This window comes from Streptomyces sp. NPDC047042, assembly GCF_040644035.1.
In the GTDB taxonomy this organism is placed as follows: domain Bacteria; phylum Actinomycetota; class Actinomycetes; order Streptomycetales; family Streptomycetaceae; genus Streptomyces.
The window spans coordinates 112570-168753 of record NZ_JBEYVP010000002.1; the positions used below are offsets into that span (position 1 = coordinate 112570).

Annotated in this window: 54 protein-coding genes and 1 pseudogene (2 of these 55 cut by a window edge); 39 read left to right on the plus strand and 16 right to left on the minus strand. The window is 69.0% G+C overall.

The annotated features are described in order from the left end of the window. Positions 1-236 carry the 5' portion of a helix-turn-helix transcriptional regulator gene (locus ABZ855_RS02320; protein ID WP_360799581.1) on the minus strand. 1018 nt of this gene lie to the left of the window's left edge, so only the first 236 of its 1254 coding nucleotides appear in the window; the start codon lies at positions 234-236; its stop codon lies beyond the left edge, outside the window. A gap of 299 nt (positions 237-535) precedes the next feature. Between ABZ855_RS02320 and ABZ855_RS02325 the strand changes: the two genes are divergently transcribed. The 6 genes and pseudogenes from ABZ855_RS02325 to ABZ855_RS02350 all read left to right on the plus strand — a co-directional run. Next, on the plus strand, positions 536-901 hold the full coding sequence (locus ABZ855_RS02325; protein ID WP_360799584.1) for an ATP-binding protein: 366 nt from the start codon (positions 536-538) through the stop codon (positions 899-901). Between the two features lie 61 nt (positions 902-962). Beyond that, complete coding sequence (gene tgmA, locus ABZ855_RS02330) at positions 963-1265, plus strand: putative ATP-grasp-modified RiPP (RefSeq protein ID WP_360800255.1); 303 nt, start codon at positions 963-965, stop codon at positions 1263-1265. Beyond that, positions 1262-2224, plus strand: a complete 963-nt coding sequence (gene tgmB, locus ABZ855_RS02335) for an ATP-grasp ribosomal peptide maturase (protein ID WP_360799588.1) — start codon at positions 1262-1264, stop codon at positions 2222-2224. Before tgmA ends, tgmB begins: the two co-directional genes overlap by 4 nt. Beyond that, positions 2214-3401 carry an ATP-grasp peptide maturase system methyltransferase gene (gene tgmC, locus ABZ855_RS02340; protein ID WP_360799591.1) on the plus strand — a complete coding sequence of 396 codons (1188 nt, stop codon included), beginning with the start codon at positions 2214-2216 and terminating at the stop codon, positions 3399-3401. Before tgmB ends, tgmC begins: the two co-directional genes overlap by 11 nt. Before the next feature lie 31 nt (positions 3402-3432). Beyond that, positions 3433-3738, plus strand: a complete 306-nt coding sequence (locus tag ABZ855_RS02345; RefSeq protein ID WP_360799594.1) for a DUF6087 family protein — start codon at positions 3433-3435, stop codon at positions 3736-3738. A 92-nt stretch (positions 3739-3830) separates the two neighbouring features. Continuing rightward, positions 3831-4097 (plus strand): annotated as a pseudogene (locus ABZ855_RS02350) (flavoprotein); the annotation flags it as partial. A 162-nt stretch (positions 4098-4259) separates the two neighbouring features. Here ABZ855_RS02350 and ABZ855_RS02355 read toward each other — a convergent pair. Next, entirely contained in the window at positions 4260-5387 is a 1128-nt protein-coding gene (locus ABZ855_RS02355; protein WP_360799597.1) for a three-Cys-motif partner protein TcmP, read from the minus strand. Between the two features lie 99 nt (positions 5388-5486). After that, positions 5487-6242, minus strand: a complete 756-nt coding sequence (locus ABZ855_RS02360; protein ID WP_360799600.1) for a phage Gp37/Gp68 family protein — start codon at positions 6240-6242, stop codon at positions 5487-5489. A gap of 541 nt (positions 6243-6783) precedes the next feature. On the opposite strand from ABZ855_RS02360, the gene ABZ855_RS02365 reads away from it, so the two are divergent. The 3 genes from ABZ855_RS02365 to ABZ855_RS02375 all read left to right on the plus strand — a co-directional run bounded on the left by ABZ855_RS02365 (position 6784) and on the right by ABZ855_RS02375 (position 9847). Then, a complete protein-coding gene (locus ABZ855_RS02365; protein ID WP_360799603.1) occupies positions 6784-7716 on the plus strand; it encodes a DUF4365 domain-containing protein in 933 nt (310 codons plus the stop codon). A 74-nt stretch (positions 7717-7790) separates the two neighbouring features. Beyond that, positions 7791-8657: an aldo/keto reductase gene (locus ABZ855_RS02370; protein WP_360799606.1), complete on the plus strand. Its 867-nt coding sequence runs from the start codon at positions 7791-7793 to the stop codon at positions 8655-8657. 308 nt (positions 8658-8965) lie between these two features. Beyond that, entirely contained in the window at positions 8966-9847 is an 882-nt protein-coding gene (locus tag ABZ855_RS02375) for a GNAT family N-acetyltransferase (protein WP_360799609.1), read from the plus strand. A 167-nt stretch (positions 9848-10014) separates the two neighbouring features. Here the strand turns inward: ABZ855_RS02375 and ABZ855_RS02380 are convergent, their stop codons facing one another. Beyond that, positions 10015-10452 carry a hypothetical protein gene (locus ABZ855_RS02380; RefSeq protein ID WP_003974483.1) on the minus strand — a complete coding sequence of 146 codons (438 nt, stop codon included), beginning with the start codon at positions 10450-10452 and terminating at the stop codon, positions 10015-10017. A gap of 1050 nt (positions 10453-11502) precedes the next feature. Between ABZ855_RS02380 and hemL the strand changes: the two genes are divergently transcribed. The 7 genes from hemL to ccsB all read left to right on the plus strand — a co-directional run bounded on the left by hemL (position 11503) and on the right by ccsB (position 19484). Further along, a complete protein-coding gene (gene hemL, locus ABZ855_RS02385) occupies positions 11503-12858 on the plus strand; it encodes a glutamate-1-semialdehyde 2,1-aminomutase (RefSeq protein ID WP_360799612.1) in 1356 nt (451 codons plus the stop codon). Beyond that, positions 12855-13577, plus strand: a complete 723-nt coding sequence (locus tag ABZ855_RS02390) for a histidine phosphatase family protein (RefSeq protein WP_360799615.1) — start codon at positions 12855-12857, stop codon at positions 13575-13577. Before hemL ends, ABZ855_RS02390 begins: the two co-directional genes overlap by 4 nt. A gap of 194 nt (positions 13578-13771) precedes the next feature. Next, complete coding sequence (locus tag ABZ855_RS02395) at positions 13772-15139, plus strand: hypothetical protein (RefSeq protein ID WP_360799618.1); 1368 nt, start codon at positions 13772-13774, stop codon at positions 15137-15139. Positions 15140-15205: 66 nt separating this feature from the next. Beyond that, positions 15206-15841 (plus strand): TlpA disulfide reductase family protein, encoded by a 636-nt coding sequence (locus ABZ855_RS02400; RefSeq protein ID WP_360799621.1) that lies wholly within the window; start codon positions 15206-15208, stop codon positions 15839-15841. Positions 15842-15851: 10 nt separating this feature from the next. Continuing rightward, entirely contained in the window at positions 15852-16637 is a 786-nt protein-coding gene (locus ABZ855_RS02405; RefSeq protein ID WP_360800258.1) for a cytochrome c biogenesis protein CcdA, read from the plus strand. A gap of 3 nt (positions 16638-16640) precedes the next feature. Further along, positions 16641-18374, plus strand: a complete 1734-nt coding sequence (locus ABZ855_RS02410) for a cytochrome c biogenesis protein ResB (RefSeq protein ID WP_360799624.1) — start codon at positions 16641-16643, stop codon at positions 18372-18374. Further along, complete coding sequence (gene ccsB / locus ABZ855_RS02415) at positions 18375-19484, plus strand: c-type cytochrome biogenesis protein CcsB (RefSeq protein WP_360799627.1); 1110 nt, start codon at positions 18375-18377, stop codon at positions 19482-19484. It begins immediately after the preceding gene. Positions 19485-19505: 21 nt separating this feature from the next. Here the strand turns inward: ccsB and ABZ855_RS02420 are convergent, their stop codons facing one another. The 4 genes from ABZ855_RS02420 to ABZ855_RS02435 all read right to left on the minus strand — a co-directional run bounded on the left by ABZ855_RS02420 (position 19506) and on the right by ABZ855_RS02435 (position 24844). Beyond that, positions 19506-21101 carry a hypothetical protein gene (locus tag ABZ855_RS02420; protein WP_360799630.1) on the minus strand — a complete coding sequence of 532 codons (1596 nt, stop codon included), beginning with the start codon at positions 21099-21101 and terminating at the stop codon, positions 19506-19508. Then, complete coding sequence (locus ABZ855_RS02425; RefSeq protein WP_360799633.1) at positions 21101-23251, minus strand: hypothetical protein; 2151 nt, start codon at positions 23249-23251, stop codon at positions 21101-21103. Before ABZ855_RS02425 ends, ABZ855_RS02420 begins: the two co-directional genes overlap by 1 nt. Before the next feature lie 146 nt (positions 23252-23397). Further along, the gene (locus ABZ855_RS02430) at positions 23398-24375 is read right to left on the minus strand and encodes a 2-oxoglutarate and iron-dependent oxygenase domain-containing protein (protein ID WP_360799636.1); all 978 of its coding nucleotides are present in this window, start codon (positions 24373-24375) and stop codon (positions 23398-23400) included. Then, positions 24356-24844 (minus strand): nucleoside deaminase, encoded by a 489-nt coding sequence (locus ABZ855_RS02435; RefSeq protein ID WP_360799639.1) that lies wholly within the window; start codon positions 24842-24844, stop codon positions 24356-24358. The genes ABZ855_RS02430 and ABZ855_RS02435 overlap by 20 nt, the downstream gene beginning before the upstream one ends. A 100-nt stretch (positions 24845-24944) precedes the next feature. Between ABZ855_RS02435 and ABZ855_RS02440 the strand changes: the two genes are divergently transcribed. After that, complete coding sequence (locus ABZ855_RS02440) at positions 24945-26219, plus strand: PucR family transcriptional regulator (protein ID WP_360799642.1); 1275 nt, start codon at positions 24945-24947, stop codon at positions 26217-26219. Positions 26220-26273: 54 nt separating this feature from the next. Here ABZ855_RS02440 and ABZ855_RS02445 read toward each other — a convergent pair whose 3' ends face one another. Then, positions 26274-27230: a transglutaminase-like domain-containing protein gene (locus tag ABZ855_RS02445; protein ID WP_360799645.1), complete on the minus strand. Its 957-nt coding sequence runs from the start codon at positions 27228-27230 to the stop codon at positions 26274-26276. A 189-nt stretch (positions 27231-27419) separates the two neighbouring features. On the opposite strand from ABZ855_RS02445, the gene ABZ855_RS02450 reads away from it, so the two are divergent. Continuing rightward, positions 27420-28952: a hypothetical protein gene (locus tag ABZ855_RS02450; RefSeq protein WP_360799648.1), complete on the plus strand. Its 1533-nt coding sequence runs from the start codon at positions 27420-27422 to the stop codon at positions 28950-28952. On the opposite strand, the gene ABZ855_RS02455 is transcribed toward ABZ855_RS02450, so the two are convergent. Next, a complete protein-coding gene (locus ABZ855_RS02455; RefSeq protein ID WP_360799651.1) occupies positions 28949-29719 on the minus strand; it encodes a MerR family transcriptional regulator in 771 nt (256 codons plus the stop codon). The two genes, ABZ855_RS02450 and ABZ855_RS02455, sit on opposite strands and share 4 nt — an antisense overlap. Positions 29720-29800: 81 nt before the next feature. On the opposite strand from ABZ855_RS02455, the gene uvrA reads away from it, so the two are divergent. From uvrA to ABZ855_RS02490, 7 genes are all read left to right on the plus strand, one after another. Beyond that, positions 29801-32392 carry an excinuclease ABC subunit UvrA gene (gene uvrA / locus ABZ855_RS02460; RefSeq protein WP_360799654.1) on the plus strand — a complete coding sequence of 864 codons (2592 nt, stop codon included), beginning with the start codon at positions 29801-29803 and terminating at the stop codon, positions 32390-32392. 42 nt (positions 32393-32434) lie between these two features. Then, positions 32435-32737 carry a hypothetical protein gene (locus ABZ855_RS02465; protein ID WP_360799657.1) on the plus strand — a complete coding sequence of 101 codons (303 nt, stop codon included), beginning with the start codon at positions 32435-32437 and terminating at the stop codon, positions 32735-32737. A 105-nt stretch (positions 32738-32842) separates the two neighbouring features. After that, positions 32843-33721 (plus strand): proteasome subunit beta, encoded by an 879-nt coding sequence (gene prcB, locus ABZ855_RS02470; protein ID WP_360799660.1) that lies wholly within the window; start codon positions 32843-32845, stop codon positions 33719-33721. A gap of 90 nt (positions 33722-33811) precedes the next feature. Continuing rightward, the gene (locus ABZ855_RS02475; protein ID WP_360799663.1) at positions 33812-36226 is read left to right on the plus strand and encodes a glycoside hydrolase domain-containing protein; all 2415 of its coding nucleotides are present in this window, start codon (positions 33812-33814) and stop codon (positions 36224-36226) included. Between the two features lie 5 nt (positions 36227-36231). After that, positions 36232-36582 (plus strand): hypothetical protein, encoded by a 351-nt coding sequence (locus ABZ855_RS02480; protein ID WP_360799666.1) that lies wholly within the window; start codon positions 36232-36234, stop codon positions 36580-36582. 63 nt (positions 36583-36645) lie between these two features. Further along, a complete protein-coding gene (locus ABZ855_RS02485; RefSeq protein WP_360799669.1) occupies positions 36646-37329 on the plus strand; it encodes a M15 family metallopeptidase in 684 nt (227 codons plus the stop codon). A gap of 217 nt (positions 37330-37546) precedes the next feature. Continuing rightward, positions 37547-37972: a VOC family protein gene (locus tag ABZ855_RS02490; protein WP_360799672.1), complete on the plus strand. Its 426-nt coding sequence runs from the start codon at positions 37547-37549 to the stop codon at positions 37970-37972. Between the two features lie 96 nt (positions 37973-38068). Here the strand turns inward: ABZ855_RS02490 and ABZ855_RS02495 are convergent, their stop codons facing one another. Continuing rightward, positions 38069-38584, minus strand: a complete 516-nt coding sequence (locus ABZ855_RS02495) for a hypothetical protein (RefSeq protein WP_360799675.1) — start codon at positions 38582-38584, stop codon at positions 38069-38071. A gap of 112 nt (positions 38585-38696) precedes the next feature. Here ABZ855_RS02495 and ABZ855_RS02500 point away from each other — a divergent pair, with 112 nt between their 5' ends. The 3 genes from ABZ855_RS02500 to ABZ855_RS02510 all read left to right on the plus strand — a co-directional run bounded on the left by ABZ855_RS02500 (position 38697) and on the right by ABZ855_RS02510 (position 40209). Further along, the gene (locus ABZ855_RS02500) at positions 38697-39647 is read left to right on the plus strand and encodes a DUF5753 domain-containing protein (protein WP_360799678.1); all 951 of its coding nucleotides are present in this window, start codon (positions 38697-38699) and stop codon (positions 39645-39647) included. Then, positions 39610-39729, plus strand: a complete 120-nt coding sequence (locus tag ABZ855_RS02505; RefSeq protein ID WP_360799681.1) for a DUF397 domain-containing protein — start codon at positions 39610-39612, stop codon at positions 39727-39729. Before ABZ855_RS02500 ends, ABZ855_RS02505 begins: the two co-directional genes overlap by 38 nt. Positions 39730-39867: 138 nt before the next feature. After that, the gene (locus tag ABZ855_RS02510) at positions 39868-40209 is read left to right on the plus strand and encodes a hypothetical protein (RefSeq protein WP_360799684.1); all 342 of its coding nucleotides are present in this window, start codon (positions 39868-39870) and stop codon (positions 40207-40209) included. 16 nt (positions 40210-40225) lie between these two features. Here the strand turns inward: ABZ855_RS02510 and ABZ855_RS02515 are convergent, their stop codons facing one another. Continuing rightward, on the minus strand, positions 40226-40912 hold the full coding sequence (locus ABZ855_RS02515; RefSeq protein WP_360799687.1) for a TetR/AcrR family transcriptional regulator: 687 nt from the start codon (positions 40910-40912) through the stop codon (positions 40226-40228). Positions 40913-41103: 191 nt separating this feature from the next. Between ABZ855_RS02515 and ABZ855_RS02520 the strand changes: the two genes are divergently transcribed. Then, on the plus strand, positions 41104-41976 hold the full coding sequence (locus ABZ855_RS02520; RefSeq protein WP_360799690.1) for an NAD(P)H-binding protein: 873 nt from the start codon (positions 41104-41106) through the stop codon (positions 41974-41976). Positions 41977-42044: 68 nt separating this feature from the next. On the opposite strand, the gene ABZ855_RS02525 is transcribed toward ABZ855_RS02520, so the two are convergent. Further along, the gene (locus tag ABZ855_RS02525) at positions 42045-43265 is read right to left on the minus strand and encodes an acyltransferase (RefSeq protein ID WP_360799693.1); all 1221 of its coding nucleotides are present in this window, start codon (positions 43263-43265) and stop codon (positions 42045-42047) included. Between the two features lie 307 nt (positions 43266-43572). On the opposite strand from ABZ855_RS02525, the gene ABZ855_RS02530 reads away from it, so the two are divergent. Then, positions 43573-45363 (plus strand): acyl-CoA dehydrogenase, encoded by a 1791-nt coding sequence (locus ABZ855_RS02530; RefSeq protein ID WP_360799696.1) that lies wholly within the window; start codon positions 43573-43575, stop codon positions 45361-45363. A 114-nt stretch (positions 45364-45477) separates the two neighbouring features. Here ABZ855_RS02530 and ABZ855_RS02535 read toward each other — a convergent pair whose 3' ends face one another. Both ABZ855_RS02535 and ABZ855_RS02540 read right to left on the minus strand, forming a co-directional pair. Continuing rightward, positions 45478-46860, minus strand: a complete 1383-nt coding sequence (locus tag ABZ855_RS02535) for a cytosine permease (RefSeq protein ID WP_360799699.1) — start codon at positions 46858-46860, stop codon at positions 45478-45480. Between the two features lie 111 nt (positions 46861-46971). Continuing rightward, positions 46972-47382: a PLD nuclease N-terminal domain-containing protein gene (locus ABZ855_RS02540; protein ID WP_360799702.1), complete on the minus strand. Its 411-nt coding sequence runs from the start codon at positions 47380-47382 to the stop codon at positions 46972-46974. Positions 47383-47453: 71 nt separating this feature from the next. On the opposite strand from ABZ855_RS02540, the gene ABZ855_RS02545 reads away from it, so the two are divergent. From ABZ855_RS02545 to ABZ855_RS02585, 9 genes are all read left to right on the plus strand, one after another. Further along, entirely contained in the window at positions 47454-48911 is a 1458-nt protein-coding gene (locus tag ABZ855_RS02545; RefSeq protein WP_360799705.1) for a menaquinone biosynthesis decarboxylase, read from the plus strand. Continuing rightward, positions 48908-49816: a menaquinone biosynthesis prenyltransferase MqnP gene (gene mqnP, locus ABZ855_RS02550; protein ID WP_360799708.1), complete on the plus strand. Its 909-nt coding sequence runs from the start codon at positions 48908-48910 to the stop codon at positions 49814-49816. Before ABZ855_RS02545 ends, mqnP begins: the two co-directional genes overlap by 4 nt. Before the next feature lie 35 nt (positions 49817-49851). Next, positions 49852-50550: a UbiX family flavin prenyltransferase gene (locus tag ABZ855_RS02555; protein ID WP_319212022.1), complete on the plus strand. Its 699-nt coding sequence runs from the start codon at positions 49852-49854 to the stop codon at positions 50548-50550. A 147-nt stretch (positions 50551-50697) separates the two neighbouring features. Beyond that, positions 50698-51153 (plus strand): Lrp/AsnC family transcriptional regulator, encoded by a 456-nt coding sequence (locus ABZ855_RS02560; protein ID WP_319212020.1) that lies wholly within the window; start codon positions 50698-50700, stop codon positions 51151-51153. A gap of 73 nt (positions 51154-51226) precedes the next feature. Next, positions 51227-52390 carry an aminofutalosine synthase MqnE gene (mqnE, locus tag ABZ855_RS02565; RefSeq protein WP_360800261.1) on the plus strand — a complete coding sequence of 388 codons (1164 nt, stop codon included), beginning with the start codon at positions 51227-51229 and terminating at the stop codon, positions 52388-52390. A gap of 81 nt (positions 52391-52471) precedes the next feature. Then, positions 52472-53119, plus strand: coding sequence for a UdgX family uracil-DNA binding protein (locus ABZ855_RS02570; RefSeq protein WP_360799713.1), 648 nt, complete (start codon positions 52472-52474; stop codon positions 53117-53119). A 92-nt stretch (positions 53120-53211) separates the two neighbouring features. Further along, positions 53212-53736: a GNAT family N-acetyltransferase gene (locus ABZ855_RS02575; RefSeq protein WP_360799716.1), complete on the plus strand. Its 525-nt coding sequence runs from the start codon at positions 53212-53214 to the stop codon at positions 53734-53736. A 94-nt stretch (positions 53737-53830) separates the two neighbouring features. After that, positions 53831-54199 (plus strand): DUF4229 domain-containing protein, encoded by a 369-nt coding sequence (locus tag ABZ855_RS02580; protein ID WP_360799719.1) that lies wholly within the window; start codon positions 53831-53833, stop codon positions 54197-54199. 26 nt (positions 54200-54225) lie between these two features. Further along, the gene (locus ABZ855_RS02585; RefSeq protein ID WP_360799722.1) at positions 54226-54870 is read left to right on the plus strand and encodes a TetR/AcrR family transcriptional regulator; all 645 of its coding nucleotides are present in this window, start codon (positions 54226-54228) and stop codon (positions 54868-54870) included. A gap of 180 nt (positions 54871-55050) precedes the next feature. Here ABZ855_RS02585 and ABZ855_RS02590 read toward each other — a convergent pair whose 3' ends face one another. Further along, positions 55051-56184 carry the 3' portion of an XdhC/CoxI family protein gene (locus ABZ855_RS02590; RefSeq protein ID WP_360799725.1) on the minus strand. It continues 33 nt past the right edge of the window, so only the last 1134 of its 1167 coding nucleotides appear in the window; the start codon falls outside the window, past its right edge — the gene reads right to left on this strand; it ends in the stop codon at positions 55051-55053.

The following is a 56184-nucleotide window of genomic DNA, read 5'->3' on the forward strand; positions in this document are numbered from 1 at the left end:
GGTGCGTTGAACCCTAAGTCCTCGACAGGGCATCCGAACACCCGCTCCAGTGCCACGCAGGTGCGTCCGATGGGGCGGCGGGACCTCCCGTTCAACAGGTTGCGGATCGTGCGGTCGGAGACGTCGCCGGGTCTGCCGGTGACCTCTGCCAGTGCAGAGTTCATCCGACCGGCCAGTTCTTCCTGGGTGAGCCCGAGTTCCTCCATCCGGCTCTTGAGGGTGTGGTTCGCTCCCATATCGGCGACGGTAGACGCGTGGCCGGGATCGAACCAGACCGCGGGTAATGGGAACGCAAAGTCTTCCGGTTCGAGGGGACCGGTGGAAGCCCGACCTTTCCTGGTCCCTGGCGGCCGTTGGTCGTTGACTCGGTATCAGCTCGTCGAGGTCTGATTCCCCTTCTCTCGACGGCATGGAGGAGAGCCCGTTCAGGCGCCGCCTCGGCGCGGACAGCGGGCTTTTACCCCGAAGGGATGTTCCTGTGCCCGTGACCGCAGCCAGACCTACTGCGACCGGTAGTCCCGGCTACATCGAGACAATGCCATGCGAGCCGAAATCCGCTCGTCGAGCTCGTCTGCTCGTCTCCGCCGCCCTGAACACCTGGGACATGGACGAGTTGGCCGAGGCCGGAGTGCAGGTTGTCGCCGAGCTCGTCAATAACGCCATCTACCACACCCGGTGCCGAGTGGTCCGTGTCCTGGTCACGCGCCCCACTGAGGGCGTGGTGCGTATCGACGTCGCCGACAACTGCAGGGACACCCCCGAGTTGGGGGACCCCGACGACGAATGCGAAGAAGGGCGTGGCCTGTTCCTCGTCGAGGCGCTGAGCCGGAGGTGGGGCTACGACCGGAAACGCTGGGGCAAGGTCGTGTGGGCAGAGCTGGAAGTGCCGGCCAAGTGCTGAGGTCCCGGAAGCAAGCAAGTAATCCGCGATAAAGGCCAATTCCAACTGAGAAAGGATGACTGTGTTCAGTCACATGGATCGCTTCCCCACTGGCAGCCCACTGCCGCAGGGGCACCTGACCATCGCCCCCTGGGGTCTGCGTCGCATCGCTCCGTACCCGCCCGTCGAGATCCCCGACTACGTGAAGGTGGAGTTGAACCCGGCGACGCAGACCGCCTGGTACTTCGACGCCTCCGGGGCGCCGGCCATGTCCCCCGGGCACGGCACGTCCTCCGGCACGAACCCCGCGACCGGCACCACGGGCCAGGGCGACCGCAACAGCGACTCCCCGGACAGCGACACGGGGAACGACACCGACCAGTGACGAACGACGATCGTCCGGTCCTGGTCGTCACCAACCTGGACGACCCGACCGCGGACTTCGTAATCGTCGAACTGCATGACCGGGGTGTCCCGGTCGTGCGGTTCGACGCCGGTGACTTCCCTGCCACCCTGTCGTGTTCGGCCTTCATCGGCGTCACCGACGGCTGGCGGGGAAGTTTGCGGACTCCGAGCCGACGGGCCGAGCTGGGTTCCGTGCGGTCCATGTACTACCGACGCCCATCCGGCTTCGCCTTTCCCCACCTCGACAAGCAGGATGAGCGCTTTGCCGTGGCCCAGGCCCGCTACGGGCTGGGCGGCATCCTGACCTCCCTGCCCGGCTGTCTGTACGTCAATCACCCCAACCGCATCGGGGACGCCGAATACAAGCCGGCGGGCCTCGCCGCAGCGTCGGCGGCCGGCTTCGTGTTGCCACCCACGCTGATCACCAACGTCCCCGACGACGCGCAGGCGTTCATCAATGCGCACGGCCCGGTCATCTTCAAGCCGATCTCAGTTCCGCTGTACCTGGTCGACGGCAAGGCGCAGACCGTCCCCGTGACCGAGGTGACCGCTGATGAGATCGACGACTCCGTGACCGGCACCGCGCATCTTTTCCAGAAGCGTGTGGACAAGGTCGCGGACGTCCGAGTCACGGTGATCGGCGAGCAGATCTTCGCGGTGCGAATCGACTCCGGTCTCCTCGACTGGCGCACTGACTACGGCATTCACACGTACACGCCTCTTGTCACACCGCCTGCGGTAGAGAGGTCGATGCGCGCTTACCTCAGGCATTTCGGGCTCGTCTTCGGAGCGTTCGACTTCGCTCTGACCGAGTCGGGCGAGTGGATCTTCATCGAGTGCAATCCTTCGGGACAGTGGGCATGGATGGAGCCGCCGACGGGCCTGCCCATGACCGCCGCACTCGCTGATCTTCTGGAGGGAGGGCTTCGTGACCCGTGAGCCCGATATCGAGACGGCCGCGACGGATCTGCGGCGGCAGCTCGTCCGCCGACTGGAGAAGGACGGCCGGCTGCGGTCGCCGGAGTGGCGGGCCGCCGTGGCAGCCGTGCCCCGCCACATGTTCGTCCCGCGCTTCTACCGGGAGAGCGATGCTCCCGGTGTTACCACCTGGGAGCCGGTCGCGCCGGAGATCGTCGGTCAGAAGGAATGGTTGCGGCTCGTCTACGGCGACCAGACGTGGGTTACGCAGTTCGACGGCCAAGACATCGACTGGACCGACCCGAAGCCAATTAGCAACGCGACGCCGAGTTCGTCGTCGACGTTGCCGAGCCTCGTAGTCCGGATGCTCGAAGACCTGGACGTGTGTGAAGGCATGAACGTGCTGGAGATCGGGACGGGGACCGGCTACTCGACTGCACTTCTGTGTCACCGACTCGGCAACGAGAGCGTGACCTCGATCGAGACGGACGAGAACGTCGCGCGCGGAGCCCGCGAAGCTCTCACAATGTCCGGCTACACGCCCCACCTGCTGGTGGGGGACGGTCGCGACGGCGATCTCGACGGAGCTCCGTACGATCGGCTGATCGCCACGTGCGGCTTCCGCAACATCCCATCCGCCTGGCTGGAACAGCTCGTGCCGGGCGGAGTCATCCTCACGACCCTGCGCGGCTGGATGCGCTCCCTCGGCCTCGTCAAGCTCATCGTCACCGGCGACAGCGCGAGCGGCTGGTTCAGCGAAGACGACCCGAGCTTCATGATTGCCCGTCAGCAGGACGCGCCGCAGAGCCTCGGTATGGTCCCGGGTCCCGACGACGGCACGAAGCGGAAAGCCACGTACGGCCCGGATGTCCTCACCGGCACCGGGTCGGCCTTCATGGCACAGCTCGCGGCGCCGAACGCCCGCTTCTTCTCCATGCCCGTCGATGGCGGTCCGGTCAGCACCTTCCTGCTGGACAGCGTCACTGATTCCTTCGTCGTCCTGTCACCAACGGTCAGCGGCTGGCAGGTCCGCCAAGGCGGCCCACGTCGGCTCTGGGACGCGGTTGAGTCAGCGGTTGCCACCTGGGAGGAGTACGGCTCACCGAGCACCGGCGCGTTCGGCGTGACCGTCTCCCGCGACGAACAGGCCGTCTGGCTCGGAAAGCCGAACGGCCCCCACTGGCCGCTACCCTCCTGAGACAGCCACCGCAGAGGCGAGGAATCCCAGGATGGACGACGAACCACTGAAGGACTGGGCGGAACGCCGTGACGCGAAGACCGGCCGACTACGCGCCGTGCCTGTCGTCTTCGGCGACGGCCCCAGAGGCTCGCATCTGCGCCCGGACGCCCCGCGTGCCATCGAGCGGTGGAACGGTTACGCGTGGGAGCCGCACGCTCTCGCCGCCAACCTGGCCGAGGCCCGTGCCATGCTCCGTCCGGAGGCCGACGAACCCTCGACGCCGACGCCGACGCCTGCGCCGAAACCGCTTCGCTCCGGCACAGGCAAGCACCGCAAACCCCCAGCTCCGAGGTAGGACGACGAGGGTCTGGACTCAAACAGGCCCCCGAGCTGAGGCTGCTGGAAGCTGCATAAGCACCGTGTCAGCCGCCAATTGGGAGTCCCCGCGTGAGTGATCAGCCCGACAAGCCGCTCCTCCAGATCGTGGTCTGCGCGGCCGGGGTCGCCAACGACATCGGCCGGCTGATCGCCGCGGCACACGAGCGACACTGGGACGTCGGCGTGGTCGCCACCCCGCAAGGGCTCGGCTTTCTCGACGCGGCAGCGGTCGAGGCCCAGACCGGCCGCCCCATCCGCTCGGCCTGGCGTTCACCGGACCAACCGCGCCCGCCCCGGCCCGCTGACGCGATCGCGGTCGCCCCGGCCACCTTCAACCCTTACGGGGATACGAAAAGGGCGGGGTCTGAAGACTTCGGCCGCACACTCGTGGGATTTCGCAAGGGGATGTTCGTTGACCTGGGAAATACCTCTCAGTAGTGCTCGCGGGTTAACGCCGCATCCCAGGCTCATGAGCCCTGGATGTGCCCTCGCGGCCTCTCACCAGAGAGCGCCCTGTTCGGCAGACCGACGGGTAGTGGGCGGCGTTGTCGCCAGGCTTACTCGCGTCTTGGCGTTGATAGCACGAGGTTCCGTCGTCACGGCGCTCGCCTCACGCAACTGCCGGACGGCCTCGATCACTTGGGTGGGGCGGTAGACGGTCTCCAAGAGGGCGTATCGCTTGAGCTCTGTGATGGTTTTCCCATCGGGCGTTTCGGAGATGAAGTCGTGCAGGATCCGTCGCAGCGGAGCCGTATCCGGTTCGAATACGAGATCAAGCATCTGCTGTTGGGTGTCCCTCGGGTCGCGGTAGCGGACGCCATAGGAAGGGTCCACCTTCCACATGGCGTCCTTCATCTTCTCCAGCCCCAGTTCGTGCTGGGTACCGAAGATCAGGTAGAGCATCCTGCCGCCCTCGTCGACCATTTCGAAGTACAGCGTGTGCGTGAACCCTGCCTGGCGCAGCGTGTTCCGATATTGCTCACGCAGGAAGGTGAACTTGCCTGAGGGCGGCTGCTGGAAGACACCCTGCCACTCCTGGCTTCCGAACGCTTCGTCGCCGAGCTGGCGGTGGCCATCGTGCTTCTCGGCGAATCGGGTGAGGAAGCTGGGTTCGAAGGTCACCATCACTTCGGTGCGGGGATGGCGTCCCAGCTCTTGAAGGAGCGAGAAGGGGATGTCAGGTCCGCCGAAGCTGTCCAGCAGGACGAAGAGGGGTTTGCCCAGTGCTCCGATGCCATGCAGCTTCTGCAGGAGGGCCGGGTGGAAATCTCCGTGACGTATGTCCACCGCTATTCGTTTGGTGATGTCGCCCGTTTGCCGGGAACGGACGAGCTCCATCTGGCGCTGCAACTCCTCGACGCGCCGGGCGTCCTCCTCCATCAGGATCACACGCATACGCTTCGGGAACCTGTGCAGAGCCTCGGCGAAGACTTCGTAAGCGATGACCGGGGAGCCGGGCTCGCCCTGTTTGTAGACGCCGGCACCCGCGAAGCCTTCGGCGTAACTGATCACGTCGAGCCGTGACAGCAGAATCGGCGCCCAGGCTTCCAAGTACCGCTTCAGTAAGTCGTGTTTGGCCGCCGTGTGCGGATCGCGTTCCCACACGGCATCCTTCGGTACGGCCACGATCGGTCCCCCTACTCCCGTCGGCCCTGCTGGAGAGAGGGTCACACACCGTTGCCATATGTCACCAGAGTGCGTACGGCGTCTGCTGGACTTTGGCCGTTAATGGGCTGCGACGGGCAGTCGGGGTGGCATCTCGTCCCAGGTCGCCCCGTCGAGTTCGCGGCCCCCTGACTTCGGACTGCGGCCACCCCATTGCTTGAAGAAGAAGGGCACTCCGGCGTCGTTGCAGGCGTCGCGGATGTCCACCAGCCACTCCTCCGCCACGGGCCGATGGTGGGGCCCGGACTCCCCGCCGGCAATAACCCAGCCGATGCCGTCCAGCTTCAGACCGGAAAGGGGACCGAGCAGCGGCTCACAGGACAGGAAGCGCACGGCAGCGGGAACTTGTCGAAGGTCATCGACACGGTCCAGGTGATCTGCGTCTTCGACGGACACGCCCATCCACAGGTTGGAGGGCCAGTCGAGGTCGCCGGCCACACGTCGCAGCCTGCGGGCTCTCTTGGTCAGAAGCTGGTACGTGTGCTGGGGTGTCTCGGCAATCACCTGAAAGACCTGCCGGACGAAGTCCAGGGGAACCTTGGCGTGGAAGAGGTCGCTCATGGAATTGACGAAGACCATCCGTGGGGCCTTCCACTGACGGGGAACGGCCAGTGCGTCAGGGTGAGGAGTGAGGCCGAAGCCCGGACCTGATGTCCTGGGATCCCCGTCAGTCTGGTACTTGGCAGCACCCATGGCCTTAAGGCGCCTGGATAACGTCAAGGCGTAACAGTTGTCACACCCGGGGGAGATCCGGTCGCACCCCGTGGTGGGATTCCAGGTCGCCTCAGTCCACTCGATTGTGCTGCGATCGCCCATGGGTCCCCTCCCGTAGCGGGTGGACACTGGTCATCAGCGCTTTGCCCACCCGGCGCTTCGACTGCGCTGCCTAACGAGCGACGTGCCGAACTGACACGCGATCACCCCCATCCTTCACGTCGAACAGGTGTTCCGTGAAGAGGGTGTTGGGATCGAAAGCCGATGGGCGCGCCGATCGTCTGAAGGGAAGTGCGGACCGCGGCTGTTCGCTACTGGGATCGGCACTGGGCTGGTTGAAGGTGGAGCCGAACAGCACTGCGCGCCCCCACTGACAACGGCGGTCCCTCGGTATTCAGTTGGGCCTGTGTCCGTGGGTCGGCTCGCAGTGCGGCCCGCTCAAGGACGTAGCGCGTCTTCATCGTTGTACGTCCGTGGACCGTGATGGTGAGGTCGTGGCGAACACTGGGCGTTCATTGCGCCTGCCCTTCGGCAGCGAGATCAACTCCGTTGCTGCGAGGTTGAGTTACCAGACCAACTGTCAGTCCCTCCCTATAGGCTAGGGACACTTGATTGGCTGGAGCAGGCACGAGGAGATGTAACTTTGACAATCGTCTCGCCCACCCACCTGGTGGACCGGGCTGGAGTGTCTCGGGCCGCGTACTTGGTGACCACCCAATTGGGTTGGGTTTTTCGTGAACAAGAGACCAGTGATATCGGAATTGACGCCCACATTGAAGTGGTCGACGGGGTCGGTCTCTCTGGCGGCACTTCTGGGCGAGGGACTGGCCGACTGTTGGCTGTACAGATCAAGTCTGGCGCCAGTCGATTTGCAAAGCCGACAGATCTCGGGTGGTGGTTCTATTGCGACGCGAACCATGTCGAGTATTGGATTAATCACTCACTTCCAGTCACTCTCATGCTGTTCGAGCCGGAATCTGAGCAAATTTACTGGCAGCACGTTAACGACGAGACGGTCATTGTCGCAGGGCAGGGTCATAAAGTTCTTGTCCCGTTGAAGAATAAGCTGAATGATTCCTGCAGAGATGAGCTCGGCGTTCCGGCCCGGTGTCAGGCCAGTGGCGGGATGATAATGGCGAAACCTACGCGAGACACATCTGTGCGGCAAGCGGACTATGAGCTGGCGGGTGCCATCGATCTGCTGGTTTCAGCTATGGGCAAGACGGTAGAAGAAGCGACGCCGAGAGACTTCCGATTGGCTTTTGCTTCTCAGCTGCGCGCACTGCATCGCCGTGCTGGCGCGCCCGATCTCGATATCGTGTCGACGAAGACCGGTTATGAGGTAGCCAAGCTCTCTTCCTATCTCGAGGGATTTACTCACCCAAGTAGAGGTCGGGTTGTTGCAATCGTTGAAGCGCTCATCGAATGCGCATGCGAAAAAGAATTCAAGATCCCGGGGTATCTGACGGACGTGCGTGCATGGGAGAGAATGTGGCGTGTTGCAGACAGGCGGGGAATGCAGAAGATCCTTAAGAATAAAGCCAAAAAGGGCATTCCTGGGTCCCGGCGATCCTAAAATCTTTTCCGCCCCACAATAGTGTCGACTGCCTAATGCTCCAGCCATGTATCGTCGGCGACTAGGGGAAACCGATGACTTCGAGCACACCGAACACTCCGGGCACGGCGAGCACGTTCTCCATTGGAGGCGAATACCGGGTGGCCCGGCTCGGGTACGGCGCCATGCGCCTGTCGACCGAGCCCGGCCCTGAGCGGGAAGCCGCCATCGCTGTGGCCCGGCGCGCCGTCGAGCTGGGCGTCACCTTGATCGACACCGCCCACCTGTACGGATGGGGGGCCAACGAGGAACTCCTGGCCGAGGCTCTGCATCCGTATCCGGACGACCTGCTGATCACCACCAAGGTCGGGGTCACTCAGTCCGGGCCGGAAGGGTGGGCATACGACGCACGGCCGGAGAGCCTGCGTGAGCAGGTCGAGCAGGGCCTGCGCCGCCTCCGGACAGAGCGCGTCGGCCTGCTGCAACTGCACCGGATCGACCCGAAGGTTCCAGTCGCCGAACAGGTTGGCGCACTCCATGAACTCCAACTGGAAGGGAAGATCGGGCACATCGGGCTGTCCGAGGTCACCACGGTGCAGCTTACGGAGGCCCGGCAGACCGCCGAGATCGCGAGCGTACAGAATCGCTACAACCTCTTCGACCGAGACTACGAGCCGGTTCTGGAGGCATGCGAAGCCGCCGGCATCGCCTTTCTTCCCTGGCGCCCCGTCGCCGCAGAAGCTGTCTCCGGTCAGACGTCCGTGCTCGCCACCGTCGCCACCGAACTCGGCGCCACCGCCCCCCAGGTCCTGCTCGCCTGGCTGCTTGCCCGTTCCCCGGTTGTCCTGCCGATCCCCGGAACCGGCTCGCTCGCCCACCTGGCGGAGAATCTCGCTGCGGCAGACCTCCGGCTCACCGACTCCCAGCGGCAGCGCCTCGACCGTACGGCCTTGCTCGCCTAGCGCGCCAACCGTCGTCCATCGGGCGCCCCCCCACGCCGCCAGGCCGCGGCTACAGCGTCCGAAGCTGTGACCGCTACGCGGTAACCGTGCTGCTCGCGGCCATCAACGAGTGGCTGTGACCGCACGTTCGCACCCGGTCCTTCGTTAACCCTTTGCCGCGGAGCCGTTGGGCCAGCTACGTTCTCCCGGCCGTCCGATGTTGTTCGAGACCGGCGCTGTCGACGAGGAGGTGTGGAGCACATGCGCAGGAGTGCCCAGCAGTTGAGTCCGCGTAGTGACCTCTGCCACTTCCTCACGACGGAGACACCTTGTCGCCCCGCATCACCCCACTGACCGACCCCGTTCACGGCCCGAACAGCCGGCGCCTTGCCTGGCTGGCGTCCGACGCTGATTCCATCCCTGTCGGAAGCGCTTTTCTGCGGCTGTTCAACAGTCCCGGACAGGAGCACCTGGCCGAACTGACCCTCGGTGTCCATCCCGCGCAACGACGCCGGCACGTCGGCTCGCAGCTGCTCGACGCCGCCGTGGCCGCTGCCAGGGCCGATGCCCGGCGCTGCCTCATCGCGCAGGCCGAGGCCGGATCGCCGGGCGACCACTTCCTGCCGGCGCACGGCTTCAGGAAGGCCCTCGCCCTGAGGTTCTCCCGCTTGCCACTGGCCGATGTGGACACCACCGCCCTCGCCGAGATCACCGAGCGTCCGCATCCCGGCTACCGGCTGATGTCATGGCACGGAACTGTGCCCGACGGCCTCGCGCAGACGTTCGCCGCCTCGCGTCGTGCCATGGACGACATGCCCATGGACGACACCGACTACGGCACGGTGACCTGGGACGTGGACCGTGTCCGGGCCGCGGCGAAGGCTGTCGAACAGCGTGGCGACCATCTGCACACCGTCGTCGCCATCGACGCCTCTGACGGCTCGATCGCCGGGTTCACCGAGCTGGTCGTCCCGGGCAACGGCAGGGGTGATGGCCAGCACTACGGCACCGGCGTGTTGCCCGAGCACCGTGGACACGGCCTCGGCCGATGGATGAAGGCCGAGTCGATCCGACACGCACATGGGCGCTATCCGGACCTCGGCGGTCTCCTGACCGACACCGCCGACAGCAACACGCACATGAGACAGATCAACGACAGTCTCGGCTACACGCCCACGCACACGACACACCAGTACCAACGCGACCTTTAGCGGCGGACGGACGGGCCGGACCTGGACATCACGTCGTCCGGCCCGTTCAAGCTTTCGATACACGGCCTGGCATCTGCGGTGGCCAACACCCAAGGCCGCCCACGGCCCCTCCAGGAACACGAAAGGCGAGGCCCGAAGACCCCGCCTGAATCCCGCGAAACCCTAGATCACGGCCAAACAAGGCAATAAGGCTGATGCCCCGCCTCATGCAACCGATGGCTGAAGTCCTGCCACTCATGCAGCAGTTGGTACACATTGAACGCATCCCGGGGCCCGCCCCGATCCGGCACCGTCGACCAGATGAACGCCGCCGCGCCCACCGCCTCCTCGCCTATGCCGCGCAGGGGGTCCACGACCGTCATGGGGAGCTTGACGACCGCGTAGTCCGGGTGGAGGACGACGAGTTCCAGCGGGGGCACCTTGTGGAGGGGGACGCCCTCGATGCCGGTGAGGACCATCGCGGCCATCGTCTCGGGCTTGATCTTGGTGAACATGCCGTTCATGCCGAGCTCGTCACCGCCGAGTTCCTCGGGACGCATCGAGATCGGGACGCGGGCTGCCGTGGCGCCGTCCGGCGCGCCGAAGTATTTGTACGTCACCCCCACCCGACCACCATTCCCGCTCGCTGCCCGGAGTCGCTCGACCCTCCGGCCGACGCTCTCGGGCACACCGTTCAATCCCGGGGCCTGCCCAGAACCCGTGGATCCCGGCCCGGCCCCCATGATCCCCTGCCCGGGACCCGAGAATCCCGGCCCGGGACCCGAGGATCCCTGCCCGGCACCCGCAGTTCCCTGCAGTGGACCCGTAATCCCCAGCCCGGGACCCGTAGTCCCCAGCCCGGGACCCGTAGTCCCCGTGCCGGCACCCGTAGTCCCTAGCCCGGGACCCGTAATCCCCGGCCCGGCACCCGTAGTCCCTAGCCCGGCACCCGTAGTGCCCAACCCGGAACCCGTGATCCCCTGCCCAGGACCCATGATCCCTTGCCCAGGACCATTGGCCCCCTGCCCGGAACCATTGGCCCCCTGCCCGGAACCATTGGCCCCCTGCCCAGAACCCGTAGCCCCCTGGCCGGAGCTCATGATCCCTTGGCCAGGACCCATCGGCCCCTGCCCCGGACCTCCCGGACCCATACTGCCCTGACCCGGCCCCATACTGCCCTGCCCGGGACCCAGCCCCTGAGACTGGGCCTGAGCCTGGCCCTGGGTCTGGGCCTGTTGGGCGGCCTGTCGTGCCGCTTCTGCCGCTGCCGCTTCCTCCAAGTCGCGTCGGTGCCTTCCCCGCCGGGCACGTCGAGGACCCAGGTCGTCAGTCCCCTCGCCCAGTCCGCCACCGCGATGCATATCTCCACCCGACTGCTGTTCTAGGACGCGCGAGCCCCGTCGCGCAACCCGATCATCGTGTCAGTGACCTCCCCCACGGCCGCCCGCCGAAACGTGCGTTGAAACACCTGTCCGCAGGATCTTCGCAGCCTCTGAACACCATCGTCCGCTCATCGTCCGTTAGTACGGGCCGATGAGCTGTGTGTCTCTGTGAGTCTTCGTCTGTGTCCGGTCCCAGTTTCGCAGACGGGTGGGGCCGACGCCCCGCTGTCGGGCCGCCTACCCTGAGGGGGTCACTGGCAGCAGGAGTCCGAGAAGCCGGAGAAGTCGCAGGTCATGAGCGAAACGTCTAGCGGGGCAGCCAGCGGGATGGCGAGTGGGTTGCCCTATCCATACGAAGCGCCCGTCTCGCAGGGCCTCTTCGACCGTGCGACGGGTGTCACACCCGGCGGCGTGAATTCGCCGGTGCGCGCCTTCCGTGCCGTGGGCGGTACGCCCCGGTTCATGGTGTCGGGGCGTGGCCCTTATCTCACCGACGCCGACGGGCGCGAGTACGTCGACCTCGTCTGCTCCTGGGGGCCGATGATCCTCGGGCACTCCCGCCCGGAGGTCGTCGCCGCCGTCCAGGAAGCCGTCTCGCGCGGTACGTCCTTCGGTACGCCGGGGGAGGGCGAGGTCGCGCTCGCCGAGGAGATGGTCGCCCGTATCGACCCCCTCGAGCAGGTACGGCTCGTGTCCAGCGGGACCGAGGCCACCATGTCGGCGATCCGACTCGCCCGGGGGTTCACCCGGCGGACCAAGGTGATCAAGTTCGCCGGGTGTTACCACGGTCACGTCGATTCGCTGCTCGCCGCGGCGGGGAGCGGAGTGGCGACCTTCGCGCTGCCCGACACCCCCGGTGTCACCGGGGCCCAGGCCGGCGACACCATCGTGCTCCCCTACAACGACCTCGACGCCGTGCACGCCGCCTTCGCCGCGCACCCCGGTGAGATCGCCTGCCTGATCACCGAGGCCTCCCCGGGCAACATGGGCGTCGTACCGCCGCTGCCCGGGTTCAATCAGGGGCTCAAGGACGCCTGCGCCGCCAATGGGGCGCTCTACGTGTCCGACGAGGTCATGACCGGGTTCCGGACCAGTCGTAGTGGCTGGTACGGGATCGACGGTGTCCGGCCCGACCTCATGACCTTCGGGAAGGTCATGGGCGGGGGATTCCCCGCCGCCGCCTTCGGGGGGCGCGCCGACGTCATGGCGCACCTCGCGCCCGCCGGGCCCGTCTACCAGGCCGGCACCCTCTCCGGGAACCCCGTCGCCACCGCCGCCGGGCTCGCCCAGCTGCGGCTGCTCGACGAGGCGGCGTACGTCACCGTCGACGCCGTCTCCGCGCAGCTCCAGGCGCTGGTGGGCGAGGCGCTGAGCAAGGAGGGCGTCGCGCACACCGTGCAGAACGCGTCCAACATGTTCTCCGTGTTCTTCACCGACCAGCCGGTCCGCGACTACGAGGGCGCCAAGGCGCAGGAGTCGTTCCGCTTCACCGCGTTCTTCCACTCCATGCTGGCGAACGGCGTCTATCTCCCGCCGTCGTCCTTCGAGTCCTGGTTCGTCTCCACCGCGCACGACGAGCGGGCCATCCAGAAAATCGCCGACGCCCTCCCGGCGGCGGCCCGTGCGGCAGCGGAGGCCACAGCGGCATGAGCGACAGCGACAACAGCAAGAGCAGCAGCGGGATCAGCGACTCCAGCGGCGACATCACCGTCGTACACGTCATGCGGCACGGTGAAGTCGCCAACCCCGACGGGGTGTTGTACGGGCGGCTGGAGGGCTACCACCTCTCCGAGCTGGGCCGGCGGATGGCCGACCGGGTCGCCGAGCACCTCGCCTCCCGTGATGTGACGTACGTCTGTGCCTCCCCGCTGGAGCGGGCGCAGGAGACGGCGACGCCCATCGCCAAGGCGCACGGGCTCGATCTCGCGTCCGACGCGCGGCTCCTGGAGGCCGAGAACGTGTTCCAGGGGAAGACCTTCGGGGTCGGCGACGGGGCCCTGAAGCGGCCCGAGAACTGGAAGTACCTGGTCAACCCGTTCAAGCCGTCCTGGGGGGAGCCGTACGTCGACCAGGTCGTACGGATGATGGGGGCGCTGGACGCCGCCAAGGACGCCGCCCGTGGGCACGAGGCCGTGCTCGTCAGTCATCAGCTGCCGATCTGGATCGTGCGCAGCTATGTCGAGCGGCGCCGGCTCTGGCACGACCCCCGCAAGCGGCAGTGCACGCTCGCCTCCCTCACCACCTTCACCTACCGCGGCGACAAGATCGTGTCCGTCGGCTACACCGAGCCCGCCCGTGATCTCGTCCCGGCGCATCTGCTCGCGGGTGCGAAGCCGGTGAAGGGGAAGGGCAAGGCCTTCGGCGCCTGACCGGCCGACCGCCTGACCGGCCGACCGCCTGACCGGCCGACCGCCTGACCGGCCGACGGGCCGAATGAGGGAAAAAGCCCTCAGTGACATAGTTGTTGCAAATGTTCCGAAGTGCATATTAAGTAGGGGAACCTCCCCGTTCGTCATCCCCTCTGACTGGGTGAGCACCAGCCAGTACGACGAATGGGGATCCCATGCACGGCAAGAACGGTGACGGATTCAGCGGCTTCGGCGGCTTCAGCCGGCGGGGTGCGCTCGGCCTCGGACTCGGGGCCGCCGCCGCTCTCGGTACCGCCGGCTGCGGGTCCGTACTGGGAGAGGGGTCGAGGGGGTCGGGAGGTTCCACCGGGGACAAGCCCTCCGGCAGGCACTCGCCCAAAGCCCCCGCCCCCGCCGCCACCGCGAAGCCCATCGGGGACGGCTCCACCTCGTTCACCGGCAAGCAGCCCCACCAGCCCGCCAGGCCCGAGCCGTTGGAGGCCGGCCAGACCCCGCCGCAGTTCGTGGTCTTCTCCTGGGACGGCGCGGGGGAGGTCGGCAACGGTCTCTTCCCCCGCTTCCTGGAGCTCGCCAGGAAGCACGGCGCCCATATGACCTTCTTCCTCTCCGGGCTCTACCTCCTCCCGGAGTCGCAGAAGCGCAAGTACCTCCCGCCGAACAACGCCCCCGGCGCCTCCGACATCGGCTACCTCACCGACGACCACGTCAGGGCGACCCTCGACAACGTCCGGCAGGCCTGGCTCGACGGGCACGAGATAGGCACCCACTTCAACGGCCACTTCTGCTCCGGGTACGGCACGGTCGCCAACTGGACGCCCCAGCAGTGGCACAGCGAGATACAGCAGGCCAAGGGCTTCGTGAAGGAGTGGCGTACCAACACCGGCTGGACCGACCTGCCCTCGCTCCCCTTCGACTACGACAAGGAGCTCATCGGCGGCCGTACGCCCTGTCTCCTCGGCCAGAACAACCTGCTGCCCACCGCCCGCGAACTCGGCTGGCGCTACGACGCCTCCTCGCCCGGCGGCCGCCAGGTGTGGCCCACGAAGGCGAACGGCGTCTGGGACCTGCCCCTCCAGGCGATACCTTTCCCCGGCCACCAGTTCGAAGTCCTGTCCATGGACTACAACATCCTCGCCAACCAGTCGATCAACTCGACCAACGCGCCCGCCCACAACTACCCGGGCTGGCGCGAGCAGGCCGCCGGCTCCTACATCGCCGGCTTCCGGCGGGCGTACGAGACGAACCGCGCCCCCTTCTTCATCGGCAACCACTTCGAGCACTGGAACGGCGGCATCTACATGGACGCCGTCGAGGCGGCCCTCGAGCACATCGCCCGGGAGAAGGAGAAGGGCGAGGACATACGGATGGTGTCCTTCCGGCAGTTCGTCGACTGGCTGGACGTCCAGAAGCCCGAGGTACTGGAGAAGCTGCGGACCCTCGATGTCGGGCGGCCGCCGGTGGGCGGCTGGAACAACTTCCTGGCCGACCAGCGGAAGACCCCGCAGAACACTCCGGAGAAGACCCCGCAGGGTAGCGCCGAAGAGGCCGGAAAGGCCGCCTGAAATGCGGGTTTCCGCCCGCGAGGGGGGTGCGCAAGATCCTCGGAACGGACATGCGAAACTTTTCACATGAGTGCCGCCAGTCGCGTCATCCCGTGCACGAACCGACCCCGTGGTCACGTCCGTAGCCGTCGGGCCGCCCTGCTCACCGCCGTTGTCGCCGCCTCCGCGCTCGCCCTGACCGCGTGCGGCAGCGGTCCGTCCGGGAGTTCCGGCGACACCAACTTCGTCGCCGACAACGACGGCATCGCGCACGTCGCCCAGGGGAAACGGTCCGCCGCGCCCGACCTCTCCGGCGAGACCATCGACGGCAAACAGCTCGACGTCGCCGCCTTCAAGGGCAAGATCGTCGTCATCAACCTCTGGGGTTCCTGGTGCGGGCCCTGCCGCCTCGAGGCGAAGAACTTCGCCGCGGTCTCGGCCGACCTCAAGGACAAGGGCGTCGAGTTCGTCGGCATCAACACCGGCGACGCCACCACCCGCCCGGCGGTCGCCTTCGAGAAGCAGTACGGCATCACGTACCCGAGTCTGTACGACCCCACGGGCAAGCTGATGCTCCGCTTCAAGAAGGGCACGCTCAACCCGCAGGCCATCCCCTCCACGCTGATCATCGACCGGCAGGGCAAGATCGCCGCCCGTACGCTCATGGCGCTCAGCGAGGACAACCTCCGCAAGATGCTCAAGCCCGTCCTCGCGGAGAAGTGACATGAGCGGGATGTCCCAGGTGCCCGTTCTCCTCACGCTCGCCGAGTCCGTGCCCGAGGCGAACCAGACCGTGATGAGCGGGGCCTTGATACTGGCCCTGCCGATCGCCCTCCTCGGCGGCCTCGTCTCCTTCTTCTCGCCGTGCGTGCTGCCCCTCGTACCCGGCTACCTCTCGTACGTCACCGGAGTCACCGGCACCGATCTCGGTGACGCCCGCCGGGGGCGGATGGTCGCGGGTGCCTCGCTCTTCGTCCTCGGGTTCACCGCCGTGTTCGTGTCCACGGGGGCCCTGTTCGGGTACTTCGGACAGACGCTGCAGGAGCACCAGTCCACGCTGTCCAAGGTGCTCGGCGTCCTCATGATCCTCATGGGCGTCTTCTTCATGGGCATGATGCCCTGGCTCACCCAGCGCGAGTTCCGCTTCCACAAGAAGCCCGCCACCGGGCTGCTCGGCGCCCCCCTCCTCGGCGCGCTCTTCGGCATCGGCTGGACACCCTGCATCGGTCCGACCCTCGCCTCCGTCAACAGCCTCGCCTTCGACCAGGCCAGCGCCGGGCGCGGGGCCGTACTGACGGTCGCCTACTGCCTCGGCCTGGGCATCCCGTTCGTGCTCGCCGCGGTCGCCTTCCGCAAGGCGCTGGGTGCGTTCGGCTGGGTCAAGCGCCACTATGTCTGGGTCATGCGCATCGGCGGCACGATGATGATCCTTACCGGTGTGCTGCTCCTTACCGGCGCGTGGGACCGTCTGGTGCAGGAGATGCAGACCTGGTCCGACGGCTTCACTGTGGGGATCTGATCGATGAGCAACAGCACCACCACCGGCAGCGCCCCTGCCCCGGCTCCGGGGAACGGTGACGACCAGGAGCTCGGCGCCGCCGCCTCCCAGTTGTCGACCGCCCCCCAGGAGGACGCGCCGAACCTGCCGTCCCTGGGTGTCCTCGGCTGGTTCCGCTGGTTCTGGCGGCAGCTCACCTCGATGCGGGTCGCCCTGCTGCTGCTGTTCCTGCTGTCGCTCGGGGCGATCCCCGGCTCGCTGATCCCGCAGTCCGGGACCGACGAGACCAAGGTCGCCGACTTCAAGCAGCGGCACAGCTTCCTCGGGCCGATCTACGACAAGCTCGGCCTGTTCCACGTCTACAGCTCGGTGTGGTTCTCCGCGATCTACATCCTGCTGTTCATCTCCCTCATCGGCTGCATCGTGCCCCGCACCTGGCAGTTCGTGGGCCAGCTGCGCGGCCGCCCGCCGGGCGCCCCCCGCCGGCTGACCCGGCTGCCCGCGTACACGACGTGGCGTACGGAGGCCGAGCCCGAGCAGGTGCGCGAGGCGGCCCTCGTACTGCTGAAGAAGCGCCGCTTCCGCGCCCATGTCGCCGGGGACGCGGTCGCCGCCGAGAAGGGCTATCTGCGCGAGGTCGGCAACCTCGCCTTCCACATCGCGCTGATCGTGATGCTGACCTCCTTCGCCTGGGGCCAGTTGTTCAAGATGGAGGGCAACAAACTGATCGTCGAGGGCGGCGGCTTCTCCAACACGATCACCCAGTACGACGACTTCAAGTCGGGCACTCTCTTCAACACGGACGACCTCGACCCCTTCAGCTTCACCCTGAAGGACTTCAAGGGCACGTACGAGAAGTCCGGGCCCAACCGCGGTACCCCGCGCACCTTCGAGGCCGACCTCGCCTACAGCGTGGGCGCGTACGGCAAGGCGAAGAAGCGTGTCGTGAAGGTCAACGAGCCGCTGGTCATCGGCGACTCGAAGGTCTACCTCACCGCGCACGGCTACGCGCCCGTCCTCACCATCCGCGACGGCAAGGGTGACGTCGTCTTCGACCAGGCCGTGGCCCTCCTGCCCCTGGACTCCAACGTCACCTCCTCCGGTGCGATCAAGGTCCTGGACGGCTACCGCAACGCCAAGGGCGTCGACGAACAGCTCGGCATCCAGGCCTTCTTCCTGCCCACGTACGTGCCGGGCAACGAGATCGCCTCGCAGTTCCCCGCGCTGGACAACCCGGTGCTGAACCTGGCGCCGTACCACGGCGACCTCGGGATCAACGCGGGGCTGCCGCAGAGCGTGTACCAGCTCGACAAGTCCCATATGAAGGAGTTCAAGGACGCCAAGGGCCAGCAGTTGCGGGTGAACCTGCGGCCCGGCGAGACCATGAAACTCCCGGGCGGCGCCGGTTCCATCACCTACGACCGCACCCAGGAATGGGCCAACTTCCAGGTCACCCGGCAGCCCGCCGCGGGCTGGGCGCTCGGCGGCGCGATCGTCGCCATCTTCGGCCTCGCCGGCTCCCTGTTCATCCAGCGCCGACGGGTGTGGGTGCGGGCGGCCGAGGGTCCCGACGGCGTCACCGTCGTCGAGATGGGCGGCCTCGGCCGCAGCGAGTCCGCGAAGGTGCCCGAGGAACTCGGCGTCATCGCCGGGACACTTTTCGACCAGGCACCAGGCGCCCCCGACGCCGACACCGATACCCCCGACACCCACACCCCCGATACTTCTGCCGTACCTGCTGAAGGGGCTGAGAAGTAAATGTCCGCTCTCGCCACCGCGACGACTCTCGCCACCGCGACCAACGAGCACCTCGCGAACATCAGCAACACGCTGATCTACTCCTCGATGGCCGTCTACACCCTGGCCTTCTTCACCTACATCGCCGAGTGGATCTTCGGCAGCCGCAGCAAGGTCAGCCGTACGGCCGCCGCGCTCACCGCGAAGCCGGCCGGGAAGGCCGGGGCGAAGGCGCCGGAGGTGACCGTCAAGAACGCGGGCGGTACGGCCGTACTGGAGCGGCCGAAGGTCGTCGTGCGGGCCGGGGCGGGGGCCCGGGACGTGCCGGACGGGCCCGGTGCCCATGGCGGGGACGCGCAGGGCGACCTGTACGGGCGTATCGCCGTGTCCCTCACCGTGGTCGCGTTCCTCGTGGAGTTCGCCGGGGTGCTGGCCCGCGCGCTGTCCGTGCAGCGGGCGCCGTGGGGCAACATGTACGAGTTCAACCTCACCTTCTCCACCACCGCCGTGGGTGTGTACCTCGTCTTCCTCGCGCTGAAGAAGGACATCCGCTGGCTCGGCCTGCCCCTGGTCACGACGGTCCTCCTCGACCTCGGCCTCGCGGTCACCGTCCTGTACACGGCCAGCGACCAGCTGGTCCCCGCCCTGCACTCGTACTGGCTGTACATCCACGTCTCCACGGCGATCCTCTGCGGTGCCGTCTTCTACGTGGGCGCGGTCGCCACGATCCTGTACCTCTTCAAGGACTCGTACGAGAACAAGCTCGCCTCCGGCGGCAAGCCCGGCAGCTTCGCGACCTCGGTCATGGAGCGGCTGCCCGCCTCGGCGTCCCTCGACAAGTTCTCGTACCGCGTGAACGCGGCCGTCTTCCCGCTGTGGACGTTCACGATCATCGCGGGCGCCATCTGGGCGGGCGACGCGTGGGGCCGCTACTGGGGCTGGGACCCCAAGGAGACCTGGGCGTTCATCACCTGGGTCGCCTACGCGACCTATCTGCACGCCCGCGCCACGGCCGGCTGGAAGGGCCGCAAGGCCGCGTACATCGCGCTGATCGCCTTCGCGTGCTTCCTCTTCAACTACTACGGCGTCAACATCTTCGTCAGCGGCAAGCACTCGTACGCGGGCGTGTAACTCCCGGACCGGACCGGGGAGTTACGACGGAGGCAGGCAGTCCTTCTGCGGCGGCCTGCCCGTCGGCCAGGCGATCTCGACGAAGCGGGCGTGCCGGTCGGGGGTCAGCTCCACGATCGGTACGGCCTTGTCGTACGGGTTGCCGTAGTTGTCGAGGCAGATCCAGCCGCTCGCGCCGTTCACCCGGCCCGACGAGCCCTTGATGAGCGTCCACTCGTCGCCCACGTCGGCGAGCGTGGGCGACGCCTGGCCGCGCGGGGTGGCCTCGCGGATGCCCTCGACGGTCAGCCGCATCGCGTCGTACGCGATGATCAACTGGCCGTCCTCCAGGTCGATGTCACCGATCGGGGACGGCTGGTCGCTCTTGCCCGACTTGTTGGCCCGGGCGGCGCTCAGCAGTTCGTTCAGCTCCTGGGCGTCGGCCGCCGAACCCCCGGTCTTCGGGGGGTTCTTGAGCCAGGCGTCCGGGTGCGCGAGAGCGCTGTAGCGCACCGAGACGCCGTGCTTGAGGGCCTCCGGGTCGAGCTTCTTGTCACCGGTGAGGTATGACGCGTCGTCCCCGGTCAGGATGGTGAACTCCCGCTGCTGGCAGCCGCGTTCGCCGAGCGCGTTGATGAACTGGCGCAACTGGGTGTGGCGTCCGGCGAACAGGATGGTGTTCACGCCGGGCGCGGTGTCGCACACCAGCTCCCTGATCTGCCGGAAGTCGTTGGCGGTGGTCCCCTCCTTGGTGCGGTCGGCGAGCGGGGTGAAAGGCCACGGCTGGTAGCGGGAGCCGGTCAGCAGCTTCTCGAAGGACGCCTGGAGGGTGAGCGTGTACGGGTCGCCCGGATCGTCGTACACCAGCACCGCCGTGTCGGCGGCCACCTTGGCGAAGGAGGCGAGCGCGCGGGCCTCGTCGGTGTTGGTGGGGGCGGTACGGGCCAGCCCCGGGAAGGGCTTCGGGCCCGCCGGGTCGCCCTGCCGGCCGTTGGCGAGGCTGTCGGCGGTGATGGACGTGCCGACGACGGGGATACCGCGTTTCGTCAGCTCCCTGACGGCCTCGGTGTTCTGCTCGGTGCTCAGCCCGATCCCGGTGACCGCGCGCAGCCGGTCCGAGGTCGTCGTCATCCGCTCCAGCTGGTCGACCGTGTGCTCCCAATGGGCGCCCGTACGGCCCGGGTTGGCCAGCACCAGCCGGATCGGCGGGCCCTCGCCGTTCGCGTCGTGGTTCACCTTCCACTGGGCGAGATACGCGCCCTGCAGCTCGTGCAGCACATCCCCGAGGTTGTCCGCGTCGGTCGCGGTGAACGGCTCGAAGAGGGCGACGGTGACGTAGTTGTCCTTACCCTGCACCAGGGAGTCGTTCTCGCGGTCGATCGCCCTGATCGTTTCGGCGAGCTGCTCGCGGCCGAAGGCGTAGTCGGTCGTCGACACGCCCACGCACTCGTCGCTGTCCGCCGGACGCACGACCCCGGGCGCGCAGGAACGGTCGTCGTGCGTCAGCGACCTGACCGCGAAGCCGATCCCGGCCACCAGCGCCACCGTGACCAGCACGGCCAGATAGCGGCGCAGCGGAATCGCCCAGACCCCCTCCCGCAGCCACGCCCCGACACCCCTGAACCCCGTGCGAGCCATCACGCGCCTCCGTCGTTCCGGTTGCGGTAATCCGTGTCGGCGGCGTCGGCGGTGTCGTCGTCGACGCCCGGCGCGCGCAGCGGGCGGCCGGTCAGGGCCGCCTCCGGCCACTCCTGCGAGGCCTGCCACAGCAGCGCGTTGCTGGCGCGCGGGTCGTTGGACAGCTGCTCCAGCTCGTAGCGCAGCCGGTCGCAGAGCCGGCGGTCGGGCAGCACCAGCGGATCGGTCAACTGCCAGACGGCGTGCAGGAGTCGGCGTACCCGCAGATGCAGTACGGCGTCCACGTCGGCCGGCGGCCGTTGCTCGGCGTCGGTGTGGCCGAAGGCGATTCGGGCGCGCTGGTGGTCGCCGCCGACGAAGTCGTGGCCCTCGGCGTCGTGGGCGTGGAAGTAGGGCGCCGACGCGATGAACAGCAGCGTGTCGAGCCAGATCCGGGTGTCGAGGGTGTGGAAGGTGTCGCGCAGATACGCGACCGCCGACCCGGTGTCGCCCAGGGCGAGTTCATGGTGGAGGCGGTAGCGGGCCTTCGACGGTTCGGGTCCTTCGTAGTGCTGGATGAGGGTCTCGTGGACGTCGCGCCACTTGCCGTGGTCGGCGTGCCGGTGGTGCAGGCGCAGCAGGAGCAGGGTGCGGACGAAGGCGTCGCCGACGAACTGCCCGGGGACGGTGGGCAGTCCCTCGGCCACGAGCCGGGTCTCCAGGGCGCGGACGCTGGACGGGTCGAAGTCGTCCGGGAGTTGGGTGGCGGCGAGCGCGCAGGCGGAGTCGTGGTCGTGGGCGGCGGCGAGGACGGTCAGTTCGGTGAGCCGGTCGGCGGGGACGAGCCGGTCGAGGAGTTCGCGGTAGGCGGGCCGGCCCTCGCGGTCCTCGTGCAGGGTGAGTTCGGCGGTGAGCAGGGCGCCGAAGGGCGCGGTGGGCGGGAGTTCGGGAAGGTTCTGCCGGGCGGACTCGGCGAGCAGGGCGATGCCCAGCGGGTTGCCGCAGGTCAACCGGTGGGTGGCGGGCGGGAGTTGAGCCGGTACGGCCACTGCGGTGCCCGTGCAGACCGCGTCGACGATGTGCAGGGTGTCGTCGGAGGACAGCGGCGGCAGCGACACCAGCAGGGCCCGCGAGGAGGCCGTGTCGCCGGGTGTCCAGCGGGTGCGCTGGGCGGTCTCGCGCAGATCCCGGCGTACCGCGTTGCGCAGCGGGGAACGGCCGCCGCTGCCGCGCACGGCGGCGATGAACGCGACCTGGTCGGCGATGCCCTCGGCCCGGTCGCGCAGCACCTGCTCGATCAGCTCCCGCCCCGGCGGACCCTGCGCGTTGTCGACCAGGACGAGCGGGCGGCCCAGGCGCTGCAGATGCGCCCGCACCCCGGCGTAGGCGTCGGTGAGGTCGGCGAGCAGGGCCCGTACGAGATAGCGCTCGGCGTGCTCTCGGGAGGTGCCGCCGGCTCTGAAGTGGTCGGAGAGCAGGCGCAGTCCGAGTTCGGCGCGGTCGCCGGCGTTCGGATAGGTGCGGTACCAGGTGGACGCCCTGCGCTGACGCGTACTGGATGAACGTTCCGTCATCGCCTCGAGCGTCGCCTCGATGACCGCCGACACCAGCGGGTCGTCGCTGATGGCCGCCGCGACCGCCTTCGCGGCCACCCGGCCCGCCCAGCGCGCGGCGAACCCGGTGAACCACGAGCCGCTCTCGTTGAGCAGCAGCATCCGCTGGACCTCCCACCGGATGCGCTCGGTGTCGGCGTTGCCCCAACCGCCGGCCGCGACCGCGATCAGGCCCGACATCAGCCGGGGGAACGCGATCCGCCGGGCGCCGGTGACCGGCTCGGCGAGCTGCTCGGCGATCACCAGCAGCGCCTGGGCGAGCGGCGACCAGGCCTGCGCCGGGCGGGCGTCGGGCGCGCCGGTGACCTGGGTGAACTGGGGGTCCTCGCAGTCGATCAGCGCGACCGGGGTGTGCCCCTGGTAGGCGCCGCGCAGCTCACCGAGGACGGCGCTCTTGCCGAGCCCGCGCCCGGCGGTGAGCACCACGAACGGTGGCTCGCGGGGGTGTTCGAGAGGGGCGGCGATGTGATGGTGCGGTCGCAGTCCGACGAGCCGGGGCGCGAGCCCCGGCGGTTCGGTGTCGAAGAGCGCCCCGCGTCCGTGCAGCCGTCTGAGCACCGCATCCCTCCCCCTGGCGCGGTCCAGTGTGCTGTGTGTCGCAGCAACACCAGTGTAGGAAGAGGGAGTTGCATCGGACCAGATCGCGTGATGTCCGTTGAGTTACGAAATTTTCGGTCCGATGCTCACCTTTGCGTGAGGAGGTATCACTCGACAGTGATCGAGTCCAGCTGCCCCCGCAGATAGACGTGCGAGTCGAATGGCTCGTACGCGACCCGGCCCACCGGTGCGGGCACCGACTCGACGATCGTGCCCGGGGTGCACTCGCCGAAGTAGACGAGGGACATCAGCTCCTCGGCGGGCGAGTCGGCCGGCGGCGGCAGCACCCGGTGCCGGCCCGAACGCCACCGGTCGCCGGTCCAACGGGCCATCAGATCGCCGATGTTGATGGTGAACGCCTCGGGATCGAAGGGCGCGTCCTCCCAGCCGCCCGCGTCCGTGTAGACCTGCAGCCCGCCCTTCCCGGCCTGCCGGTCGAGGATGGTGACCGTCCCGAAGTCGGTGTGCGGCCCGATCCGGAACTGCCCCGGCTCCGGCTCACCGACCACCTCGACCCCCGGGTACCAGTTGATGTTGAAGCCGTACGTCGGATGGTCCATGTGCCGGGAGAAGAAGTCGCGTTCGACGCCGAGCGCGTCCCCGAGGAGGGTGAGCAGCTCCTTCTCCAGCTCGCCCATCCGCTCGAGGTACTCCTCGCACAGTGCCCGCAGCTCGGGCGCCTCGGCGGGCCACACGTTGGGCGCGTACCACTCGGCGTTGACGGCCGGGTCGTCGAAGGGCTCGTCCGTGGCGAACGACAGCGACTCCTTGAGGTCGGGCGGGGTCTCGGTCCCCTCCGAGTACCCGTTGGCCTCGGCGCCCGGGCCCAGCCACCCGCGCCCGCCGACCTTCACCGCGTACCGCTCCTTCACCTCGGCGGGCAGCGCGAAGAAGGCACGGGCCGCCTCCCGGATGCCGGCCCGCAGGGCGGGGTCGACACCGTGCCCGGTGACCAGCAGGAAACCGGCGGTCTGGAGGGCCTGGTCGACGGTACGGGCGATCTCCTTGCGCGCCTGCGCGTCCCCGGACAGCCAGGGCCGCAGATCGACGGTCGGAATACGGGGCTCACTCACCGATGTCCTCATTCCACAGTGCGGGATTGTTGTTGATGAAGTCGCGCATCAGGCCGACGCACTCGGGATCGTCGAGCAGCACGATCTCGACGCCGTGCTCGGCGAGCCAGTCGTGGCCGCCGTGAAAGGTGACGGCCTCTCCCACGATCACCCGGGAGATACCGAACTGCCTCACCAGCCCGGAGCAGTACCAGCAGGGGGAGAGCGTGGTGACCATGGTCGTCCCACGGTACGAGCGCTGCCGTCCCGCATTGCGGAACGCGGCCGTCTCGGCGTGCATCGAGGGGTCACCGTCCTGCACGCGCCGGTTGTGCCCACGTCCGAGCAGCGTGCCGTCGGCGCCGTAGAGCGCGGCGCCGATCGGAATCCCGCCCTCGGCGAGCCCGGCGCGCGCCTCGTCGACGGCGACGGAGAGCCAAGAGCGTGCCTGTCCCTGCCCCCGTGCCTGATCCACCTGATCCGCCCGATCTTCCTGATCCATGGCTCCACTCTCCTTCGACGGAAACACCGGGGCAACGTGCGGAAAGTACTCTCCGGGCATCCCGAAGCAGGACGAAGTGTCAGCGCCCTGGGAGGCACCCGTGTCCGCACTCACCCTCCGTGAACTCCTGGCCCTCGACACGGTCCGCGCCGCCGACCCCGAACTCCTCGTCGGCGAGGCCGCGTTGGACCGCCCGGTGCGCTGGGTCCATTCCAGCGAGGTCTACGAGGGCGCCAACTTCCTCGACGGCGGCGAACTGCTCCTGACCAACGGCTTCGGTCTCACCGACCCCGACGAGGAGGTACGGCGCCGCTACGTCCGCGAGCTGACCGCCCGGGGCGCGGCGGGCCTGGCCGTCGAGATCGGCCGCGCGCTGCCCTCGATGCCGCCCGAGGTGACGGACGAGGCCCACCGGCTCGGCCTGCCCCTGTTCGCCCTGCGGCGCGTCGTCCCCTTCGTACGCATCACCGAGGCGGCCAACCGCGCGATCGTCGCCCGGAGCCTGTCCGGCCGTACGGTGGTCCGCCCCTGGGGTGACGACCACACCGCCGCACTGCTCGCCGACCTCGCCGACGGCCAGGCCCTCAACCAGCCCGAGGTGGAGGCCCGCGCCGCCCTCGCCGGCTTCCACCCCGGCCCCGGCGCCCGTCTGATCGGCGTCTCCGTGCACGGCACGCGCGACGTCGGCACCGTGGACCGAGCGGCACGCGTCCTCGGCGGGGCGGTGCTGCGGGCCGCCTTCCCGGGGGACGTGCTCGCCCTGGTCGCGGTGTACCCGACGCCGGGGGCGAGGACGGGACGGGACCCGGTACGGGCGGTGCAGGACGCCTTCCGTACGGCCGCCGCCCCCGGCCTCACCGTCGCCGTGGGCCACGCCGTCGACGCCGGCAGCGGCTGGCTGCGCTGGAGCGAGACGCTGCGCGCGGCCCGTACGACCCTGGAACTGGCGCTGACGGTGCCGCCACCGGAGCCGCCCGCACCGCAGGGCCCGCTGGTCACCTCCTCCCGGGCCCTCGCCCTCGAACGCGAGCTGACCCGAGGAGGCGTCGACGCCAACCACGACCGCCTGACCCGCCTGGTCCAGCACACCCTGGGACCCCTGCTGGCCTGGGAGGCGGCCCACCCCAGCGACCTGGTCCGCACCCTGGAGGTCCACCTGCGCAACGGCTGCTCACCCACGCGCACAGCAACCCTCCTCCATATCGGCCGCCAGTCCCTCTACCAGCGCCTGGAACGCATCGAGTCCCTCCTCGGCCTGGAGATCGACGACCCGGACCTGCTGGGCGAACTACTGACGGCGGCCTGCGCGTCACGGGTGGTACGGGGGACGGCGGGGGCGGGCGCGGGGGCGGGAGGGCTGCGGACGGTGGCGTAGGGCGCTCAGCAGGACGGCGCGACCACTCTGCCCCTGAGCACCTCGCGTTCCCGCTCAGAAGGGCCGGAGGGTGACCTGGCGCGGAGGGTTGTACTCGGACAGCTCCAGCACCGTCTGAGGAGTGCGCAGCCCGTCCTCCTCGGTGAAGATCCGCCGGACGGCGTCGAGGGACACGTCGTCGGGAGCCTCGGGGGCGACCACCAGGGAAGCCCGGTCGTACAGCTCACGCCGGGACTCGGTCAGGGTCCGCCCGTCCTCCTCGGACTCGGTCCCCCAGACATCCCACAGCAGGGTCTCCACCTTGTTCAGCGCGGCGAGGTCGAGCCGTACGTTGCCGGCCACGAACCACTCGCCGTTCAGCGGCCCCACCTCCGGCGGGTACAGCCCGTAGGTGTCGGGGTCGGCGTCCCCGGCCCGGATGTCCCGCCAGGCCCGGCCCGCGACCTGGAAACGGTCACGCGGTACGTCCATCGGGTCGAAGTCGACGTACCAGGCGGCGGTGACGTCGGGGTCGGCGAGCTGCGCGTCGGCGAGCAGCCAGCCGCGTGACTCGTCCCAGTACTCGGTGACGACGTGGTCGCAGTGGAAGCCGTCGGCCCGGAAGTAGTCGGCGAACCCGGACCGTACCCGGGCGGGAACGCCGCTGTGCCGCAGCAACGAGCAGTGCAGCAGCGCGAAGTCCCGGCATACGCCGACGAACCGGTCCCCGGCCACGCGCCGTTGGGTCAACGGTGAGCCGTCGCGGGCGATGACGATCCGCAGGATGTCGTCGACGTAGCGGGCGTCGGCGTCGTGGTGCAGCCGGTCGGTGGGGTGCGTGTGGCGGAACTGGCCGCCCTCACCCCGGTGGATCAGCAAGTCACGTGCGGTGCGCGCGAGTTGGGCGGGATCGGAGGGCAGATCGGTGTACAGCCGGGCGAGGTCGCCGGGGTCGGAGAAGGTGCTGTGGGTGCGGTAGAAGGCGGCGGTCTCGGGCGAGAGGGCGGGGTGTGCGGGGTGTGCGGACGGCACGATGTGGCTCCTTCGGGAATGGATACTCGATCGTATGTTCGAATGCCGGCCGGCTCGCACCACCGTGCCAAAATCTGCCGCGAATTGTCCAGGGGACGGGGGACGGGGACGGGCGACGGGGAACGACAGCGGGACGAGCGGAAAAAAATGCGGGAACACCGGGCCCGCAACCCCGCCAGAATGCCCTCTGTGAAGCATGCCGAAGTCCTGCGCGGGCTCGCCGCCAACACCGCTCTTCCCTCCGACCTCGTCGACCGGCTGATCGAACTCGCGGTCCCGGACGTCGACTTCCCCGACGACCTCGCCGATCGCGCCGACCTCAGCCACGCGCAGGCGCTCGCGCTTTTCGCACGCGTCCCGGAGACCGGCGTACGGCTCGCCCGTGAGGGTCGGCTGACCGCTGCCGACGTCGACCCCGCCGCCCAGCCGGACACCGCGCTCGCGCTGCTCGACGAGGGGTGCGGCGACCCGGAGTGGGCCCGTGTCCTCGCGGCGGACCCCTGGTTCCTGCGTCGGGAGCGGCTGGCCGAATGCGCGGGCCTCCCGGCCGATGTCGTCGAGACGCTCGCCGCCGACCCGGACGTCAGGGTCGTCTCCGAACTCGCCCTGTACACAACGGTTCCGGAGATCGTCGCGAGACTCGCCCGGCATCCGCACACCGACGTCCGCCGGGCGTTGGCCTGGAACGAGGCGACGCCGCCGCCCGTACTGGCGTCGCTGCTGGGCGGCGACGGGCTGCCGCCCGCGAGACTGTGCCAGGCCTGCGACCACGAGGAGACACCACCGGAACCGCCTGACTCCGACTGCGAGGAGCCCGACCTCGAACTGTGGGGCACCCCCACCTGCGGGGGCTCCCACCGGTCCGCCGCCCACCTCATCCGGTACACGGTCCTGTACAACCCGGCCACACCCACCGAGGCCGCGGCCGCCTTCGTCGACCACCCGTCGAAGAACCTCCGCGCGGCCCTCGCCCAACGTCCCGATCTCTCCCCGGAGTTGGGTCGACAGCTCGCCACCGACCCCCACCCGGGCGTCCGGGCCGGCCTCGCCGAGAACCCGGCGATCGCCGAAACCCTGATGCACGCACTGGCAGACGACGAGGACGAGGACGTACGGCGCCACCTCGCGCTCAACCCCAACGTGCCCCTCGACGTGCTCGTCCGCCTGGCCGCCACCACGAAGCTCCGCGCCGACGCGCCGCCACCCCGGATCGCCGCCGCGTCCCCCGCCGAGATCGACGAACTGGCCCGCTCGGCGGACTCGACCGTACGGATGCTGCTCGCCCTGCGACGGGACCTGCCCGCCGCGATCCGCGACGCGCTCGCCACCGACCCCGACGCCAAGGTGCTCAAGACCATCGCCCCGCACCCCGGCCTCTCCGAGGCGCGACTCCGTGCCATGGTCGACCGGCACGGAGTACGCGTCCTCGCCAAGGTGGCGACCAACCGGGACGCGCCCGGAACACTGCTGGAGGACCTCACCCGCCACCGGCCGCCCGTACAGAAGGCGTTCCGCGAGATAGCCCGCCACCCCCACGCGACCCCGCAGGCCCTGCTCACCTGCCTGGCGGACCACCAGGCGAGACCCATTGCCGCAGGCCACCCGGCCCTGCCACCCCAGACCATCGTGGAACTGCTCGCCGACGACGACGGCGCGGTGGCGAGATCGGCGGCGGGCAATCCGTCGCTGCCGGGTGCGGTGATGCGGAATCTGGTGCCTTAGCCGGTTCCGGCCCGACCGACGTTCTCGGTGTACTCGATGTACTCCGCCAGCCGCCCCGCCCCCGCCAGCATCGCCCGCGTACGACCCGCCAGTGCCTCCCCGCGTTCCGCGACCGCCGCTCGCAGCGCCTCCGTACCGCCCTCCCGGCGCAGCTCCTCCAGCACCGGACGGATCTGGTCCAGGGGATAGTGGCTGCGGCGGAGGGTCTGGATCAGGCGGGCGTCGCGGATGTCGTCGGGGCCGAACTGCCGGTAGCGCGTGCCGCGTTCGCGGGCCGGGGTGAGCAGACCCGCCGCCTCCCACACCCGCAGCGCGGACGTCCGTACGCCGAGCAGCGCGGCCACCTCGCCGATGCGCAGGTCGGCGGTACGCGGGTCGGCGGTATGCGGGTCGGCGGTATGCGGCGCCGCCGCCGGAGGCCGTCGGCCGGCCAGCGTCTCCAGGGCCACGCGTGTCGCCCGCAGCGCCGTCCGCTGCTCGTGCAGCCCGGCGTGCGCCGCGTCGACAAGCGCGAGGGCACCCGGCACGTCCCCGTCGTGCAGGGCTTGCATGACGGCGGTCGCCGCCACCGGCCCGTACCCGGGTTGCAGGGCCCGGTAGGTCAGCAGCGCCCGGCGGTGGACGTCCCCGAAGACGCGGTATCCGGACTCCGTCCGCGCCGCCGGGGGCAGGACGCCCGCGTCCTCGTAGTTGCGGATCTGCTGCGTCGACAGCCCCGACAGCCGGGCGAGATCGACGGGCCGCAGCCGTACCTCATGGTTCGTCACGGATTTGAAGCTTAAGGGGATCGAGGACCGTGTTTCACGGTCAAAAGTCCCAATAGGAACTTCAATGAAAAACTTGAAGGCATGGACGAAGTAACGGACGAAGTCACTGCTGGCCGAACTCCCGTCATGCGCGTCAAAGGCGCCCGACTCCACAACCTCAAGAACGTCTCGCTCGCGATCCCGAAGCGGAAACTGGTCGTCGTGACCGGTCTGTCCGGCTCCGGCAAGTCCACGCTCGCCCTCGACACCCTCCACCGCGAGAGCCACCGCCAGTACATGGAGTCGTGGGGTGTGGCGACCGCCGGGGTCAGCCGGCCCTCCGTCGACTCGATCACCGGGCTGTCGCCGTCGGTCAGTGTCGACCAGCGTCCGGCAGGGCGTGGCCCGCGCTCCACGGTCGGCACGGCGACCGAGGTCTTCACCTATCTACGGCTCCTGTGGTCCCGGATCGGCGTGCGCCCGTGTCCCGCCTGCGGGCAGGAGATCCCACCGTCGTACGCCCACGATCCGGAGGGCGACGAGGAGGGAACCGACGACACGGGTGCCGAGGGCGAGTTCACGGCCTGCCCGCACTGCTCCGCCCCCGTGCCCGAACTCGTCATGGGCTCCTTCTCCTTCAACAAGCCCGCAGGCGCCTGTCCGTCCTGCACCGGACTCGGCGAGGTGATCCGGGTGGACGTACGGACCCTGGTCGACGAGGAGTCGAGCGTCGCCGCCGGTGCGGTGCGCGGCTGGCCCAGGCAGCTCGTCGAACGCAACCTGCCTCTGCTGCGCGCCGCGGCCCACCACTACGGCCTCACCTTCGACACCGACGCCCCGCTGTCCGAACTCCCGGCCCCAGCAAGAGACTTGCTGCTTTACGGGGTCGAGTCGCCCGAGTTCCGCCGCCACCTCCCCGCCACCGGTACAGTCGAGCCCCCGGTCACCGTCTCCGCGGGCCGGTTCGAGGGCGTCGTCACCGCGTTCATGCGCCGTTACGCCGAGCGCATCGACGACACCGACTACCGGCAGAAGGCCGAGCGCTCGATGGTGAAGGAGACCTGCGGGGCCTGCGCGGGGACCCGGCTGCGCGTCGAGAGCCGGGCCGTCACCGTGCACGGGCTCGGCATCACGGCCGCGGCCCGGCTGTCGCTCGACGAACTCGCCGACTGGGTGGCCGAGTTGAGGGCGTTCTCCACCGGCGACGAGTGGCGGTTCGCCGAACCGGTTGTCGCCGACCTCGAGGAGCGGGTGCGCCGGCTCGTCGACACCGGCGTCGGCTATCTGACCCTCGACCAGTCGAGCACCAGCCTCTCCGCGGGCGAGTCCCAGCGGCTGCGGCTGGCGGCGCTGCTCGGCTCGGGCCTCACCGGCATGCTGTACGTCCTCGACGAGCCGACCATCGGACTGCACCCCGCGGACACGGCCCGCCTCATCGGCGTACTGCGCCGCCTGCGGGACCTGGGCAACACCGTCCTCGTCATCGAACACGACCTGGACGTGCTGTGGGCCGCAGACCACGTCGTCGACATCGGCCCCGGCGCGGGCCGGGACGGCGGCCGGGTCGTCGCCGAGGGGACACCGGAAGAGGTGGCGGCGACGGAGGGGTCCGTCACCGGGGCGTATCTGTCGGGTCGGCTCCAGCAGCCCGTACGGAAGGAACGCCCGCAGGCAAGCGCGGAGTTGGTGATTCGCGGGGCACGCGCCCACAACCTCAGGGACATCACCGTGCGGCTTCCGCTCGGACGGCTGGTGACGGTCACCGGCCCCTCCGGATCGGGTAAGTCGACGCTGATACTGGACGTGTTGGGCAGGGCGGCACATCAACGCCTGGACGGCGGGAAGGGGTTGCCGACCACTAGCGCGTCTGGCGTGTCGCCGGGAGCGCACGACCGTATCGACGGCTGGGAGCACCTCGACAAGGTCGTGACGATCGACCAGGAGCCGATCAGTCGCCTTCCGCGCTCGAACGCGGCGACGTACGCGGATGTCTTCACGCCGGTCAGGGAGCTGTTCGCGGCGCAAGGGGCGGCGAAAGCGAGCGGCCTGACTCCGGCCGCCTTCTCCTTCAACGTGCCCGGCGGTCGCTGTGAGCGGTGCGAGGGTGCCGGAGTGCTCGCCGTGCACATGCACTTCCTCCCCGCGGTGGAGGTGCGGTGCCCGGGGTGCAGGGGGCGCCGGTTCCGCAGCGAGGTGCTCGAGGTGCGGTACGAGGGGCTCGACATCGCCGAGGTGCTGGCCGCCACGGTGGACGAGGCGCTCACCGTGTTCCGGGGCGTACGGCAGATCGCCGCCCGGCTGCGGCGGCTCTCCGACGTGGGGCTCGGCTACCTCCCGCTGGGCCAGCCCGCCACCACCCTCTCCGGAGGTGAGGCCCAACGCCTCAAGCTGGCCAAGGAGTTGGGGCGCCGGGCGACCGGACGCACCCTCTACCTCCTCGACGAGCCAACCACCGGCCTGCACGCCGCCGACACCGCGCGCCTGCTCGACGTACTCCAACGACTCGTCGACGCGGGGCACTCGGTCGTCACCATCGAGCACAACCTCGACGTCATGCGTGCCTCCGACTGGATCATCGACCTCGGCCCGGCGGGCGGCGCCGGGGGCGGGCTCGTCGTGGCGGAGGGAACACCGGAGCAGGTCGCGGATGCGGCGGCGGGCGGGGTCGGTTCCCGGACGGGTGGGTTTCTGTGAGAGGGCGTACGGGTGATGGGCTGATCGCCTAGCGTCGTTGCCGTGGACGAAGAGGAAGACCGGCGGCTGGCCGCCATCACCCCCGAGATCACCCGCCGTTCGATCGACCTGCTGCGCAAAGTGGTCGGTCTGTACCCCGAGGAACGCATCGCCCAGGAGGCCCTGGACTGCGCCGACGACATCCTGGCGGAGTACGGCACGGACGGGCTGCGCATCCTCGTCATGAGTCTCACGGGCTGGGCCGCCGTGGAGATAGAGAAGGACGCGCTGGCGTCGAAGCGGCCCCTCGATTCGATGATCGACGACATGATGCTGACGTGGCTGGAGGCCAACCCGGAGGCGTAGGCGGTCGTCCGTCGATTGTTTCCCGGGTGGCGGCGCTTGGTAGGAGTCCGTCATGCGCCGCCCGCACGCGCGTGCGGCGAAGGGGGAGGGGAGGGGGAGGCGGACATGACGGAACGTCACCAGGGCGGCCTCGACGGCCGGTTGGACACGGAGTTCTTCGTACCCGGGAACTCGTCGTTCACGGAGTTCGTGGCAGCGCATCGACCGGAGCTGCTGCACCGCGACGACCAGTTCCTGCCGGCGGGCGTACGGCCCGACCCGAACCAATTCCCGCACGGGACAACCGTGTTGGCGCTGACCTACCGCGACGGTGTGCTGCTCGCCGGGGACCGCAGGGCCACCATGGGCAACCTGATCGCCCAGCGGGACCTGGAGAAGGTGATCCCCGCCGACGACCACACCGCCGTCGCCTTCGCGGGCAGCGTCGGGATGGCGCTGGACATGGTCAAACTGTTCCAGGTCGAGCTGACGCACTTCGAGAAGGTCGAAGGCGCCCCGATGACGCTGCGGGCAAAGGCCAACCGTCTCTCCGGCATGATCCGCCAGAACCTGGGCCAGGCCATGCAGGGGCTGGCGGTGGTACCGCTGCTCGCCGGGTACGAGCCCGGCGCAGGCGTGAATGCGGCTGCGGGTCGGCGTGGGCGGATCTTCGGGTACGACGTGACCGGTGGGACGTACGAGAAGTTCGGGTTCCACGCGGAGGGCTCCGGATCGCCGTACGCCCGGGGCGCGTTGAAGAAGCTGTACCGCGAGGACATGTCCCGTCGCGATGCCGCCCTCGCCGCGCTCCAGGCGCTGTACGACGCGGCCGACGACGACTCGGCGACGGGCGGGCCGGACATCGGCCGCCGTATCTTCCCGATCGTCTCGCTGATCACGGAGGACGGCTTCGAACGCCTCCCGGACCAGGAGACGGAGGACCTCAGCCACGAGATGGTGGCGGCGAGGCGAAGCCGCCCGGACGGGCCGGTCGCCCTGCCGTAGCCGTTCTTTCCTTTCGCGCGCGACGGACGCATACGAACCCTTCGCTTCTCACGTCAGGTGAGTACGTGAGCCGGAGGGGGAGAAGCGACCGTGGACGAGAAGGTTCTTGACGCGCAGAAATGGGTGAACGCCACCTACGCGGGTGTTTCCGGCTACACGGCGTGCCCGGAGACCGGCCGGACCGGGTGGGCCACCATGAACTCCCTGATCATGGGGCTCCAGCACGAGCTGGGCATCAGCCCGGTCGTCGCCAGCTTCGGACCCGGCACGCTGGCCAAGCTCCAGGCCATCGGCGACATCGGGTTCGGCTGGAAGGCGAACGGCAACATCGTCCGGATCATCCAGCACGGCCTGTTCTGCAAGGGCTACTGGGGCGCCAACGGCTACGGCGAGTACGGCGCCGTGACCACCGAGGCCGTCAAGGCGATGCGCGTCGACATGGGCCTGCCCGACGGCGGTTCGGGCACCGGGGGCGGACAGATCACCCCGGCCCTGTTCAAGTGCGTACTCAACATGGACGCCTACGTCAGGGTCCTCGGCGGTACGGACGAGATCCGGGCCATCCAGCGGTGGCTCAACGGCCGTTACTGGCAGAAGAGCGCCTTCGGCATCGGACCCTGCGACGGGATCTACTCCCGGGACGTGCAGAAGGCGCTGCTGACCGGGCTCCAGTACGAGCTGGGCCTCGCCGCCCCCAACGGCAACTTCGGCCCCGCCACCCAGGCCGCGCTGCGGACGAGGAATCTGGGCCCCGGCGACTCCGGCGTCCTCGTAGAGATGTTCTCGGCCGCGTGCGTGTTCAACTCCCCGGTGCCCTCGGGCACCAGCGACCCGGGCACGCCGACGACCTGGCGCAACACCTACAACGACACCCTCGTGGAGTGGGTGAAGATCTTCCAGCGCTTCTCCAAGCTGCCCGACTCGGGCCGTTCGGACTACCAGACATGGGCCCAGCTCCTGGTGTCCATGGGTGACGCCGACCGCCCGGCCACCGGCAGCGACACACGCTGGGAGATCACCGCGTCCTGGGCCAAGTACCTGCGCGACAACGGCTATCAGGTGGTCGGCCGCTATCTGTACGACCCGCCGGGCTCGACCCTGGACAAGGAGATCAAGCCGGGCGAACTCGCGACGATCTTCGGCGCGGGCCTGCGGGTCTTTCCGATCTACCAGGACAACGCCCGCAAGCTCTCCGACTTCACCTACTCCACGGGCTACCAACACGCCCTGAACGCCCACACGTTGGCCGCCGGCTACGGCTTCAACCGGGGTACGACGATCTACTTCGCGGTGGACTACGACGCCACCCAGGAGGAGATCGACGCGGCGATCGTGCCGTACTTCCACGGCGTCGCCGCAGGCCTCGCCTACAACGGCAAGCGGTACATCCACGGCGTGTACGGCTCGCGGAACGTGTGCACGAACGTGACGAAGCAGACCGGCGCCCGCTACTCCTTCGTCTCGGGCATGTCCTGGGGCTTCTCCGGGAACCTGGGCTTCCCGATCCCCGCGAACTGGTCCTACAACCAGATCAAGGAGATCGACATCACGACCAGCTCGGACTTCTTCGAGCTGGACCGCGATGTCGTCTCGGGCGCCGACCCCGGCCAGAACTCCGTCAACAAGGCGGCGGGCCCGGCCGACGGCTTCATCAGCTACCTCACCCGCCTCCTCGCCCTCGCCAGGGAGTACGGCAAGGGCAACCCCAACCAGCTGGTCATGGAGTACGTACGGCACAGGGCGTACGGCGGCGGCGACTGGGACTTTTTGATCGGCGGGTACGACGGCGAGTTCGTGAACTTCGCCAACGGCAGGGGCATGACGGTGATGGAGGGCTTCAAGGACCCCTACACCGGCTACGAGTTGGGCGCCGAGCACCTGATGGCCTCCGCGAACGGCCACTTCGTGGCGTGGAAGCCGAGCAACCCCCGCTCCGTCAACGAGGGTGACGTCGCGGGCTGGGGCGGCGACCTGCTGACGTTCTACGCCGACTGGCGGCACGCCACGGACACCTACCCGTCGGGACACGCGTTCGCGATGGCCAAGCTGGCGAAGGTCGGCGTGGCCTCCAGCTTCGGCTTCAACGACCTGATCGAGGACGCGGACGCCTGGCTGCTCGCCGACGCGGTCCGCAACCAGGGCAAGGACATCGTCACCGCGGTGACCGACCTCTACAACGGCGGCGGAGGCCTGCGCCGTTTCCAGCGGCTCTGGGACGGCCGGTTCAACGGGAACGCGGCGGACGCCAAGTTCCTGGCCCACAACATCCTCACGGCGGCGGACGACAAGGAGGTCCTCGCGGCGCAGGTCGGCCTGGTCACCGTCCGGGGCGGCATCAAGACGCTGCCGGCACTGCTGGGCTACGACGAACTGGAGCCGTTCGAACAGGGCTTCGTTGATACGCTCCTGGCCCGCACCGGCCAGGAGTCCCGGATGGCGGCCACCTACCGCGAGAACCACGACACGTACCTGCGCGCTGCCAGGTCGCGGGCACAGAGGGAGTAGCCCAGATGCGCCGGTTGGGCCCACGGTCATGGCTGGCCCTGGCCGTCGTCTCCTCGTTCCTGCTGGGGATCACGTACTTCGTCGGCATGTTCTCCGGCGGCCACGAACTCGACGAGACCTGCGCGTCCGTGGGCCGTCCTGTGGACGAGCGGTACCGCGCCGAGCACTGGCGGGAGCCGGGCCAGTGGTTCCCGCTGCACAACAAGTGCGACGCCGACTACGACCTCGTACCGGCGTGGGTCAACCCGGCGCTGGTCGTCCTGACCTTGCTGATCGTCGTATGCGTGGGGGCGGCGGTGTGGTCGGCGGCCACCCGCCGAAAGACGAAGACCACGAAGAACACGAAGACCACATAGACCACATAGACCACGTAGAAGTCCTGGAACTCGTAGAAGTCGCAGGTGGAGGGGGAAGTTGTGATGGTCGACGTTTTCGGCGGTGGGTTGTCGCGGCGCCGGTTCGCGGGTGCGACGGGGGCGGTGGCCGGTGCGGTGGTGCTGGGACCGATGGGAGCGGTGGCCCCGGCGTCCGCCGCCGTCCCGGCACCGGCCGGCACCTGGAAGGACCGCCGGTCGGCGAACGGCTGGCCGGTCCTGACGGAGGCCAACGAGTACGACATCGAGGGCAGCGGCCAGTCGGTACGGCTGGCGGACGGCGACGCGTCCGTACTCCTGCTGCACGTGGCACGCCGCTTCCACTACGAGATCGATCAGCTCAGAAGAGGGGATGTGCACGGCCACCGCACCCCCGGCACATTCCAGGCCCGCTACGAGTCGAACCACCTCTCCGGTACGGCGATAGCGATCCGCCCGGAGGCGTACCCGGTCGGCGTCAAGGGCGGCCTGTATCCGCAGGAGCTGGTGATCGTCCGGGACATCCTGACGGAGCTGGACGGCACGGTGAGGTGGGGCGGCGACTTCGCCACACCGAAGGAGTCGCACTTCGAGATCGCGGTGAGGTCCGGCCACCCGAAGCTGAAGGGCGTGGCGCGAAAGATCCGCGGCTGGAACGACACCCCGGGGGAGGGCGCGGGTTCGACCGACGCGTTCGACGCGAGGCGACGCGCGAAGGCGAGGGCGTTCGCTCTGCGGATCGCGGGTTAGGGCGTAGGGCGTAGGGCGCAGTGGAAGTCGGGTGACCCTGCTCGCGGTGGCGGGTAGGGTCGGGCGCATGACTGCCGGGTCGGCCTCGGGCCACACACGAGCAGGGCGCCCGGCCTCCGCGTGAGCGCGAGGCGGGCCCGAGCCCCGCCACTCCCTCGTGTCTTTCCTCTTCGCCCCCAACGCAGCGAACCTCAGACACGGAGAGCCAGTCAACGTCATGTCGCAGACGCAGACCCCTCGTACCCCCGAACTGCCCACCACCACCGTCCAGTTGAACCACCACGCCGTCTATGCGAGCGACCGCCGCCTGTCGGCGGAGTTCCTCGCCACGATCCTGGGCCTGGAGGTCGGCGCCCCGTTCGGCCCCTTCCTGCCGGTCGACCTCGGCAACGGCGTGACCCTCGACTACTACGAGAAGCGCGACGAGCTGATCCAGTCGCAGCACTACGCGTTCCTGGTGCCCGAGGACCAGTTCGACACGATGATCGCCCGCCTGGAGGCGGTGGGCGTCACCTACTACGCCAACCCGAACCACACCGACCCCGGCCGCATCAACCACTTCTTCGGCGGCTCAGGCGCGTACTTCGCCGACCCGGACGGCCACAACATGGAGATCATGACCCGCCCGTACGTGCGCCCGTAATCACGCCAGGCATGATGGCCGCCGCGCTGCCGGCGGCCATCCGGCCTATACGCCGGCCTGATCCCGAAGACCCATGCGCTTCGCCTTCCGGTCGGCTCATCCCGTCGTCTCCAGTACGGAGTAGTCGGCGAAGCAGCGGCGGTACCGCGTGTGGCGGGTTTCCTGCATGTGCTGTCGCTGCCATTCCTCGACCTTCGCCGGGTCCGGGTGGCGTCCCGACGCCGCCCCGCAGTCGGCCTCGTCGCCCGAGACGCAGCACGCCTCGTACTCCGGCTCGGCGGAACCGTCCTGGACGATCGAGTACGGCACGTAGCGGAAGACCCGTAGGCGTGGCACGGGTGCCGCGCCGTCCCCGGGGTGGGCCTGCCGCTGGTGGCGTCGGAGCAGTACGTCGGCGTCTGTCTCGCGGCTGCCGTCGGCCTCGGCGCGGGCCATGTGCCGTAGCGCCGCCAGCTGGTCACAGGTGGCGCAGCCGGGTACCGGGGTGGGCGGGGCCGGGTAGCTCGTCGCGGTCAACAGGTCGGTCACCGAACGCCGGTTGACCTCCCGCACGCTCGCACTCAGCCGCTCGTCCCTGCTCGCCGGCCACTGGACTTCCTCTTCGTTCGCCATGCCCACTCCGTACGCGCGTTGTTACTCTCGGTGTATCGAGCGTGGCTCAGGGGAACGGTCCGTATCAATGCCCGGGGCGTGTGAATGGGGCATTGGCGCCAGAGGGGGGCGCGTGGTTCGACGTAACGCAGAGGATGCCGTCGGGACGGGCGTCAGCAACGCCGCCCTGTTCGGTGAGGTGTTGCGGCACTTCCGCGAGGCCGCGCTGCTCACGCAGGCCGCGCTCGCGCAGCGGATCCCGTGCGACCGGTCCCATGTCGCGAAGGTCGAGGCGGGGATCAGCGTCCCGCAGGACACGTTCGCGAAGGCGTGCGACGAACTGCTGGGTACGGGCGGGGTGTTGCTGCGTTTGTGGAAGAAGGTCGACTGGTATCCGGAGGTGCAGCATCCGGACTGGTTCGCACGCCGGGCGCGGATGGACGCCGAGGCAATCGCCCTACGGGCGTATCAAGACCGCGTCATTCCGGGCTTGTTGCAGACACCGGAGTACGCGCACGCCCTGTTCTCGCAGGTCGACAGCGCAGGCGAGGCCGAGGAACACGTACGCGCGCGCCTGAGTCGGCAGCGCCGCTTCCTGTCGGACGACGGTCCCTTGTACCTCGCTGTCCTGGACGAGAGCTGTCTGCGCAACGTGGTGGGAAGCCCGGCGGTCATGCGCGACCAGTGCGCGCACCTGCTGGAGGTCGGGCGGCGCCCCAACATCCGTATCCAGGTGGCTTCCGCGAGCCTCGAGGGGGTCGTCCGTCCCAACGCGTCCATGTCGCTGATCGAGCTGGCCGACGGGCACCGTTGGGTGTACTCGGAGTCTCTCGACCGTGGCCATTTCAACGACGATCCAGCCGTCTACCTGCACCACTTGCAGGCCTATGATGTGCTCAGGGCGGATGTCCCCTCAGCCCGTGAATCGGCCGCTCTGATCAGCGACGCGATGGAGGAGCACGAGCAGCATGGACACGCACCGACTCTGCGCGGCGACTTGGATCAAGAGCAGCTACAGCGGCAACAACGGCGGCGACTGCATCGAAGTGGCCCCCGGATTCCCCGGCGTCGTCCCCGTCCGTGACAGCAAGGTCGCTTCCGGGAGTCCGGTGGTCGTCGTGACCCGTGCCGCCTGGGCGGAGTTCGTGGCTTTCGCGTCCCGCTGACGGGTCAGGGGGTAACGGCCCCTGGAATTACAGCGGTTGAGTATCCATAAGCGCAGTGGTGAGTACCCGTACTCATGGAACGGCACTGCCTTGCGGCGAGAGTAGCGGCAGACGGATCGCGAGCGACTGGAGACGATCATGTATCTGCCCCGCAGGACGAGCCGAGCCGCCGCCGCGCTTCGACCCGGAAGGGTCCGTATCGCCGCTGCCGCTCTCGTGAGCGCGGCCGCAGTCGTGGCACTCACCGGATGCTCCGGCTTCGAGTACACGGAGAACATCTGCGCCGACGACGAGTACCCCGTCCTGACCGTGGGCAGCACCGGCAGCTCCTGCGTGTCGGACAAGGAAGAGCCGCCTGCTGGATCCGTGCGCTATCCGGAGGGCAAGGTGCCGCAGGAGGTCGACGACAAGTGGGACGTGTACTGGGCCACCCACACGCTCGACAAGGACGGAAACATCATCGACGTCCCCGCGAATTGACATGCTTCTCGCTTGATCAGCGTTGCAGCCACTCGTCGAGAAGGGCGGCCTCGGCTTTGCTGAGCGTGGGCAGTTCGGGCAGGAGGGTGCGGAAGGCGGCGACGACGGCCGCCGGGTCCTGGGTGGGGACAGCGGGCTCATCGGTGAGGATGGCCCGAGCGATCGCGTCGAAGGCGGCGTCGGCCAGGTGCGGGTCCCGCTGGTCCGGTAGCTGGGTCAGCAGGGTGTGGACGGTTCCGACCCCCGCCGAGTGGATGAGGCTGACGGCGCGTTCCTCGCTCACCCGGAGCCGCCCGGCCGCGGCGATTGCGTGCACCCGCTCGGCGAGGATCAGCAAGCCCTTGACCTGTGCCGGGGTGTCACGTGCGCGGACCGGGTCGAGCAACAGGCCGTAGACGTACGGGTTGGCCAGGCCGAAGCTGATCTGCGTGTTCCATCCGGCGCGGAGGTCTTCCACCGGGTCGTCCAAGGGTGCGCCGGCCTGCTTGCTCGCCACATGTTCGGCGAAGACCCGCTCCGCTGCGGCATCCAGCAGCTCGTCCTTGTCCTGGAAGAGGCGGTAGAGGGCCGGAGGCTGCAGCCCGGCCTCATGGGCCACGCGGCGCGTGGTCACCGCGGCCGGCCCCTGGTCGCGCAGCAGGCCGGCCGCGGCCTTCACGATGCGGTCCCGTGTGATGTCTCGCCGCTGCGTGGTCGGTGCCATGGAGACGATGGTATCGCTCGGGAATGGTCGGCGATGGTATCGCTGATATCGCCACCTCTCCCACGCCGAACTGCCGGAAGAGGCTGGGGGCGTCAGCCCGTCTCCCGATCGACCCGCGCGGCTGCATCCAATGGAAGTATCGGTGGTACCGTTATTTTCGTTCCATTGGAAACGCGCCTTGGGAGCCACCCATGCTGATCGTCACAGGAGCCACCGGCCACCTCGGGTCGCTGATCGTCGACCGCCTGCTGGAGCGGGTGCCGGCCGACAGGATCGGCGTCAGTGTGCGCGACGTGAACAAGGCCGCCGACCTTGCCGAGCGCGGCGTTCGGGTCCGCGCGGGCGACTTCACCGAACCCGACAGCCTGAAGCACGCCTTCGAAGGTGCTGAGCGCGTCCTGGTCGTCTCCGCGGCCATTCGGGGCGACGGCGCGCTGACCGCCAACAGCGCCGCCATCGACGCGGCCCGGGAAGCGGGCGCCCAACGCATCCTGTACACCAGCCACCAGGCTGCCTCTCCGCTGTCGCTCTTTCCGCCGCAGCGGGTCCATGCGGCTACCGAGCAGCACCTCGAGCGGCAAGGAGTCCCCTACACCGCTCTTCGCAACGGGTTCTACGCCTCCACCCTGGGCTACTACATCGGCGCGGCGCTGGAGACCGGCACGCTCGCCGTGCCGCAGGACGGCCCGGTCTCCTGGACGGCCCACGAGGACGTGGCAGAAGCCGCGGCCTTCGCCCTGACCGAGGGCGCGGAGGACGGTGCGCTCGAAGGAGTCACGCCGCCGCTGGCAGCCCCCCACGCGCTCGACTTCGCCGATGTCGCCGACATCCTCAGTCGCATCACCGGCCGGACGATCACCCGAGTCGTCATGGACGACGACGAGTGGACGGCCGCAGCAGTCGCCGGCGGGATGCCGCGACCGGCCGCGGAGTTCTCCCTGACGATGTTCGCGGCATCGCGCAAGGGCGAGTTCGAAGCCACCGACCCGACACTGGAAGCCACCATCGGACACCCCGCCAAGACCGTCCACGAGGTCTTGGTGACCGCCTTGCGCTCCCGGTGAGCCCGACCCTCCGATCGGCTGTCCGTCGGTTGCTCGCCGATGGTCACCCGGACTTTCGGGAGGTTGGTTCACTGACCGGATGTGCGCGCGCCGCGTCGGGCCAGCCGTCGGCCCAGCGCCTGGCCCGGAGCCTCGACATAGCGGTGGCTCAGCACGCACAGCGGCAGCAGTACCGCGAAGAAGGCGACTTCGGGGAACAGGTTGTCCTGCCGCAGCCGCCCGATCGTGCCGTCGCTCAGCGTCAGCAGCACCGGATGCAGCAGATAGACGGAGTAGCTGATCGTGCCCAGCCCGACCAGCAGCCCCGGTACGCGGCGGTGACGCAGCGCCAGTCCGATGCCGAAGGTGAGTACGGCCAGCAGGAAGGCCGTGATCCAGGCGCGCCGCGTGAAGTGGTCCCCGTCGCCGTACCCGTACGCGCTCCCCACCGCGCACACGACGACCACGAGGGCCGCGCAGGCGGCGTACCACCAGCTGGCGCGGCCGTGCTCGGCCCGGTGCACGGCTGTGCCGAGGAACATCACGGCGAGGATCACCAGGCCCTCCCACACCGGGACCGTGCCGTTGAAGAGGACCAGGAGCAGGGCCAGAGAGGCACCCAGTCCGCCTCCGACCACGCGAAGTCTGGGGGATCCGGCGCTCGTGCAGCAGATGGCGGCCGTCAGGGCGACCGCGGTGATCGCGACGAGGCGGCCGGTGCCGACCGTGTCGGAGAGCGCGGAGGGCGAGAGCGTGACCCCGGCCGCCACGCTCACGGCGGCGAGCGCGGCCAGGGTGAGGGCGATCGGCGTCGGGCGGTCGTGCCGGCCGATCGTGAAGAGGGAGACGACCAGGAGGTAGAAGGCCATCTCGTAGGAGAGCGTCCACAGGACCAGCAGGAGGTTGGGGGTGCCCAACAGCTCCTGGAACAGGGTGAGATGGGCGACGGCGGTGGTGGCGGTGCCGAAGTCGGTGCGGGGTTCGGCGATGCCGAGCAGACCGAGGGCGAGGACGGCGGCGACGGCTACGACGCAGAGCGGGTAGATGCGGAAGATCCGGCCGATCCAGAACGTCCGTACGCAGCCCCGGCGTTCCAGCGACGCCGGGATGATGTAGCCGCTGACCAGGAAGAACACCATGATGCCGTACCGGCTGATGTTGACCTCGGGGATCAGCTCCCGCCGGAACTCCGGCAGGTAGGAGTACGAGGAGTGGTCGAACACGACGACGAGCGCGGCGATGCCGCGCAACGCGTCCAGCCAGCCCAGTCTGTCCGGCTGCTCCGTCGAGTCGGTCGGCAGACCGGTCATGGGGTGGGCTCCACCGGCGTCTCCTTCGCGTCTGCTCGCTACGGATACCAGACGCGCGCTGTCCGGTCTTGTTCGTCGTCGCCTCCGGAATATCGTGTTCCGATTGAATCGAACTGGATTCCGGTTAAGGGGAGAAGGGGTTGTTCGGGGGGTCGTTCAGGGTCGTGCAGGCGTTCGATGGCGGCTAAACCGCCGACGTCGTACTTCGACCGATTCCTGTCCTTTAATGCCGCATATTCAACAATTTCTGAAGTGCTCCTGGTCACTATTGGTTGATCCCCGAATGACAATGGGCATCTTGATCATCATGACCACGGAGACGCGCACGCCCCATCCAGTCCTTGACCAAGCGGCCATCACCGGCCTCCTCTTCGACGACGGCGCCGACGGAAACGAGGTCCACGAACGCTGGCGAAAAGCCGTCTCGGAAGAACTGTTCCGGTATCGGCCCGGACTAGGGACCCAGCAACGATGGCAGCTCGCCTATGAACGGCTCCGAGCCCTGAACAAACACGTCCCGTCGCCCGAACACCTCGCCAACGACCCCCGCGGACTGGCGGCCTTGCACGAGTGGACCTGCCCCGTGGACGGCGCCACCGTCACCGTCGCCGGTATCCACTACAACCTCTTCCTCGGCAGCGTCGTCGACGACCAGGTGTCCCCGCCACGCGAGTTGACCGACTTCACCACCATGACCCGCATGGGCACGTTCCTCGTCACCGAACGCGCGCACGGCAACGACGTACCGGCGCTGGAGACCGTCGCCCGGTACGACCGGGAGCGCGACGAGTTCGTGCTGCACACCCCGCACCCCGGGGCGCAGAAGTACATGCCCAACACCAGCTCCGCGGGCGGCCCCAAGACCGCGGTGGTCGCCGCCCGGCTGATGGTCGACGACAAGTACCTGGGCGCCTTCCTCTTCCTCACCCCGCTGAGCGACGAGTACGGCACCCTGCCCGGCATCACCGTCACCCTGCTGCCGGAGCGCGTCGGCACCTCGGTGGACCACTGCGCCACGAACTTCGACAACGTACGGCTGCCCCGTACCGCCCTCATCCAGGGCGCCCACGGCCAACTCCTGCCCGACGGAAGCCTCGTCAGCTCCGTCGGCAGTCCGCGCAAACGGTTCCTGCACGCCATCGGCCGGGTCACGGCGGGCAAGCTGTGCATGAGCGCCAGCGGGCTCGGGACGGCCCGTACGGCACTCGCGATCGCCGTCCGGTACTCGTACACCAGACAGATATCCGGGCCCGTCGCCGGGCAGCGCGTCCCGATCGCCGCCCACCGCAGCCACTACACCCGCCTCCTCGACCACACCGCCACCGCCTACGCCATGACCTTCCTGCACCGGGCGGCCACCGAACGCTGGGTCACCCACGCGCCCGAGGACCGCGAGGGCGCCGAGCGGCTGGTCGCCGTCACCAAGGGGTGGGTCACCTGGCGGGCCCGCGAGATCGTGACCGAGAGCCGGGAGCGCTGCGGCGCCCGCGGGCTGTTCTCCGTGAACGGACTCGCCGCCATGGCCGGTGACATGGACGGCGCGATCACCGCCGAGGGCGACAACGTGGCGATCTGGTGCAAGGCCGGCGCCGAGATGATCTTCGGGCACGAGCTGGCGGCGGAGCCCGTACGGCCCACCGGCGACGAGCCGTTGACCGACCCGGGCCTGCTGCGCCGCGCCCTGACCGCCGCCGAGCGCTACTGGCACCTCGCCGCCCGTCGCGATCTGCGGCGCGGTGACGGGGGCGACGCCCTCGGCCGCTGGAACAACGCGTCCGACGCCGCGCTCAACCTCGTGGAGGTGTACGCGGTGGGCCAGGCCGCCGACGCTTTACTGGCCGCGTGCGCCCGTGTGTCCGACCCGATCACGCGTGCGGTCCTGGAGGACCTGAGCGCGCTGTTCCTGCTCCGCCAGGTCGACGCCCGCAGTGGCCTGCTCCTCGCCGAACAGGCCCTCACCGCCGACCAGGTACGCGCCCTGCCGGAAACCCTGCACGCCCTCACCACCCGGCTGGCCCCGCACCTGAGCAACCTGACCGAGGCCTTCGCAGTCCCGGAGGAACACCTGTCGTCACTGCCGATGCTGAGCGGCGTCTGACGTGTCCCAACCTGAGCTGCCACGAGGCTACTGTTGGTCTAAAAATGACGTGCTCATGACTTGCACCTGATGTGCGCCGGGCGTGTGGGGGATGTACGCCCGGCGGACCCACGATCAGGCGGCCCGCCGCAGCGCCCGGTACAGCCCCGCGCTCACCGCGAACCCGACCAGACACGTCACGTCGCCGAAAGCCGGCCACTGCTCCGGCACCCAGCCCACGTACTTCTCCTGGTTCGAGAACAGCGGCACCGACACCGCCATGCCCGCCAACAGTGCGGTGATTCCGGGCCAGTTGGTGAAGGCACGGTCGGACAGACGGGCAGTCAGCGTGTCCAGCGGTGTCCGTGCCCGCAGCCACCTCTCCGTCAGCACCACCCCCAGCCACGGCCCCACCCAGTAGGCGATCACCAGCAGAAACGCCTCGTACGCCTGCCCCGCGTCCGCCAGTGACGACCAGGCCGCCGCCGTACCCGCCAGCCCGCACAGCACCACGATCGCGCCGCGCCCGAGCCACCCGGGCAGCCGAAAGCCGAAGGACGTGATCGACATCGCGGAGGAGTAGACGTTCAGGGCGTTCGCCGAGACCGCGCCCAGGATGATGGCGAGGAGCACCAAGTCGCCCAGCCAGCCTGGGAGATGAGCCGTGAACGCCGCCGTCGGAGTCGAGCCCTCCGGAGCGACGATCGTCGCCGAGGCCGCGCCGATCAGCGCCACGACGGAGACGGACACGAACAGGCCGAGGGCGGGGTGGAGGGCGGTGCGGAAACGGTCGGCCGTACGGGGGAGGTAGCGGGAGTAGTCCGAGGCGCCCGGGTTCCAGCCGGCCGTGTATCCCCAGGCCGCGCTGAAGGCGAGCAGAAACCCGCCGATGCCGCCGCCGGCCCCCGGCGCGCCCAGGTCGGCCTCCTTGAACGTCCAGACACCGGCCAGCAGGAAGACGACCGCCAGCGCCGGGAACGCGTACTTCTCGAAGGCGTGTACGAAGTTGTGGCCGATGAAGCCGATCACGATCTCCGCCGCGACCACGAGCAACAACGACGGGAGCGGACGCAGCCCGGTCAGCGTGTTGAGCGCGAAAGCGGCGCTCACACTGTTGACGGCGAACCAGCCGACACCCGAGACAAGTGCGTTCACACCGGCGGGCAGCAGATTCCCCCGGTACCCGAAGGAGAACCGGCCGATCGCCATCTGCGGTACGCCGAACCGGGGCCCGTCGAGGGAGAGGATCCCGTGCGTCAGCGCACCGAGCGCGGTGCCCAGCAGCAGCGCCGCCGACGCCTGCCAGAAGTTCAGGCCGAAGAAGAGGACCGAGATCACGCCGATGTAGACCGTCGCGAACTCGATGTTCGGGGAGGCCCAGGTCCACAGCAACTGGAGCGGGGCGCCGTGCCGTTCGGCGTCCGGGATGGGGTCCGCGCCCGCCGTCTCGACGGCGATGACCTTGTCGCCGTACTCGGGAGCCGGGGTCACGGAGGTACTGGCCGGAGCAGTCGTCATGCGAGGCAAGTCTCCGGCCCGCACCGGGCCCGGCCCAGGGGCGCACTGTCCGCTTCGGGGGGCTCGTCGACGTACACCTTGTACGGCGGCAGCCCCCCGGGTACGTAAGCCCTACTCCTTGGGATCCTCGCCGCTCTCCCGGCGCTTCAGTTCCTCCTCGCGGCGGCGCAGGTCCGCCTCCCAGTCCCGCAGGTGCGCGTCGTCGTCCTTCACCGGCTCGCCGGCGTCGGTCTTCCCGGTCTTGTCGGCCTTGTCGTCCCGGAGGGACTTCAGGAACTCCGGGTTGTCGTCGGGGGCCACCCACTGGCCGCCGCCCGAGAGGCCGCCCATGCGCTGCGAGGTGGCGCGGTCGCGGCCGATGATCAGCCACGAGACCGAGCCGACGAGCGGAAACAGGAGGATGAGGATGGCCCATACGGGTTTCGGCATGAAGCGGACGTCCTTCTCCTGCGTCGTGACGCAGTCGATGAACGCGTAGATGCTCAGGGCGAGAGGCACCAGGATCAACAGCACCCGCAGCATGTATTCGGTCCCCTTGAGTCTCCGGCCCCCGCTGACAGGTCCAGGGTAGTGCGTAACGGATACTGGAACGCATGGCTTACGACGATCTTCGCTCCCTGCTCAGGGCGCTGGAGCGCGAGGGCGACCTCAAGCGCATCAAGGCCGAGGTGGACCCGTACCTGGAGGTCGGGGAGATCGTCGACCGCGTGCAGAAGGCAGGCGGGCCCGCGCTGCTCTTCGAGAACGTGCGTGGCTCGGCGATGCCGCTGGCGATGAACGTGTTCGGCACCGACCGGCGGCTGCTCAAGTCGCTCGGGCTGAAGTCGTACGCGGAGATCAGCGAGCGGATCGGCGGGCTGCTGAAGCCCGAACTGCCGCAGGGCTTCGTCGGTGTGCGGGAGGCCTTCGGCAAGCTCGGCTCGATGGTCCACGTACCGCCGAAGAAGGTGAAGTCCGGTGACGCGCCCGTGCACGACATCGTGCTGGAGGGCGACGAGGTGGACCTCGACCTCCTCCCGGCCCTCTTCACCTGGCCCGAGGACGGCGGCTCCTTCTTCAACCTGGGCCTGACGCACACCAAGGACCCGGAGAGCGGGATCCGCAACCTCGGCCTCTACCGCCTCCAGCGGCACGACAAGCGCACCATCGGTATGCACTGGCAGATCCACAAGGACAGCCGGAACCACTACCAGGTGGCGGCCCGCAAGGGTGAGCGGCTGCCGGTCGCGATCGCGTTCGGCTGCCCGCCGGCCGTCACCTACGCGTCCACGGCCCCCCTCCCCGGTGACATCGACGAATATCTGTTCGCCGGGTTCATCGCGGGCAAGCGGATCGAGATGGTCGACTGCATGACGGTGCCCCTGCAGGTGCCCGCGCAGGCGGAGGTCGTACTGGAGGGCTGGCTGGAGCCCGGCGAGATGCTGCCCGAAGGGCCCTTCGGCGACCACACGGGCTTCTACACCCCGCAGGAACCCTTCCCGGCGCTCAAGATCGACTGCGTGACGATGCGCAGCCGCCCGCTGCTCCAGTCGATCGTCGTCGGCAGGCCGCCCACGGAGGACGGCCCGCTGGGCCGCGCGACGGAGAGGTTCTTCCTCCCGCTCCTCAAGATCATCGTGCCGGACATCGTGGACTACCACCTCCCCGAGGCCGGCGGCTTCCACAACTGCGCGATCGTCGCGATCGACAAGAAGTACCCCAAGCACGCGCAGAAGGTGATGCACGCCGTCTGGGGCGCCCACATGATGTCCCTGACCAAGCTGATCGTGATCGTCGACGCCGACTGCGACGTCCACGACCTGCACGAGGTCGCCTGGCGGGCCTTCGGCAACACGGACTACGCCCGCGACCTCACGGTGGTCGAAGGCCCCGTCGACCACCTCGACCACGCCTCCTACCAGCAGTTCTGGGGCGGCAAGGCGGGCATCGACGCGACCCGTAAGTGGCCCGAGGAGGGGTACACGCGCGACGGCGGCTGGCCGGAGATGGTGGTGTCCGACCCGGACACGGCCGCGAAAGTGGACAGACGCTGGAAGGAATACGGCCTGTGAGTTCCGCATCCGCCTCCGCCGCCCTGCCCCAGCCGGGCCGCACCAAGGCCTTCCTGCGCCTCGTCATGATCGAACACTCGATCTTCGCGCTGCCCTTCGCCTACATCGCGGCGCTGACCGCGATGTTCCAGGTCGACAAGAACATCCACTGGGGCCGGCTGCTCCTGGTCACCGTCTGCATGGTGGGCCTGCGCACCTTCGCGATGGCGGTCAACCGGATCATCGACCGCGAGATCGACGCCCGTAACCCGCGCACCGCCCACCGTGAGCTGGTCACGGGCGCCATGTCGGTGAAGCACGCCTGGACCGGCGCCCTCGTCGCCGTCGTCGTCTTCCTCGGCTCGGCGGCCCTGCTGAACCCCCTGTGCCTGGCCCTCGCCCCCGTCGCGGTGATCCCGATGGTGGTGTACCCGTACGGCAAGCGGTTCACGAACTTCCCCCAGGCCATCCTGGGTCTCGCCCAGGCCATGGGCCCGGTCGGCGGCTGGCTGGCGATCACGGGGGAGTGGTCCTGGGACGCGGTCATCCTGGGGCTCGCGGTCGGCATCTGGATCGGCGGCTTCGACCTCATCTACGCCTGCCAGGACGTCGACACGGACCGCGAGACCGGCGTCCTGTCGGTGCCGGCCCGCTTCGGCATCCCGGCGGCGGTGTGGGGCGCCCGCGTCTGCCACGCGCTGACGACGGCCCTGCTGGCCTGGTACGCGCTGGCCACGGACGCGGGCGCGTTCTTCTGGCTGGGACTGGCGGTCGTGGCGGGGGCCTTCGTCTACGAGCACAGGATCGTGCGCCCGCACGACCTGTCACGACTGAACCGGGCGTTCTTCTCCGTCAACGGCTTCATCGGCATCGCTCTTTTCGGGTGTGCGCTGGTCGACCTGCTCGTCCGTGGACTCACGGTCTGAATTCGGGTACGGGTGACCGCCGGTAGGCTCAAGGTGTGAACGCAGGAGAAACGCAGCGCACGCCTTGGATCGTGGGGGTGTCCGGAGCGTCGGGGACGCCGTATGCGGCTGCTGTGCTGCGTGCGCTGCTCGATGCGGGGGAAGCCGTCGATCTGGTCGTCAGCCGGGCCTCGCGGCTCACGCTGCTCGACGAGACCGGGATCTCCTTCCGCGACGCCCACTGGCAGGACGACCTGCGGGAATGGCTGGCCAGGGGCGCCGACGGCAAACCCGGCACCTTCGCCGTGGACATCGACCGCGTACGGCACTGGAGCGCCGGTGACCTGGCGGCCGGGCCCTCCTCGGGGTCGTACGCCACCAAGGGGATGCTGATCGTGCCCGCCTCCACGGCCTGCGTGGCCGGGGTCGCGCTGGGGCTGTCGAAGGACCTGTTGCAGCGGGCGGCGAGCGTCACCCTCAAGGAACGGCGCGCTCTCGTCGTCGCCGTACGGGAGTCCCCGCTGAACGGGCAGACGCTGCGGCACCTGGTGACCCTGGACGACGCGGGCGCGAGCGTCGTACCGGCCTCGCCCGCCTTCTACGCCGGCGCCACCCACATCCAGGACCTCGTGGACTTCGTCGCCGGGCGCGTGCTCGACGCGGCGGGCGTCCCGCACCGGCTGTACACCCGCTGGGAGGGCGAACTCGGCGGGGGTGCCGGGGAATCCCGTACATCCCGTACTGATAACGACTGAGCCGGCGTACGTATCAGCAACTGGCAGGACCACTCATCACCTTCAGCAAGACCTTGAGCAGGCTTCACCCCCAAGCAAGTCTCACCTTCAGCAAGCTGTGAAATGTTCAGCATTCTTCAGGATTCTTCATCGGAAGGCTCGAATCGCATGGACGCCGTGGACAGGCAGCTCATCCAGGCCCTGAGGGAGAACGGCCGGGCCTCCTACGCCGAGCTGGGGCGCCTCGTCGGTCTGTCGGGGCCCAGTGTCACCGACCGCATCAACCGGCTGGAGACGGCCGGTGTCATCACCGGGTACCGCGCCACCGTCGACGCCGCCTCGCTCGGCCTCGGCGTCACCGCGCTCATCGGCATCTCGCTCTCCGACGCCGCCGACCACGAGGACGTGGCGCGTCGGCTGCGGGACCTCAGCGAGATCGAGGACTGCTGGTTCATCGCGGGCGACGACTCGTTCATGCTCAAGGTGCGGGCGAGCGACGTCGACGGACTCGAGAAGATCATCCGGCGGCTCAGCGGGACGCAGGGCGTCTCCAGGACCCGTACGACCATCGTGCTCTCCACGAAGTGGGAGAACAGGGTCGGTGAGCTGCCCGAAGAGCATTAGGGGCGGGGGCGTACGGTTGACCGGGCTGTAGGAAGGCCGAGCTGTCTAGGAGAGGGACGAGCGAGGGATGAGCATGGACGTCGGGCTCAAGCGCGAGCTGGAGGAGAAGGTCAGGGCCGGTGAGCGGCTGACCCGCGAGGACGGCATCGCGCTGTACGAGTCGGACGACCTGGCCTGGCTCGGCGGGCTGGCGCACGAGGTGCGCACGCGCAAGAACGGCGACGTCGTCCACTTCAACGTCAACCGGCACCTCAACATGACCAACGTGTGCACCGCCTCGTGCGCCTACTGCTCCTTCCAGCGCAAGCCGGGCGAGAAGGACGCGTACACGATGCGCATCGAGGAGGCGGTCAAGCTCGCCAAGGCGATGGAGGGCGAGAACCTCACCGAGCTGCACATCGTCAACGGCCTGCACCCGAGCCTTCCCTGGCGGTACTACCCGCGCTCGCTGCGGGAGCTGAAGGCCGCCCTGCCGAGCGTCTCCCTCAAGGCGTTCACGGCGACGGAGATCCACCACTTCGAGACGATCAGCGGCCTGTCGGCGTCCGAGATCCTCGACGAGCTGATCGACGCGGGCCTCGAGTCGCTGACCGGCGGCGGCGCCGAGATCTTCGACTGGGAGGTCCGCGAGCACATCGTCGACCACCGGACGCACTGGGAGGACTGGTCGCGCATCCACCGCCTCGCGCACGAGAAGGGTCTCAAGACCCCGTGCACGATGCTGTACGGCCACATCGAGGAGCCCCGCCACCGCGTGGACCACGTCCTGCGACTGCGTGAACTCCAGGACGAGACGGGCGGCTTCCAGGTCTTCATCCCGCTGCGCTACCAGCACGACTTCGTCGACATGAAGGACGGCAAGGTCAGGAACCGCCTCCAGGCGCGCACCCAGATGGCGACCGGCGCGGAGGCGCTCAAGACCTTCGCGGTGTCGAGGCTGCTGTTCGACAACGTGCCGCACGTCAAGGTCTTCTGGGTCATGCACGGCGTCCAGACCGCGCAGCTCGCGCTGCAGCACGGGGCGGACGACATGGACGGGTCGGTCGTCGAGTACAAGATCACGCATGACGCGGACAACTACGGCACGCCCAACAAGCTCACCCGCGACGATCTGCTCGACCTGATTCGGGACGCCGGGTTCCGGCCGGTGGAGCGGAATACTCGGTACGAGATCATTCGGGAGTACGAGGGTCCCGATCCGGCGCGTCGGGAGTCGCCTCAGCCGATGAGGGTGTGAGGGCGGATGTGACGTCGGGTGCGGGTGCGTGGGGGCCGGGCGCGCAGTTCCCCGCGCCCCTTGGGTGGGTACTCGGGGCCCATGCCTGATGAGGCGCCCGAAGATGCTTACACCGCAGAGCCCTTTGTTCCTGGCCGGGGCGGGCTGCCCGCCCTGCGCCGGGCCGCCGCCGACTGTCGGGGCTGTCCGCTCCACCGTGATGCCACCCAGACGGTCTTCGGTACGGGGGCCGCGCACGCGCGCGTGATGCTTGTCGGGGAGCAGCCCGGGGATCAGGAGGATCGGCAGGGGGAGCCGTTTGTCGGGCCTGCGGGGAAGTTGCTGGACCGGGCGCTCGCGGAAGCGGGGCTGGATCCGGCGGAGGCGTATGTCACCAACGCCGTGAAGCACTTCAAGTTCGCGCAGACCGAGCCCGGCAAACGCCGTATCCACCGGGCGCCCACCCTTCGGGAGATGACGGCCTGCGGGCCCTGGCTCGCCAAGGAGCTGGAGCTGGTCGCGCCGGAGCTGATCGTGGTCCTCGGCGCCACCGCCGGCAAGGCGCTGCTCGGCTCGTCGTTCCGGGTGACTCAGGTGCGCGGGACCGTGCTGGAGGAGGAGATCCACGGGAGGCGGGAGCGGCTCGTGCCGACCGTGCATCCGTCGGCCGTACTGCGGGCCGAGGACAGGGAGGCGGCGTACCGGGGCCTGGTGGCGGACCTGGAGGTGGCGGTACGGGCGCTGGGCTGACGGTGGGATGACGGCTGGGCTGACGGTGGGATGACGTACGTGACGCCGGGGCCGACTTGAGGCGACGGGTGCGTAATGATTACCCTCCCCTCATGCCCCTTACCTTCACCCTCGATCCCGCCGTCGACCCCGACCTCCGGGACGGCATCCTCGACCTGTGGGCGGACGTGTCCAACGCGGGCGGTGCCGTCGGCTTCGTCGCCCCGGTGGACCGGGAGACGATCCGGCCCGAGCTGGTGAAGCACTTCGTGGCGATGGCGGAGGGGCGCGTCCGGCTCCTGGTCGCGCACGACGAGGACGGGCGGGTCGCCGCGACCGCGTTCCTCACCTTCAACACGCACCGGCTGATGACCCACTGGGTGTGGCTGTACACGGTGATGGTGCACCCCCGCCACCAGGGCCGGGGCTACGGCCGGGACCTGCTCGCGGCGGCGGCGGACGCGGCCCGCACCTTCGAGGGCACGGAGGCGATCCGCCTCACCTGCCGAGGCGGCCACGGCCTGGAGCGTTTCTACGGCTCCTGCGGCTACAAGGAGGTCGGCCGCATACCGGGCGCGATACGGGTCGCGCCGGGCGACGACCGCGACGACATCATCATGCTGCTGCCTCTGACGTGAGCCCGTGCGTCCCCGTGCACCCGCCTGCAAGATCGGCACCTCGCCGTGCTTCACTGGACGGTGCCCTTTTTTGGAACTGGAAGAGTGGATTGAGATGCTCCGCTACACGCTGATGCGCTTCGGGATCCTGGCGGCCTGCCTGCTGGTGGTCTGGGGCCTCGTCTACTCCGGTATCGCACCGCGCGGCCTCGGCAGCTCCAACGGCATGTGGGTCATCCTGCTCTCCCTCGTGATCTCCGCCCCGATCAGCTTCGTGGCGCTCCGCAAGGAACGGGACCGGGCGTCGGTGCAGATCGTCGAGAAGGTGGACCGCGTCAAGGCCAACCTGGAGGCGAACCGCAGCCAGGAGGACGAGGCGGTCGACGAGGCGGCCCGCGCCCAGGCGCAGAACCCGGCTGAGAACCCGGCCGAGAACCCCGCTCGGAACTCTGCTGAGAACCGGGCTCAGAGCCAGATCTCCTGAAGCCGGGCACAACTACCCTTGCCCTCATGGGTGCTGTGAAGAACAAGCGGATGCCGCGTGCCGTCCGTGAGCAGCAGATGCTGGACGCCGCCGTACGGACCTTCGGCCAGCGTGGCTACATGGCCGCGTCGATGGACGAGATCGCCGAACTCGCCGGTGTCTCCAAGCCGTTGGTCTATCTGTACCTGAACTCGAAGGAAGACCTCTTCACCGCCTGCATCAGGCGCGAGGCCAGGACACTCACCGAGGCCGTCCGCGCCGGTGTCGAACCCGCCCTGCCCGCCGACCGCCAGCTCTGGGACGGCCTGTGCGCGTTCTTCACGCACACCGCCCAGAACCCGGACGGCTGGTCCGTGCTCCACCTCCAGGCCCGTACGCACGGCGAACCGTTCGCGACCGAGGTCACCGCGATGCGCGAGGAACTCGTCGCGTTCGTCACCCAGTTGATCGTGATCGCGGCCCGCGAGGCCCACAGCGACCCCTCCCTGCCCGAACGCGAGGTGGCCGGCCTGGCCGTGGCCCTGGTGGGCGCCGCCGAATCCCTCGCGGCCTGGGCCAACACGACCCCGGGCGTGACCGCGAAACAGGCGGCGACCACACTGATGAACTTCGCGTGGGCGGGCCTGGCCAACCTGATGACAGGGAGCCCCTGGACGGCCCCGAGTTCCTAGGGCCTGTCGTCAAATTCCCGTCGTCCGCCCGAAGGGCGGGCCTCGCGGCGGCAGGTGCGTGCTCTCGGCGTGCCGGACGCAGGCCCTCGTACTGGTTGTACGTGGGTCTGTGTCCGGTGCGGCGAGAGGGCGTGCATGTCGTCGCGAGGCAGGCGGGAATTTGACGACAGGCCCTAGGGCTCAGCGAGGCGCGGTGAGGGCGGGTGAGGGGTTCCCGTTGAGTCGGCGGTCGGTTCGGTCGTGGTGGATGGGTGTGTGTGAGGTGCTCAGGGGGAGGCCTGTTCCGTCGTGGCGGGTGGCGATGATCTCGGCGGCGATGGACAGGGCGGTCTCTTCGGGTGTGCGGGCGCCGAGGTCGAGGCCGATGGGTGAGTGCAGGCGGGTGAGTTCGGCTTGGGTGAGGCCGGTTTCGCGGAGTTTGCGGTGGCGGTCGGTGTGGGTGCGGCGGGAGCCCATGGCGCCGATGTAGGCGGCCGGCAGGCGTAGGGCTGTTTCCAGGAGGGGTACGTCGAACTTGGCGTCGTGGGTGAGGACGCAGATCACCGTGCGGTCGTCGGTCGGGGTGTGGCTCAGGTAGCGGTGGGGCCAGTCGATCACGATGTCGTCGGCCTCGGGGAAGCGCGTGCGGGTGGCGAAGACGGGCCGGGCGTCGCACACCGTGACGTGGTAGCCGAGGAACTTGCCCACGCGCACCAGGGCCGCCGCGAAGTCGATCGCCCCGAACACGAGCATGCGCGGGGGCGGCACGCTCGACTCGACGAACACGGTCAGGTCCGGTTCGCAGTGGGTTCCGTCCCGCGCGATGTCGAAGGTGCCGGTGCGGCCCGCGTCGAGCAGGGAGCGGGTCTCGTCGGCGACGGCACGGTCCAGGTCGGGGTGTTCGCCCAGTTCACCTTCGTACGAGCCGTCCTGGCGGACTGCCAGTGCCCGCCCGAGCAGCTGGGCCGGCCCGCGGATCACGCGGGCGAGCGCCACCGCATCGCCCCGGGCCGCGGCCGACAGCGCCGTCTGGAATGTCTTCCTGCCGGGTCCGTCGGCGGGTACCGGGGTGACCAGGATGTCGAGGACGCCGCCGCAGGTCAGGCCGACGGCGAAGGCGTCCTCGTCGCTGTAGCCGAACCGCTCACGCACCGCCACTCCGTCGGTGAGGGCCTGGGTGCACAGGTCGTACACCGCGCCTTCGACGCAGCCGCCGGACACCGAGCCGATGGCCGTGCCGTCGGTGTCGACGGCGAGCGCGGCGCCCGGGCCGCGCGGTGCGCTGCCGCTGACGGCCACGACCGTGGCCACGGCGAACTCCCGTCCCTCCTCGAG

Excerpts from the sequence above, each read along its gene's own strand:
- ABZ855_RS02325 (WP_360799584.1), top strand. The coding sequence starts at position 536 with ATGCCATGCGAGCCGAAATCCGCTCGTCGAGCTCGTCTGCTCGTCTCC.
- ABZ855_RS02345 (WP_360799594.1), top strand. The coding sequence starts at position 3,433 with ATGGACGACGAACCACTGAAGGACTGGGCGGAACGCCGTGACGCGAAG.
- ABZ855_RS02360 (WP_360799600.1), bottom strand. The coding sequence starts at position 6,242 with ATGGGCGATCGCAGCACAATCGAGTGGACTGAGGCGACCTGGAATCCC.
- ABZ855_RS02370 (WP_360799606.1), top strand. The coding sequence starts at position 7,791 with ATGACTTCGAGCACACCGAACACTCCGGGCACGGCGAGCACGTTCTCC.
- hemL (WP_360799612.1), top strand. The coding sequence starts at position 11,503 with ATGAGCGAAACGTCTAGCGGGGCAGCCAGCGGGATGGCGAGTGGGTTG.
- ABZ855_RS02390 (WP_360799615.1), top strand. The coding sequence starts at position 12,855 with ATGAGCGACAGCGACAACAGCAAGAGCAGCAGCGGGATCAGCGACTCC.
- ABZ855_RS02395 (WP_360799618.1), top strand. The coding sequence starts at position 13,772 with ATGCACGGCAAGAACGGTGACGGATTCAGCGGCTTCGGCGGCTTCAGC.
- ABZ855_RS02400 (WP_360799621.1), top strand. The coding sequence starts at position 15,206 with ATGAGTGCCGCCAGTCGCGTCATCCCGTGCACGAACCGACCCCGTGGT.
- ABZ855_RS02405 (WP_360800258.1), top strand. The coding sequence starts at position 15,852 with ATGTCCCAGGTGCCCGTTCTCCTCACGCTCGCCGAGTCCGTGCCCGAG.
- ABZ855_RS02410 (WP_360799624.1), top strand. The coding sequence starts at position 16,641 with ATGAGCAACAGCACCACCACCGGCAGCGCCCCTGCCCCGGCTCCGGGG.
- ccsB (WP_360799627.1), top strand. The coding sequence starts at position 18,375 with ATGTCCGCTCTCGCCACCGCGACGACTCTCGCCACCGCGACCAACGAG.
- ABZ855_RS02420 (WP_360799630.1), bottom strand. The coding sequence starts at position 21,101 with ATGGCTCGCACGGGGTTCAGGGGTGTCGGGGCGTGGCTGCGGGAGGGG.
- ABZ855_RS02430 (WP_360799636.1), bottom strand. The coding sequence starts at position 24,375 with ATGAGGACATCGGTGAGTGAGCCCCGTATTCCGACCGTCGATCTGCGG.
- ABZ855_RS02435 (WP_360799639.1), bottom strand. The coding sequence starts at position 24,844 with ATGGATCAGGAAGATCGGGCGGATCAGGTGGATCAGGCACGGGGGCAG.
- uvrA (WP_360799654.1), top strand. The coding sequence starts at position 29,801 with ATGGACGAAGTAACGGACGAAGTCACTGCTGGCCGAACTCCCGTCATG.
- prcB (WP_360799660.1), top strand. The coding sequence starts at position 32,843 with ATGACGGAACGTCACCAGGGCGGCCTCGACGGCCGGTTGGACACGGAG.
- ABZ855_RS02480 (WP_360799666.1), top strand. The coding sequence starts at position 36,232 with ATGCGCCGGTTGGGCCCACGGTCATGGCTGGCCCTGGCCGTCGTCTCC.
- ABZ855_RS02485 (WP_360799669.1), top strand. The coding sequence starts at position 36,646 with ATGGTCGACGTTTTCGGCGGTGGGTTGTCGCGGCGCCGGTTCGCGGGT.
- ABZ855_RS02490 (WP_360799672.1), top strand. The coding sequence starts at position 37,547 with ATGTCGCAGACGCAGACCCCTCGTACCCCCGAACTGCCCACCACCACC.
- ABZ855_RS02495 (WP_360799675.1), bottom strand. The coding sequence starts at position 38,584 with ATGGCGAACGAAGAGGAAGTCCAGTGGCCGGCGAGCAGGGACGAGCGG.
- ABZ855_RS02510 (WP_360799684.1), top strand. The coding sequence starts at position 39,868 with ATGTATCTGCCCCGCAGGACGAGCCGAGCCGCCGCCGCGCTTCGACCC.
- ABZ855_RS02515 (WP_360799687.1), bottom strand. The coding sequence starts at position 40,912 with ATGGCACCGACCACGCAGCGGCGAGACATCACACGGGACCGCATCGTG.
- ABZ855_RS02520 (WP_360799690.1), top strand. The coding sequence starts at position 41,104 with ATGCTGATCGTCACAGGAGCCACCGGCCACCTCGGGTCGCTGATCGTC.
- ABZ855_RS02525 (WP_360799693.1), bottom strand. The coding sequence starts at position 43,265 with ATGACCGGTCTGCCGACCGACTCGACGGAGCAGCCGGACAGACTGGGC.
- ABZ855_RS02530 (WP_360799696.1), top strand. The coding sequence starts at position 43,573 with ATGACCACGGAGACGCGCACGCCCCATCCAGTCCTTGACCAAGCGGCC.
- ABZ855_RS02535 (WP_360799699.1), bottom strand. The coding sequence starts at position 46,860 with ATGACGACTGCTCCGGCCAGTACCTCCGTGACCCCGGCTCCCGAGTAC.
- ABZ855_RS02540 (WP_360799702.1), bottom strand. The coding sequence starts at position 47,382 with ATGCTGCGGGTGCTGTTGATCCTGGTGCCTCTCGCCCTGAGCATCTAC.
- ABZ855_RS02545 (WP_360799705.1), top strand. The coding sequence starts at position 47,454 with ATGGCTTACGACGATCTTCGCTCCCTGCTCAGGGCGCTGGAGCGCGAG.
- ABZ855_RS02560 (WP_319212020.1), top strand. The coding sequence starts at position 50,698 with ATGGACGCCGTGGACAGGCAGCTCATCCAGGCCCTGAGGGAGAACGGC.
- mqnE (WP_360800261.1), top strand. The coding sequence starts at position 51,227 with ATGGACGTCGGGCTCAAGCGCGAGCTGGAGGAGAAGGTCAGGGCCGGT.
- ABZ855_RS02570 (WP_360799713.1), top strand. The coding sequence starts at position 52,472 with ATGCCTGATGAGGCGCCCGAAGATGCTTACACCGCAGAGCCCTTTGTT.
- ABZ855_RS02575 (WP_360799716.1), top strand. The coding sequence starts at position 53,212 with ATGCCCCTTACCTTCACCCTCGATCCCGCCGTCGACCCCGACCTCCGG.
- ABZ855_RS02580 (WP_360799719.1), top strand. The coding sequence starts at position 53,831 with ATGCTCCGCTACACGCTGATGCGCTTCGGGATCCTGGCGGCCTGCCTG.
- ABZ855_RS02585 (WP_360799722.1), top strand. The coding sequence starts at position 54,226 with ATGGGTGCTGTGAAGAACAAGCGGATGCCGCGTGCCGTCCGTGAGCAG.